This window comes from Parasphingorhabdus sp. (genome assembly GCF_039939955.1).
In the GTDB taxonomy this organism is placed as follows: domain Bacteria; phylum Pseudomonadota; class Alphaproteobacteria; order Sphingomonadales; family Sphingomonadaceae; genus Parasphingorhabdus.
Genome location: NZ_JBDVHS010000004.1, coordinates 1 through 57,671 on the forward strand (window position 1 = coordinate 1; position 57,671 = coordinate 57,671).

47 protein-coding genes, 1 tRNA gene and 1 pseudogene (1 of these 49 running past the window's edge) are annotated in these 57,671 nt (G+C 51.2%); 22 read left to right on the plus strand and 27 right to left on the minus strand.

The features are described from left to right. The 4 genes and pseudogenes from ABJG22_RS04410 to ABJG22_RS04425 form a co-directional block, all read right to left on the minus strand. Window positions 1-198, minus strand: a pseudogene (locus ABJG22_RS04410) (type II secretion system protein GspE); the annotation flags it as partial. Window positions 199-292: 94 nt separating this feature from the next. Beyond that, on the minus strand, window positions 293-2,998 hold the full coding sequence (locus ABJG22_RS04415; RefSeq protein ID WP_348019042.1) for a TonB-dependent receptor: 2,706 nt from the start codon (window positions 2,996-2,998) through the stop codon (window positions 293-295). A 72-nt stretch (window positions 2,999-3,070) separates the two neighbouring features. Next, on the minus strand, window positions 3,071-4,600 hold the full coding sequence (locus tag ABJG22_RS04420; protein ID WP_348019043.1) for a hypothetical protein: 1,530 nt from the start codon (window positions 4,598-4,600) through the stop codon (window positions 3,071-3,073). Between the two features lie 299 nt (window positions 4,601-4,899). Continuing rightward, window positions 4,900-4,973, minus strand: a tRNA-Cys gene (locus ABJG22_RS04425). A 288-nt stretch (window positions 4,974-5,261) separates the two neighbouring features. Between ABJG22_RS04425 and ABJG22_RS04430 the strand changes: the two genes are divergently transcribed. From ABJG22_RS04430 to ABJG22_RS04455, 6 genes are all read left to right on the plus strand, one after another. After that, a complete protein-coding gene (locus ABJG22_RS04430) occupies window positions 5,262-5,879 on the plus strand; it encodes a protein-L-isoaspartate O-methyltransferase (protein WP_348019044.1) in 618 nt (205 codons plus the stop codon). A gap of 21 nt (window positions 5,880-5,900) precedes the next feature. Beyond that, the gene (locus tag ABJG22_RS04435) at window positions 5,901-7,364 is read left to right on the plus strand and encodes a TolC family outer membrane protein (RefSeq protein WP_348019045.1); all 1,464 of its coding nucleotides are present in this window, start codon (window positions 5,901-5,903) and stop codon (window positions 7,362-7,364) included. Between the two features lie 56 nt (window positions 7,365-7,420). After that, entirely contained in the window at window positions 7,421-7,906 is a 486-nt protein-coding gene (locus ABJG22_RS04440; RefSeq protein WP_348019046.1) for a DUF2497 domain-containing protein, read from the plus strand. Between the two features lie 55 nt (window positions 7,907-7,961). Beyond that, entirely contained in the window at window positions 7,962-10,055 is a 2,094-nt protein-coding gene (locus ABJG22_RS04445) for a S9 family peptidase (protein ID WP_348019047.1), read from the plus strand. Further along, entirely contained in the window at window positions 10,052-10,723 is a 672-nt protein-coding gene (locus tag ABJG22_RS04450; RefSeq protein ID WP_348019048.1) for an enoyl-CoA hydratase/isomerase family protein, read from the plus strand. The genes ABJG22_RS04445 and ABJG22_RS04450 overlap by 4 nt, the downstream gene beginning before the upstream one ends. Window positions 10,724-10,874: 151 nt before the next feature. Beyond that, window positions 10,875-13,595, plus strand: coding sequence for a valine--tRNA ligase (locus tag ABJG22_RS04455; RefSeq protein WP_348019049.1), 2,721 nt, complete (start codon window positions 10,875-10,877; stop codon window positions 13,593-13,595). A gap of 48 nt (window positions 13,596-13,643) precedes the next feature. On the opposite strand, the gene ABJG22_RS04460 is transcribed toward ABJG22_RS04455, so the two are convergent. From ABJG22_RS04460 to ABJG22_RS04495, 8 genes are all read right to left on the minus strand, one after another. Further along, window positions 13,644-15,185: a DUF87 domain-containing protein gene (locus tag ABJG22_RS04460; RefSeq protein ID WP_348019193.1), complete on the minus strand. Its 1,542-nt coding sequence runs from the start codon at window positions 15,183-15,185 to the stop codon at window positions 13,644-13,646. A 264-nt stretch (window positions 15,186-15,449) separates the two neighbouring features. Beyond that, window positions 15,450-16,169 (minus strand): TIGR02186 family protein, encoded by a 720-nt coding sequence (locus ABJG22_RS04465; protein WP_348019194.1) that lies wholly within the window; start codon window positions 16,167-16,169, stop codon window positions 15,450-15,452. Window positions 16,170-16,219: 50 nt separating this feature from the next. Further along, window positions 16,220-17,134 (minus strand): sulfite exporter TauE/SafE family protein, encoded by a 915-nt coding sequence (locus tag ABJG22_RS04470; protein ID WP_348019050.1) that lies wholly within the window; start codon window positions 17,132-17,134, stop codon window positions 16,220-16,222. A gap of 103 nt (window positions 17,135-17,237) precedes the next feature. Further along, complete coding sequence (locus ABJG22_RS04475) at window positions 17,238-18,365, minus strand: hypothetical protein (RefSeq protein ID WP_348019051.1); 1,128 nt, start codon at window positions 18,363-18,365, stop codon at window positions 17,238-17,240. Between the two features lies 1 nt (window position 18,366). Further along, the gene (locus ABJG22_RS04480) at window positions 18,367-19,797 is read right to left on the minus strand and encodes a glycosyl transferase family protein (protein WP_348019052.1); all 1,431 of its coding nucleotides are present in this window, start codon (window positions 19,795-19,797) and stop codon (window positions 18,367-18,369) included. 85 nt (window positions 19,798-19,882) lie between these two features. Then, window positions 19,883-20,218, minus strand: a complete 336-nt coding sequence (locus ABJG22_RS04485; RefSeq protein WP_348019053.1) for a hypothetical protein — start codon at window positions 20,216-20,218, stop codon at window positions 19,883-19,885. 170 nt (window positions 20,219-20,388) lie between these two features. After that, window positions 20,389-20,748 (minus strand): hypothetical protein, encoded by a 360-nt coding sequence (locus ABJG22_RS04490; protein ID WP_348019054.1) that lies wholly within the window; start codon window positions 20,746-20,748, stop codon window positions 20,389-20,391. A gap of 85 nt (window positions 20,749-20,833) precedes the next feature. Continuing rightward, the gene (locus ABJG22_RS04495; protein WP_348019055.1) at window positions 20,834-21,370 is read right to left on the minus strand and encodes a helix-turn-helix transcriptional regulator; all 537 of its coding nucleotides are present in this window, start codon (window positions 21,368-21,370) and stop codon (window positions 20,834-20,836) included. Between the two features lie 323 nt (window positions 21,371-21,693). Here ABJG22_RS04495 and ABJG22_RS04500 point away from each other — a divergent pair, with 323 nt between their 5' ends. Both ABJG22_RS04500 and ABJG22_RS04505 read left to right on the plus strand, forming a co-directional pair. Beyond that, window positions 21,694-23,118 carry an MFS transporter gene (locus ABJG22_RS04500; RefSeq protein ID WP_348019056.1) on the plus strand — a complete coding sequence of 475 codons (1,425 nt, stop codon included), beginning with the start codon at window positions 21,694-21,696 and terminating at the stop codon, window positions 23,116-23,118. 38 nt (window positions 23,119-23,156) lie between these two features. Continuing rightward, a complete protein-coding gene (locus ABJG22_RS04505; RefSeq protein WP_348019057.1) occupies window positions 23,157-23,591 on the plus strand; it encodes an acyl-CoA thioesterase in 435 nt (144 codons plus the stop codon). A 47-nt stretch (window positions 23,592-23,638) separates the two neighbouring features. Here the strand turns inward: ABJG22_RS04505 and ABJG22_RS04510 are convergent, their stop codons facing one another. The 4 genes from ABJG22_RS04510 to ABJG22_RS04525 form a co-directional block, all read right to left on the minus strand. Next, window positions 23,639-24,463: a crotonase/enoyl-CoA hydratase family protein gene (locus ABJG22_RS04510; RefSeq protein ID WP_348019058.1), complete on the minus strand. Its 825-nt coding sequence runs from the start codon at window positions 24,461-24,463 to the stop codon at window positions 23,639-23,641. 33 nt (window positions 24,464-24,496) lie between these two features. Then, window positions 24,497-25,117, minus strand: coding sequence for a 2-hydroxychromene-2-carboxylate isomerase (locus ABJG22_RS04515; protein ID WP_348019059.1), 621 nt, complete (start codon window positions 25,115-25,117; stop codon window positions 24,497-24,499). Between the two features lie 61 nt (window positions 25,118-25,178). Continuing rightward, complete coding sequence (locus ABJG22_RS04520; RefSeq protein ID WP_348019060.1) at window positions 25,179-25,868, minus strand: glutathione binding-like protein; 690 nt, start codon at window positions 25,866-25,868, stop codon at window positions 25,179-25,181. 266 nt (window positions 25,869-26,134) lie between these two features. Continuing rightward, window positions 26,135-26,272, minus strand: a complete 138-nt coding sequence (locus ABJG22_RS04525; RefSeq protein ID WP_348019061.1) for a hypothetical protein — start codon at window positions 26,270-26,272, stop codon at window positions 26,135-26,137. Between the two features lie 136 nt (window positions 26,273-26,408). Between ABJG22_RS04525 and ABJG22_RS04530 the strand changes: the two genes are divergently transcribed. Then, on the plus strand, window positions 26,409-28,604 hold the full coding sequence (locus ABJG22_RS04530; protein ID WP_348019062.1) for an EAL domain-containing protein: 2,196 nt from the start codon (window positions 26,409-26,411) through the stop codon (window positions 28,602-28,604). A gap of 81 nt (window positions 28,605-28,685) precedes the next feature. Here the strand turns inward: ABJG22_RS04530 and ABJG22_RS04535 are convergent, their stop codons facing one another. The 3 genes from ABJG22_RS04535 to ABJG22_RS04545 form a co-directional block, all read right to left on the minus strand. After that, window positions 28,686-29,861, minus strand: coding sequence for an LL-diaminopimelate aminotransferase (locus ABJG22_RS04535; RefSeq protein ID WP_348019063.1), 1,176 nt, complete (start codon window positions 29,859-29,861; stop codon window positions 28,686-28,688). A 170-nt stretch (window positions 29,862-30,031) separates the two neighbouring features. After that, a complete protein-coding gene (locus ABJG22_RS04540; RefSeq protein ID WP_348019064.1) occupies window positions 30,032-31,666 on the minus strand; it encodes an alkaline phosphatase D family protein in 1,635 nt (544 codons plus the stop codon). Between the two features lie 5 nt (window positions 31,667-31,671). After that, window positions 31,672-32,859, minus strand: a complete 1,188-nt coding sequence (locus ABJG22_RS04545) for a DUF3667 domain-containing protein (RefSeq protein WP_348019065.1) — start codon at window positions 32,857-32,859, stop codon at window positions 31,672-31,674. 102 nt (window positions 32,860-32,961) lie between these two features. Between ABJG22_RS04545 and ABJG22_RS04550 the strand changes: the two genes are divergently transcribed. Further along, window positions 32,962-33,411, plus strand: coding sequence for a biopolymer transporter ExbD (locus tag ABJG22_RS04550; protein WP_348019066.1), 450 nt, complete (start codon window positions 32,962-32,964; stop codon window positions 33,409-33,411). Between the two features lie 65 nt (window positions 33,412-33,476). Here ABJG22_RS04550 and ABJG22_RS04555 read toward each other — a convergent pair whose 3' ends face one another. Further along, on the minus strand, window positions 33,477-33,986 hold the full coding sequence (locus tag ABJG22_RS04555) for a winged helix DNA-binding protein (RefSeq protein ID WP_348019067.1): 510 nt from the start codon (window positions 33,984-33,986) through the stop codon (window positions 33,477-33,479). A 318-nt stretch (window positions 33,987-34,304) separates the two neighbouring features. Here ABJG22_RS04555 and ABJG22_RS04560 point away from each other — a divergent pair, with 318 nt between their 5' ends. From ABJG22_RS04560 to ABJG22_RS04570, 3 genes are all read left to right on the plus strand, one after another. After that, window positions 34,305-35,534: a cytochrome P450 gene (locus tag ABJG22_RS04560; RefSeq protein ID WP_348019068.1), complete on the plus strand. Its 1,230-nt coding sequence runs from the start codon at window positions 34,305-34,307 to the stop codon at window positions 35,532-35,534. Between the two features lie 62 nt (window positions 35,535-35,596). Beyond that, window positions 35,597-38,008: a TonB-dependent receptor gene (locus ABJG22_RS04565; RefSeq protein WP_348019069.1), complete on the plus strand. Its 2,412-nt coding sequence runs from the start codon at window positions 35,597-35,599 to the stop codon at window positions 38,006-38,008. Between the two features lie 36 nt (window positions 38,009-38,044). Continuing rightward, window positions 38,045-38,440, plus strand: coding sequence for a nuclear transport factor 2 family protein (locus ABJG22_RS04570; RefSeq protein WP_348019070.1), 396 nt, complete (start codon window positions 38,045-38,047; stop codon window positions 38,438-38,440). A gap of 472 nt (window positions 38,441-38,912) precedes the next feature. On the opposite strand, the gene ABJG22_RS04575 is transcribed toward ABJG22_RS04570, so the two are convergent. The 4 genes from ABJG22_RS04575 to ABJG22_RS04590 form a co-directional block, all read right to left on the minus strand. Further along, entirely contained in the window at window positions 38,913-39,377 is a 465-nt protein-coding gene (locus ABJG22_RS04575; protein WP_348019071.1) for a DUF6702 family protein, read from the minus strand. Window positions 39,378-39,394: 17 nt separating this feature from the next. After that, on the minus strand, window positions 39,395-41,836 hold the full coding sequence (locus tag ABJG22_RS04580; RefSeq protein ID WP_348019072.1) for a M1 family aminopeptidase: 2,442 nt from the start codon (window positions 41,834-41,836) through the stop codon (window positions 39,395-39,397). A 32-nt stretch (window positions 41,837-41,868) separates the two neighbouring features. Then, window positions 41,869-43,998 carry a S46 family peptidase gene (locus ABJG22_RS04585; RefSeq protein WP_348019073.1) on the minus strand — a complete coding sequence of 710 codons (2,130 nt, stop codon included), beginning with the start codon at window positions 43,996-43,998 and terminating at the stop codon, window positions 41,869-41,871. 292 nt (window positions 43,999-44,290) lie between these two features. Further along, window positions 44,291-44,686, minus strand: a complete 396-nt coding sequence (locus ABJG22_RS04590; protein ID WP_348019074.1) for a mannonate dehydratase — start codon at window positions 44,684-44,686, stop codon at window positions 44,291-44,293. A gap of 1,162 nt (window positions 44,687-45,848) precedes the next feature. Between ABJG22_RS04590 and ABJG22_RS04595 the strand changes: the two genes are divergently transcribed. The 9 genes from ABJG22_RS04595 (at window position 45,849) to ABJG22_RS04635 (ending at window position 55,734) form a co-directional block, all read left to right on the plus strand. Then, window positions 45,849-46,097 (plus strand): hypothetical protein, encoded by a 249-nt coding sequence (locus ABJG22_RS04595; protein ID WP_348019075.1) that lies wholly within the window; start codon window positions 45,849-45,851, stop codon window positions 46,095-46,097. Between the two features lie 28 nt (window positions 46,098-46,125). After that, a complete protein-coding gene (locus ABJG22_RS04600; protein ID WP_348019076.1) occupies window positions 46,126-46,479 on the plus strand; it encodes a hypothetical protein in 354 nt (117 codons plus the stop codon). After that, window positions 46,476-46,835 (plus strand): hypothetical protein, encoded by a 360-nt coding sequence (locus ABJG22_RS04605; RefSeq protein ID WP_348019077.1) that lies wholly within the window; start codon window positions 46,476-46,478, stop codon window positions 46,833-46,835. Before ABJG22_RS04600 ends, ABJG22_RS04605 begins: the two co-directional genes overlap by 4 nt. Window positions 46,836-46,852: 17 nt before the next feature. Next, complete coding sequence (locus tag ABJG22_RS04610) at window positions 46,853-47,245, plus strand: hypothetical protein (protein ID WP_348019078.1); 393 nt, start codon at window positions 46,853-46,855, stop codon at window positions 47,243-47,245. Between the two features lie 51 nt (window positions 47,246-47,296). Then, window positions 47,297-51,718 carry a hypothetical protein gene (locus tag ABJG22_RS04615; protein ID WP_348019079.1) on the plus strand — a complete coding sequence of 1,474 codons (4,422 nt, stop codon included), beginning with the start codon at window positions 47,297-47,299 and terminating at the stop codon, window positions 51,716-51,718. After that, a complete protein-coding gene (locus ABJG22_RS04620) occupies window positions 51,709-54,354 on the plus strand; it encodes an RHS repeat-associated core domain-containing protein (RefSeq protein ID WP_348019080.1) in 2,646 nt (881 codons plus the stop codon). Before ABJG22_RS04615 ends, ABJG22_RS04620 begins: the two co-directional genes overlap by 10 nt. Before the next feature lie 9 nt (window positions 54,355-54,363). After that, on the plus strand, window positions 54,364-54,753 hold the full coding sequence (locus ABJG22_RS04625) for a hypothetical protein (protein WP_348019081.1): 390 nt from the start codon (window positions 54,364-54,366) through the stop codon (window positions 54,751-54,753). Window positions 54,754-54,988: 235 nt separating this feature from the next. After that, window positions 54,989-55,279: a transposase gene (locus ABJG22_RS04630; RefSeq protein ID WP_348019082.1), complete on the plus strand. Its 291-nt coding sequence runs from the start codon at window positions 54,989-54,991 to the stop codon at window positions 55,277-55,279. After that, window positions 55,249-55,734 (plus strand): hypothetical protein, encoded by a 486-nt coding sequence (locus tag ABJG22_RS04635; protein WP_348019083.1) that lies wholly within the window; start codon window positions 55,249-55,251, stop codon window positions 55,732-55,734. The genes ABJG22_RS04630 and ABJG22_RS04635 overlap by 31 nt, the downstream gene beginning before the upstream one ends. 64 nt (window positions 55,735-55,798) lie before the next feature. On the opposite strand, the gene ABJG22_RS04640 is transcribed toward ABJG22_RS04635, so the two are convergent. The 3 genes from ABJG22_RS04640 to gspD form a co-directional block, all read right to left on the minus strand. Then, window positions 55,799-56,239 carry a hypothetical protein gene (locus ABJG22_RS04640; RefSeq protein WP_348019084.1) on the minus strand — a complete coding sequence of 147 codons (441 nt, stop codon included), beginning with the start codon at window positions 56,237-56,239 and terminating at the stop codon, window positions 55,799-55,801. Between the two features lie 386 nt (window positions 56,240-56,625). Then, window positions 56,626-57,414 (minus strand): hypothetical protein, encoded by a 789-nt coding sequence (locus tag ABJG22_RS04645; protein ID WP_348019085.1) that lies wholly within the window; start codon window positions 57,412-57,414, stop codon window positions 56,626-56,628. Next, window positions 57,392-57,671: the 3' end of a type II secretion system secretin GspD gene (gene gspD / locus ABJG22_RS04650; RefSeq protein WP_348019086.1), read on the minus strand. The gene runs 1,778 nt beyond the window's last position; only the last 280 of its 2,058 coding nucleotides appear in the window; its start codon lies beyond the right edge, outside the window; its stop codon occupies window positions 57,392-57,394. The genes ABJG22_RS04645 and gspD overlap by 23 nt, the downstream gene beginning before the upstream one ends.

The window sequence follows — 57,671 nt, forward strand, 5'->3', positions numbered from 1 at the left end:
GACCAGATCCACATCAAAGGGCAGAGACAGATAACGACGAACCTCCAGCAGTGCGGATGGATCAGAACCGGCCCGCATCACCACAGACGCACGGCCACCAGCCATCGCGCAAAGCAACAAACCATGATCACGCGCATAAGTGTAGGGTAATGACAGTAAAGGGGGTGGATCAGAAGTCAGTGGAAATCCGCCACGCATCACAAGCTCCTTCCGTTGCCATCCACATATTGGATAAGGAAGTGATGTGACGCAGCGGCGACTCCTTTTTGACACATAGATTACAGATTCTGACCTAGAAATTCATGCCAATGCTCATCGAAAAGCGCGTACCAACTTCGTAAGCGTTGTTCAGAATTTGCGTGGCACCCAAAGTCTGTGACTCACTGTAATCAGTGCCGAGAAGGTTTCGCGCTTCCAATTTCAGTTCAAAATCCTGCCCTGCAATTTTCAGTTCCTCGCGCAGGACAAAGTCCAGCTGCCACCCCGTTCGTTCGATCAAATCTGGCTGATCTTGAGGGCCGCGTGCAGTAACGCGTGGACTGTTATACGTAACGAGCAGTGTTTGCTGCGACAGCGGACCATCTTCTCGTTCCATACCAAATTGCAGGTTAGCCACATGAGCTGATTGCCCGGTTAGCCGATCACCATCAGTAAATAAATTGGCGGCATCTGTCGGCAACAAGGTGACCGGATTAATTGCCTGATCGCCAGCAGCTACCTTTATCTGCGACTTGGAATAGGTGTAATTGGCAGCGAACAGCAAACGACGGCTATCAAAGAAACTACCACCAAGGTCACTTAGAGGAACATATTTTACCAGTTCAATCTCTGCCCCGTAAAGTTCGGCAGTCGGGGCATTGGAGAAACCAGTGAACAATGTGCCACCACCTTGCACAAAAGCGACATTTTCAATCGGGTTATCGATTTCCTTGTAGAAACCAGCGATAGTTATACGCTCGCCACGTCCGATATAATATTCAAACCGCCCTTCAAAATTCAGCAATTCACTATCGGTTAGCAACGGGTTACCGATGAATGTCCGGTCGGTATCGAGATCGAGAAACTGCTGTGGTGCAAGTTCACGGAATTGCGGTCGAGCGATGGTTTTAGATGCAGCAAAACGAAACTGCATGTCGTCGGCAAAATTCCAGGTCAATGTGGCCGCCGGCAACCAATAATCATTGGCAAGATTGGTCGCGGTATTGGCTGCTCCGCCTTGCAACAAGATCGGAGTGACCGATTGCATGGCATCCTCATAACGCAAACCAACGTTCAATCGCAGGCCTTCAGTCAATTCAGTATCAAATTGGCCGTATCCCGCATGCATCTCTAGTTGCGCTTCGTAGGCGGGTACCGACGTTTGGGCAGCGACTTCGCGCAATTCAATCTCATGTGTGAAGACGTTAAAATCGGACAACAGAAAATCGATCCGCTCCTGCTCGATCGGATTGGGCAAACCATTAGCGGGGACAAAGCGAAAATCGCGGCGCTGGGCCTGCCTGTCATTGAGATAATAATTATATCCGACGGTCAGATTTACCGGCACACCGATATTGGTCTCATAGCCCAGATCAACGCCGGCGCCGTAAACATCATCGTTGAGATCGCTAAACTGGACGCGCGCCGATTGTCCAGGGGACGTCAGATCGTTGACGAAATCCTGCGCAACCAAAGTGTCAAACGCATAGCTGTAGGTTCTCTGATAGGGCGCATCCCGCTTGGAATTGGCCCAAGCACCGCGAACATCCAAGGATAGTTGATCAAATTTGAATTCACCGACAAATTGCGTGGTGAATAGCTGCCGTTCAAACCAGCTCGTACGACCTTGGTTCAGCAGAGTTTCTTCATCTACATTAATGGCGTCAACGCCAGCTTTGATCGAAGCTTCCTTCGACGTATCGTGAATATATAAATTGGTAAAACGCAATTTATGCTCACCAACTTCCGCCGAAAGACCGAGCAACCCATTGACGATAATGCGGTTTTCGGTGGTCACGAAATTGAAATTTTGATCGGGGAGCAGACCCGGCTGACCGTCAATATTGACGATGCCCTGAGAGGTTTGCTGGACACCGCCTCGGGTACGCCAACTATTGTCAAAGCCGGCGGTCGCAACAACACCAACTAACGCATCGCCCACATCAAATGACGTTCCGCCGATAATCTCCGCAGAGAAATTTGCTGGAATATCTCCGTTCCGCTGGATGAGATTGGTTTCCGCATTGTTCAAGCTGGCCGCAAAATTCTGCAAATCCATGCTTGAAAAGTCCGTACCTACAGAGATCGGGATGTTTTTAGCAAGCGCGTCGGCAAGGCCGTTAGGAACGTCACGTACACCGTCATCATAGCCGATAATATCGGTGTCAGACCCATCATAGCTATAGCCTAGTTTTCCGGTCGTATCGCTGTCTCCGCTAACAGCAAGTTTAACTTTAAGAAACGGTTCATCGGGCGTCGATTTGGTGGTCAGATTGATCACCCCGCCGCCAAATTCTCCCGGATAATTTGCCGAATAGCTTTTCTGCACAACTGTCGAAGCAATCACGCTGGTCGGAAAGAGATCGAGAGGCACAACCCGGCGAAGCGGTTCCGGCGACGGCAAAGGCAAACCGTTGAGCAACGCGAGGGAATAGCGTTCCCCAAGACCGCGAACGAATACGAAACGCCCGCCAACAACGCTCAAGCCAGTGACACGTTGCAACGAACCAGCAATGTCACCATCAGCTGCCCGGGCAATTTCCGCTTCACCCAAAACAGAAACCACCTCCGCCGTTGCCCGAATAGGGTTAGGAATATACTTTCCGCGCACAACAATTTCGCCGCCAAAACCGCCACCCGGCGCCGAAATATCAACGTCTGTATCGTCAACGGGAGCATTATCAGGTTGTGATACTGCAGCCACCTGATCGTCGATAGCAGTGGTCTGCGCATATGCCGCAGGTGATACCAATGCAGTGCTAAGGAGCAGGCTGGTGATCGTCGCTGTCCGCTTCGTCATCGGATTTTCCTTCTTGATAGTAAAAATGAGATGGCGGCCGGGGAGACCGCCATCTCAAAATCATGTGGGCGCCTAGCCAATCGTGGGAGCGGTCACACAATCATTGGCGTAAAGGCCACAGGTCCAACCTTGGAAACGCGTATCATTCGCATCCTGCACGGCACCGATATAGGGAACATCTTCAAAGAAGCTGTCGATGCCGCTGACTGCGAAAGGAGTCACGCCATTTTCATTGGCACCGTTGATGAACGGGAATGCCGCAGCGACATTGACCATGCTCGAGGTACCAGCCGCTATGTTGTTCGTGCCGGCATTGAAGATCGTTTGAATCTGGGCAACGGTCACATTTCCATCATCCACAAACGATGTGCCGCAGCTCATAAACAAGGATTCAAACACCGGCGGACCATTTTCGTCAGGCCCAGTGGTTTGGACCGTCGTGGCGCTATCGATATCAATACAGGCAGCAGAGCTATTGAAGACGCTGTTATAGAAGGCATAATCACCACCACCACGCAACAGGATGACGTGGTCTCCGCCGTTGGAGACAAAGGTGACGTTCGCGAGCTTGTGATCCTGACGCGGTTCGGCATCTTCATCGCCGTTGGAATCAGCTTCCATCACATGGTCACCGCCATTGGCGCGCTGGACCGCCAGAACAAACTGGTTATGGCCCTTGAAGCCCGAGTCGGAATCAACCGAGTCATCGTCGATACCGGTCATGACAAGATTCTTGCCGTTCACCCGACCTCCAAACCACTCTACGCCATCATCAGAGCTGTTATGGACCTGGATATTTTGGAAGAATGTCCCACTTCCCACACCAGCCATAGTGATACCGTTCAACTCATTGCCTGTCGAAACTTCAAAGCCGGGATATCGCACCTGAATATAGGACATCCGGCCGCTAGAGTCCGCTGGCAATGTTCCGCCATAAACCGCGTTTGACGGGCCTTCGACGATCGCTTCGCAATCGGTGCGGGTTCCACCTGGATTGGATGCTGCACCCGTTGCACAATCGGAAATTGGCGCGCGGCCGAGAATGACAATACCGCCCCACTGACCAATGCTATCAACGCCCGCCGTGCCCATAATATTCTGGCGCGAGGTAAAGATGATAGGGTCGGACGCTGTTCCTTCTGCGAACAGCTGAGAACCGCGATTAACCAACAAGAAGTCACCACCGGAAGAACCGAAGATTGTGACACCAGGTTCGATTGTCAGAATGCCTTGCGCACCGCCATCGACACCGACTTCAAGACCGCCGGAAAGAGAATAGACTGTATTCTCAGTATCAGGTCTTTTCGGAAGCACCAGATTGCCTTGGATAACACCTGAAACTTGACAGTTGCGAGCTTCTTCCCCGTTGCCAGTCGTTATCGTTCCGACATTGGCTGTGCCGGTCGGACAGTCTGTCGCAGGTGTGCCTGCAGGCGTAGGGGCGGGAGCTGGCGTTGGTGCCGGAGTTGGCGCTGGCGCTGGAGCCGGAAGCACGACAATATTGCCTTCGCCTGGTGACGCAACATCATCGGCACCGCAAGCGGTCACGGCAACAGCCGCGACACCTGCAAAAAGGACAGAACGAATTTGCTTATTCAACATAGGGTTAGTCTCCGCAAAAAACTGATTTGAAAATTTCAGATCAAACGATGCGGATTCGAATCAACCGCCCCCATCGCCTTCGGGGAAGGGAACTAGGGATAGGAGATGACCCTGCGATGCGTTTTGCATGACGCTTCGAAGACTCAATTGTGACGGATATTTTTCAAGGTGGGCCCGATTGGCAGAATATCGAGCGTTCTGCGGATATTGGAGGAAAATGACTTACAGAGGCGGCACCAAAAGATACCCAAAAAGGGACATTTCTGTGTTTAGCATCCGATAAAGTTAGGAATGGTCTCTGGAGGCCCGACCCGGAATCGAACCGGGGTGCGCGGATTTGCAATCCGCTGCGTCACCACTCCGCCATCGGGCCAGAGAGAGGGCGCGAATTGCTTCGCTTTGCATTGAAAGTCAACCCAAACTTGTCTCTTCCGTTTCTATCCCTTCAAAATCCAGAAAATACGACGATTGTCGCGCAAAAGACGCAATTGGAACAAATTCGCAGGAATCCATCTTGGCGCACGTGCCAAGGCAAGCTAGAAGCGACAATTCTCCTCCATAGTGTATTGTGTAAATAATACAGACATGGCATGGACGATAAAATATTCATTACGAGGATCGACGCTTGGGCCAGGAAAATTTCAAAGAAATGCGCAAAGCTATGGTAGTTAGCCAACTGCGTACAACTGAGGTAAGCGATCCACGCGTCATCGCCGCCATGAGCCACATTGCCCGAGAGGATTTTGTGCCTGCGGCTCAGCGCAGTTTCGCTTACGCAGATCGCGGCGTCCAAATCGGCGAAGGTCGCGCTTTGAATCCTCCGCTTACGACGGGACGTTTGCTGAATGTGGCGCGCGTAACGCAGGATGATAATGTCCTGCTAATCGGTGCGGCAACCGGCTATACAGCTGCTGTTCTCGCGCAACTCGCTGCATCAGTAACGGCAGTCGAGCAAAGCAGTAAGCTAGCGAGTCTGGCTAAGAAGAACCTGACGGACTTTGCCAACGCCAATGTTGAGACGGGTAACCATAGTGACGGCTTGGCTAAGTCAGCGCCCTATTCCCTGATCGTAGTTGACGGGCTAGTGGAAGAGATTCCCACCACCGTGATCGATCAACTCGCATCCGACGGACGCATTGTCGCAGCCGTGATGAATGATGGTGTATCGCGTCTTGCCTTGGGGCGTAAGGCCGGAGACCATATCGGCTATCAATATTTTGCCGATTGCGGGGCAGCTCCGCTGCCTGGATGTGAAAAAGCACAGAGCTTTAATTTTTAGGGCGTTTGGGAGATTAGAAAAATGAGCAAACGCCGCCTTTTAATGGGAGCAGCCGTTTTGGTGGCGTTATCCGCACCAGCGCAAGCAGATACTTTGCGTGATGCTTTAGTGGCCGCTTATCAAACAAACCCAACCCTGTCCGGCGCCCGTGCTGCCCAGCGCGCAACGGATGAAACCGTTGCTATCGCGAAAGCCGATGGCCGCCCCAATGCTACCAGTGATTTCGGGTTTCAGGAAAACTTTCTACGGAGCGCGAACAGCTTCACAGCGCCACTGCGCCAATCGACTGCGGGGGGAACGGTCGATGTACCAATCTACTCCGGCGGTGCCGTAAAAAACGCCGTCCGCGCCGCTAAAACCAGGGTGGAAGCTGGCCAGTTTGACCTTCGCGCAACAGAAGCGAGCATCTTTAGCAATGTCGTTGCTACTTACATGGATGTCATTCGCGATTCAGCGGTTGTCGAACTAAATCGCGCCAATGTCGGCATTCTTTCCGTCAATCTCGAAGCGACTAGCGACCGGTTTGAAATCGGCGACTTGACCCGGACCGACGTTGCGCAATCTGAATCCCGATTGGAAGTTGCGAAAAGCGATCTGGAAACAGCACGAGCAAATCTGATCCGCAGCAAAGAAAATTATATTGCGCTGGTCGGCCACGAACCGGGTGATTTGGAGCCTCCTCCACCTCTACCAAATTTACCGGCCACGCCTGATCAGGCCGTTGACTTGGCTCTGACCTATAATCCAGACCTACTCGCCGCCAAAGAGCGCAGCCAGGCCGCCGAATTTGACATAAAGACAGCTAGAGCAAGCAACAAACCTCGGGTTTCCACATATGCACAAGGCCGCTATTTGAATTACCACGGCACGCTCGGCGGAAATGCTGCAGGCACGACGTTCATTCAAGAACAGTCTACAGCCGAAGTCGGGATTAGAGCAACCATGCCTATTTATCAGGGTGGTCGACCAGCTGCACAGATTCGCCAAGCTCAGGCACGCTCCGGTCAAGCCTATGAACAGTTGATCGCGACAGAACGAGATGTGATTGCGCAAACCCGTGCCTCCTACTCGAGCTGGCGCGCGTCGGAACGAGTCATCCAGTCTTCGGAGCGGGCAGTCGCCGCTGCGAGCCTATCGCTCGAAGGCGTACGCGCAGAAAATTCTGTCGGCAACCGCACCATTTTGGATATTCTTAACGCCGAACAGGAACTGTTAAACGCTCAGGTGCAATTGGTGACCGCACGTCGCAATAGCTATGTTGCTGGCTTTTCTCTGCTTGCCGCAATGGGCCGGGCAGAAGCGCGTGACCTTGGATTAGAAGGCGGTACGCTTTATGATCCAGAAGTCAATTATGACCGGGTTGACGATATGTTCTATGACTATCAAAGCGATCCAAATCCGGAGCCACAAGCGACCAGAACCGTTGACACTCAAGCACAAAAAGCGGAGATAGAGCCGTTGCCCGAGACACCGGTACGCCAGTGAAGGAAGTGGCATCAATTGGCTCGGAAAACAGGCCGCAAGTTTTAGGGATTTCGAAAATGGCAGAACAGAATAGAGAATCGTCGATGGAAGAAATCCTCTCATCAATCAAACGCATCATCGCTGAAGACAAAGCGATTGATGAAGAACGCGCCCTGCCCCGCCGCAAAGCCCACCCAAAACCAACTCTTCAGGCCGTTCCGGATATAACGCCAGCAGATAAAGTTGAAGAAGTGCTCGAACTGACCAACGAGTTGCCCGAACAAGAAAATCCATCTGCCCAAGGTGTCTTTGGCGACCGACGCAAGGAAGAGCGGCTGATCGATGACAATAAGCTCGATAGCATGCGCCAATCGCTGTCGGCTTTAGTCGAAAAAGAAGCGATGGAACGAAGCGCCCCACTGCATCAAACCGGCGGAACTTCATTGGAAGATATGACCCGTGAATTGATGCGGCCGATGATCAAACAATGGCTAGATCAGAATTTACCAGCCCTTGTCGAAGAATTGGTGGCACGAGAAATCCAACGACTAAACGCCAAATAGACGCACACGCCTAATCCCAATTGCCTTGTTGAATAGCCGTGCTAAACCACTGGCTATGACAATATTATCCAAAATGCGCACCGCTGCCCTGCTACTATCAGGCACTGTCCTAATATCATCACTCGCATCGGCAAGACCGATGACCCCCGAAGACTTGGCTACACTAAAAAGGATGGGATCAGTCTCCGTTTCTCCCGATGAGAAATGGGCTGTCTTTGATGTCACGGAAACCGATCCAGACAGTTACGAACGCACCAGCGCACTATATCTGCTGGACCTTGAGACAGTCGATGCCGTTCCCACCCGCATTTTAGACAAGGCCGGAAAAAGCGAACATAGTCCCTCTTTTGCGCCGGACGGCAGCCTCTATTACCTTAGCGATGCCAGCGGTTCAGAGCAGCTTTGGCATGCGAATATGGCAACGGGTATTGTTCTTGAAAAACCTGCTCAAACAAGTGAATTGAAAGCCGATATTGCAGGCTTTAAGCTTTCGCCAACCGGTGGAAAAATCGCACTGTGGGGCGACATTGCTCGCGACTGCCCGACGTTCGGCTGCGATAAAAGCGGGAATCGAGCAGAACCGGGGCCAGGGACCGGGCGCGAATATGACGAACTTTTCGTCCGCCACTGGTCTAGTTGGGAAACACCGGGAAATTACAGTCGTATTTTTGCATTTGACCTGAAAAATGGAAAAATCGCGGGCGAAGGTGCCGCGCTGGACGGTGACCTCATCGGCGACAGTCCTTCAAAGCCGTTTGGCGGTGGCGAAGAAATTGCTTGGGTGCCGGGAGATGAAGGCGTCGTTTTCACGCTTCGAACAGCCGATCAAAATGAACCCAAGTCCACCAATCTCGATATTTACGCCACCGGGGCGAACGGCCAATACACCACCAATTTCACCACTGAAAACGAAGCTACAGATACACTTCCAGCCTTTTCATCCGACGGTGAATGGCTCGCATGGGCGGCGATGGAGCGGCCACGCTATGAAGCAGATCGCCTTGTTGTGAAATTACGCAAAAAAGGCACCAGTGAAGCCAATGCTATTGCTCTGACGAAGGATTGGGACCGGTCGGTTGGCTCAATCGTTTGGACTCGCGATAATAAGAATCTCATAGTTACCGCGCAGGAAGTACTCGATCATCCCGCCTTCGCGGTAGATGTTGAGACGGGCAACGTCACACGATTGACGGCGGGCGGCAATGTCGGAAGCACGATCCCTTTAAAAGACGGCTCGCTCATCTACACCATGAACAGCTTGCAAGCGCCAACCGATCTATATCGCCGCGCCGCAAACGGATCCGTCCGGCAGCTGACCAATATCAATGGCGATGAACTGGAAGCCATCGACAAAGTTGATATCCAGCGCTTTGACTTTACCGGTGCAGACGGAGAGCAAGTTTGGGGACAAATACTCAAACCGCAAGGTGTGACGGACAAGCTTCCTATGGCGTTTCTGGTTCATGGAGGACCGCAAGGTAGCTTTGGCAATAGCTGGTCCACCCGCTGGAATCCTAAAGTGATGGCATCGCAAGGCTACGCCGTCGTAACAATCGATTTTCATGGATCTGCTGGCTACGGACAGGAATTCACCGACAGCATCAACAAAGACTGGGGCGGCAAGCCGCTGGAAGATCTGAAGCGGGGCTATGAAGCAGCGTTAAAGATTGACCGGCAGATTGACGGTGAGCGCGCATGCGCGCTTGGGGGCTCCTATGGCGGCTATATGATGAACTGGATCGCGGGCAACTGGCCCGATCGGTTCGATTGTCTCGTCAACCACGCCGGAATCTTCGACCTACGGAGCTTCGCATTCAGCACAGAAGAACTATGGTTCGACCAATGGGATCATGGCGGCCCATGGTGGAAGCGGGCTGATCCAGAAAAATGGAATCCGATCAACCATATCGACAATTGGAAGACACCGACCCTATTCATTCACGGCGAGAAGGACTTTCGTATTCCTTACACACAGTCAATCATGCCGTTCACCTATGCTCAGGAACAGAATATTCCCTCCAAATTATTGGTCTTCCCGGATGAGAACCACTGGGTACTCAAGGGTAAGAATAGCCTGCAATGGCATCAGTCAGTGTTTGACTGGTTGAACAAATGGACGGCTGAAGACGCCCAAGAAAGCGAAGAATGATGGGCTATTTCCCAACCGAAGTTCGCGATGATACAGTGATCGTCACGCTCACCAACCCTGATCGCAATACGCTCCACCTAGAGGTACTCGAAGAAGGGACTGACATCTTCCGGGAATTATCTGAGAACCGTCCAAAAGGCGGCATCATCCTGACCGGTGCTGGCGAGCATTTCACCTGTGGCATGGACACGAAGGTCGCAGCGTCCTTAGACGAAGCTGGCCAGAAGCGGGCTGTTGCCTCAATCGACGCTTTTGCGGCGGCCCTGCATCGTCTGCCCTGTGCTCTAGTGGTTGCTCTCAATGGCAACACCATTGGTGCGGGCGGAATCATGGCACTCGCAGCGGACTGGATTGTAGCAGCGCAAGGCGATTACAAGATTGGTCTGCCGGAAGCCAAGGCTGGATTGCCCTTCCCTCCTGTTCCGCAAGCAATCCTAGATCACTGGCTCGACCCTGTCTGGCGACGACGTCTAGCTCTGTCATCCCATTTACTGACGCCAGTTGAGGCATTGAGCGCTGGACTGGCAGACGAGCTTTGCGCACCGGACCAGTTGATCGATCAGGCCATGATACGCGTAAAAGAACTAAACGAACAACCTGGTTTTGCGGCCTGCAAACGGCAATTGCGTGCCAAAGCCAATGCAGAGATAGACGCTATTTTGGGTTAATCGGCTGCATCAAAATATCGGCATCCTGAACTTGTTTCAATATCTTGTGGCAAGATCAAACAAGCCGGTAGATGCTGAAACTGGTACAGCGTGATATATGGATGGCGATTAGACTGTTGTCTCGCACCAAAACCAATGCCAAAGGCTCAGCATGACCTTAGATAAAAATTTCGACCCCGCCGCCATCGAAACGCGCTGGTATGAGCATTGGGAAAACAAGGGCCTTTTCCGTCCGGAACGCGATGATCGTGAGCCGTTCACGATCGTCAATCCGCCGCCCAATGTCACCGGTAGCCTGCATATTGGCCATGCGCTCGACAACACACTGCAGGATATCATCATCCGCCACGAACGGCTGAAGGGCAAGGATGCGCTGTGGGTCGTCGGGATGGATCACGCCGGTATCGCTACCCAGATGGTGGTCGAGCGCCAGATGAACGAGCGCCAGCAAAAGCGCACCGACTTCACGCGCGAGGAATTTGTCGAGAAAGTCTGGGAATGGAAAGAGGAAAGCGGCGGCACGATCACCAAGCAGCTGCGCCGTCTGGGCTGTTCGATGGACTGGTCGAACGAGCGATTCACCATGGACGAGGGCATGAACGAAGCCGTGCTCAAGGTTTTTGTCGATCTCTATAACGATGGCCTGATCTATCGCGACAAACGCCTGGTCAACTGGGATCCAGCGCTGAAAACCGCGATTTCCGATCTGGAAGTCGAAACCACAGATACCAAGGGTAGCTTCTGGCATTTCAAATATCCGCTGGCTGACGGCGTGACGCTCGACAACGGACAGAATTATATTGAAGTCGCAACAACGCGGCCAGAAACCATGCTCGCCGATATGGCGGTTGCCGTTCACCCCAGTGATGAACGCTACAAGAGCGTAATCGGCAAGGAAATCGAGCAACCGATCACCGGACGCCGTTTCAAGGTTGTCGCCGACGAGCATGCTGATCCCGAACTAGGCTCCGGCGCGGTAAAGATAACCCCGGGCCACGACTTCAATGATTTCGAAGTCGGCAAACGCGCGGGCTTTGCGGCTGGCGAGATGCTCAATATGCTCGATGGCGAAGCCAATGTCTGTCAAACCCAAGATGGGCTGGTACCGGACGAATATATCGGGCTGCACCGGTTCAAACGCGATGGCGTCAACGGAGCGCGCGAGCTGGTTGTCCAGCAGATGAAGGATCTCGGTTTCCTGATCCCGCATGTTTCCAAAAACAAAGACGGCGAAGAAGTAGAACATGATGCAGAACCGCGCACCATCGCGACACCTTTTGGTGATCGCGGCGGCGTTGTGATTGAACCATGGCTGACCGATCAATGGTATGTCGATGCCGAGACGCTGGCACAGCCTGCGATTAAAGCGGTGCGCGATGGCGACATTGAAATCGTGCCTAAGAGCTGGAAAAAGACCTGGTTCAACTGGATGGAGAATATCCAACCGTGGTGTGTTTCGCGCCAGCTTTGGTGGGGACACCGAATACCGGCGTGGTTTGATGAAAGCGGCAAAATCTATGTCGCAATGACCGAAGGCGAAGCACAGGCTCAGGCAGGTGCCAACGTTTCGCTTACCCGCGATCCGGACGTCCTCGACACCTGGTTCTCTTCCGCACTCTGGCCCTTCGGCACGCTTGGCTGGCCGGAACAGACCAAAGATCTCGAACGCCATTACCCCAATGACCTGCTGATCTCCGGCTTCGACATCCTGTTCTTTTGGGACGCACGAATGGCAATGCAGGGTATCCAGTTCATGAAGGAAGTGCCGTGGAAGCGCCTCTATCTGCACGGGCTGGTCCGCGCCGAAGATGGTTCGAAAATGTCCAAGTCCAAGGGCAATGTTGTCGATCCGCTTGGCCTGATCGAGCAATATGGCGCCGATGCGTTGCGTTTCTTCATGGCGGCGATGGAAAGCCAGGGCCGCGACATCAAGATGGATGACAAGCGGGTCGAAGGCTATCGCAATTTTGCGACCAAACTTTGGAATGCGTCGCGCTTCTGTGAAACCAATGGCATTGGCGCGAGCAAGACACTCGCGGCTCCGGAAGCCACCCTACCCGTCAACCGCTGGATCATTTCGGAAGTCGTCGAGACACAGCAAGCGCTCGACAAGGCTCTCACCGATCTGCGTTTTGATGCGGCGGCCAATACTATCTATCACTTCACCTGGGACCGCTTCTGCGACTGGTATCTCGAATTGATCAAGCCGCTTTTACAAGGAAATGATGCCAACGCGGCGGACGAGACCCGTATAGTTGCTGGCTGGGTGCTCGACCAAATCATCGTCATGCTTCACCCGTTCATGCCGTTCATTACGGAAGAACTCTGGCATAGTATGGGCGACAGAAGCTATGATCTGATCGTAGCCAAATGGCCTGCGCCAAAGGCAGAAATTGACAAAGAAGCGAAGGCAGAAGTCGATTGGCTCATTCGCCTCATCTCGGCAACCCGCACGGCAAAAGTCGAGCTCAACATTCCACCGGGAACCAAAATGTCAGCCCATGTCCGCGATGGCAATGCTGCATTGGCCGAACGTATCAAACGGCAAAGCTCTGCACTGGATCGCGTCGGAAGATTGGAGCGCTTTTCCTTTGATACTGCACCAGACGGTGCGACGGCCCAGATCGTTGTCGACGGTGCGACCTATGTGCTGCCTCTCGCTGGTGCAGTCGATATTGATGCAGAAAAGGCGCGGCTCAATAAAGCGCTGGAAGCATCGCAAAAGGAAGCGAAGTCTCTCTCCGGCCGCCTCGGCAATCCAAATTTCGTAGAAAAGGCCAAGCCGGAAGCGGTCGAAAAAGCACGAGCGGACCTGGCAGACAAAGAAGCGGAAGCCGAACGACTGCAGGCGGCGATATCGCGTCTGGGCTAGAGTTGGCTGTCCACTAGAATGGAGATAGGCACAGGGTTATGTCGAAAGTTACCGGCCCTGTGATCTCCAGCGCTTGATAACTCGCTGGATTATCTCATCTTCACCACCATGTTCACGCCACAGGTTGGAGAATATTGGGTCTTCTGACGCCGGACGACGTTTTTCCGCTAGCGTGTCCATGGAAACTCGGATCGGAATGGCAACGCCTTCGCCACAACAGATAACTTCTCGATTGCGTAATGCCGGGATGGAATCGAGAAAGCCACGCGCACCTTCCGGCATGGCCGCCTTCACGAAAGCCTGATCTCGATCATTGTTTAGGCGCATCGACAGAATCGTACCACATTGCGAGAGGACGCCTTCGGCCAGGTCAGATGGTCGCTGGGTGATCAAACCCAAGGAAACGCCGTATTTCCGGCCTTCTTTGGCGATCCGTCCCAGGATATCGCGAACACTACTTTCCTCAGCGACATCATCGTTGGGAATATAACGATGCGCTTCTTCACAGACCAAAAGCATCGGTCGCGGAGACTCGTCACGCGCCCATATGGCATAATCGAACACTAAGCGACTAAGCACAGAAACCACGGTCGGTGTGATCTCGGATGGCATCGCCGAAACATCGATAACCGAGATCGGCTTAGATTCTGACGGCAATCTAAAAATCTTGGCGATAAAGGCCGCCATCGTGTCACCCACGAGCATGCCGGAAAACATAAAGCTATAACGCGGATCGGCTTTTATCTCTTCAATCTTGGTCTTTAGTCGCTGATAGGGAGCGGTGTTGGTTGCCTTGTCGAGCTTACCCATTTCATTTTGAAGGATCATCGTCAGATCCGACAGCAAATACGGTACCGGTGAATCCACCGTCAGTTTTGCAACACCCGCAGATGCTTGGCTTTTTGCTTTCGCTGCCAACAGGCATTTCGCTAGAATATCACAGTCGATCTGCTTCGCATCACCTTTGGATTGAACAAACACTTCGCAATGCTCGCGAAAATTCATCAACCAATAAGGCAAATTCAGATTATTGACGTCAAATAGTTCGCCATTGTCCTTGAAGGCTGCGGAATATTCACCATGCGGATCGATCATGATGATGTGACCTTCCGGCGCCAAATCACATATCTTGTGGAGAATGAGCGCAGCCGAAGTCGACTTACCGGTACCGGTTGACCCCAACAGCGCAAAATGCTTCCCGAGCATGGCATCCACATATAATGCGCCGCGAATGTCGCTAGATGGATAGACCGTACCAATTTCAACATTCGCGCGACCATCCGAGGCATAAACCTGTTTCAGGTCTTCGGTGGTCACTGCGTAAACGATAGATCCGGGCGTCGGATACCGAGTCACACCACGGCGGAAGTTATAGATACGCCCCGTCAGTTGCTCTTCGTCCCCTTCACCCAAAAAATCGACCCCAGCAATCACGAGCCCCGACTGGCTTTCGTACAGCTTCTGAGTTCGGATATTGGCAAGCAACCATGTATCACCGACACGAATTTTGATTTGGCTACCCACCTGACCTGCCATTTTGACGGTTGAATCGGGGTGATCCAGCAATCCAGCCAGGACCGCGCTATCCATAACAATTTTGGATCCAGACCCCGCAATTTCGATGACTTCACCGATCTGATGGTCTTCGCCGCGCTTAGAAACAACACCGTGGTTGGCGCTGACCTGTGCTTCATGTTCAGAAGCCCGATCAGGCTCTGTTGCGGGAAAATTATGGGAACCCATGTCGGACATTGCCGGCTTTCCTGTTTTGCTTATCAAAACACCGAACTAATCGAACATCGTTAAGGAAGATTTACTGGTGTTTCAGAGAGCTAGGACGAGCGCAGAAATCGGTCACATTTTGCGGAAAAGATAGCCAGCAGTCCAGCCAAAGAAGATCGATATTAACACTGCAATCAGACCATAGAGAAACCCATATTCTTGGGAAAGATTCGTTATGAAACGTCCCATCCCCGTTTTTTCAATGGTGATATCCTTGATTTCGGCAGCCTCTACCCGGCCATCGATAACCAGAAATGTTTCCGCCGTATAGTCGCCGACCGGAACGCTCGCTGGCAGATTGATCCGCGCCTGATATAGCACGCTATTGGTGATCTGAACGCTATTCGGCAGATTCTTGAAAAGCTCCCCTCTGGAATTCAAATCCACCAGCCCGCCAACAAAGCGGTCGAGCTCTCGGCTATCGATCGCGCCAGCAGGAGAAAGCTGCAAATGGTGCAAACCCAATTCATAGATATCTGCTGTTTTATCATCAACAATCTGTTCAATCGGCTTGGACGAGGCGACCGCATAGAAACCGGGTGCGGAACGGAACTCGCTACTCGCCGCATTAATCCAGATACCTGCAATCTGCTGCTTCTCGCGAACTACGATGGATTCCACCGGCCCCTTGAGGACAACAACAATATCAGCCCGATCGGTGTTGCGAGCGCCCGGCGGATAGGTGATCGCCCCAAAAAGCAGTAATTGCGCTCCGTTAAAGTCACCTCTGATGCTGATGCGATCCTGCGATACCTCGGGGACCAAAACCGGTGTCGCACCGACCGTTATCATGCCGATACCCAAAACCGCCAACAAACGGATCAAGATGGAATACACCCGCTTCACAATGGCTGCACCGTATAAATCTCATCCGGCTGGAAACCCAGTCCTAGCGCCATACGGATAGCGACTATCAATACCATGAATGCCAGGCTTAACCGAAGATATTCTGGGCGCATCCGTTGCGCAAATTTTGCTCCCAACTGCGCACCCGTTACACTACCGAGCAAAAGCAATGAGGCCAAAACAATATCAACTGCACGCGTGGTCATACTGTGCATCATTGTAGACGCGATAGTCACAAATAATATCTGAAACAAGGAGGTGCCAACCACCACTTGCGCGCCCATACCCAACAAATAGAGCATTGCCGGCACCATGATAAAACCGCCGCCTACACCCAACAGCATCGTTAAAATGCCGGTGAGCAAACCAAGTATGAATGGAGCGATCGGAGAAATATAGAGTCCAGATCGGTAAAAGCGCCAGCGAAATGGCAGATTGGCAACCAAAGGATGGTGCCGTCTTTTTCGAGCAGGCATTGGTTTGCCAGCGCGCAAGGCTCTGACACTCTGCCAAGACTCTTTGAACATCAAGCCGCCGATGCTCGAGAGCATCAAAACATAAAGAACGTTGATAACGGTATCAATCTGACCCCATCGCTGAAGAATTTGAAACAGCCCGGTTCCGATAATCGTTCCAACAATACCGCCCACCACCAATATCGCGCCCATCCGAAAATCGACTCCATGGCGGCGCATATGGGCGGCAACGCCCGAAATACTGGCGCCGGTGACCTGAGTAGATGCAGATGCAGCGGCAACCGTAGGCGGTATACCATAGAAAATAAGCAGCGGAGTGGTCAGAAAACCACCGCCAACACCGAACATACCGGACAAAATCCCAACCAGCCCGCCCAGTAGGACGATGACAAAGGCATTAACCGAGAGATTGGCGATTGGCAGGTATATGTCCATATGACCAATGGACTAATCTCTTTTTGTTGCGGGATAAAGGGCGTTACCGCTTCGAAGTCGCAAATTCACACTGTTTGACGACCAGGTACGAGATATCGTCCGCTTAAAAACCGGTCGAAACGGTTATAGCCAAACCATTGCCCGGCCTTGCATTGCCAGCTACCCGAACGCGCCAATCGATGGAGACAAGCGCAGACATAGCACCTAGTGGGACGTTGATATCCGCACGCGGCCCGATATCCACTCGATAGATATCACGTTGCCCTCCGGCCCAAATACCCGCTCCAGCAGAAAGCTCAGCTAGTGAAAACCCTTCTATTGGCTGCTGCAACGTAGCTGATCCATCGAAGAAATAGCTCTCATTATCTCCCAGAACATAACCCGCCTGCGCATATGTCTTAAGTGTAATTTTATCAAAAACCGGATCGGGCCCTGTGCCCCCAGCCACATAAAAAGTCATCCCGCGATCATCGCCTGAACCTGCATCCAGTCTCTGTTCGACATAGATTGAAAACGGCACGCTCTGCACAGGATGAATTTGCGCCCCGAGAGCGACTTCCTCTTGTTCCAACGGTGCCAATGCAGCAGTGACCCTACCGTAAACCGACAGTTTGTGGTTCGGCTTAGACAATATTGGATAGGAAAGAATGCCACCGATCTGACTACCACCATATTGGCCGTTAGATATCACCACACCCCGCCGCACTCCCATCTCATCAACTTGAGAGTCGTTCCTATAGAAAGCCCAAAAATAACCGCTAAGTCTACTGCCCTGTTCCTGACCAATCCAATTTTGTGGAGGCAACGTTTCCACCTCGTTTTCCCTCGGAAGGTTTCGAGATCGCATAGAAGAAGCATCCAGCGAATGCTCTGCGCTTTCCTCCATTGGTCTCAAGACTAACGACGATTGATGAGTGTCTAAGCTTGGAAAATCGGTAGGTTTTAAATCAGTTTTTCCGCGAAAAGATGGAGACAAAACAAAAACCGCCATTTTTCTATCTTTGTTTTTCTGATGAATAGCTGGTCCAGCACGGTTACATTCAGTCAAACAACGATCCTCATCACCGCCCGTCGCGTTGATGTTATGAATTGGCGCACTGCCGCTAGCCAGACTGACCGGATCCGTAGTCGGATCTAACGGCAGGTTCCAGGCGATGAGCCGAGCGAATATCCATAGGAACAAAAGAGTGAAAATGACACGGAGAGGCGCACCGACTGTCTTACTACCCATCTTATCGCCTCCTTTCACTGAAGGGGTAATTTGGTTTTAGTTCTCGGACGTTGTCAGAATCCGGATAAAAATGACGGGTTTTCTCCCAATTTGTGGGGCGACCAGCAAGCTGGTCAACATAGTGACCAATGGCGCGCCAAGCCGCCAGAATATTGATGAAATTGGCTACGGCGGTCCGTGGAATGGACAAAAGTGCTTCTCGCAAACCATATAGTATAAAAACAAAGTAGCTTTTCACCATCAGCCGCCACGCCAAAAAGCCAGTATTAATCCAAAGTGATGTTTGCAGAAACTCAGAAACTGGTTGTAGTTGGTAAACACCAGACAGATCAGCAAGCAAGAGTATCAGAGTCAAAACTGCTGCGGCGTAGGCAATAGCCAAGACAATGGCTGAAAAACTAGCTTTACGGTCACGCAGCCGCATCCAATTTTCCCGCCAACTATTTTTCCAACCCAGTCTATCCCACCCGGACAAGGAAATCCCTGCCATCCAACGACTTTTTTGACGGACGGCATCTTGAAGCTTTTCCGGGAAAAATTCCTGTGTCGCGACGAGTTGCCCGTTCTGGTCTCGTAGCCTCGCAAAAATACCGCGAGCCTCTCCATCGGTCAGATTGATTCCTAGTTCATAATCTTCGGTCATACTTTCCGCGTCGAAAGGCTTCCCCTGTGTTCGAGAAGCCAAGCTTTGCAGATTATCTCGGGCGAAAGCACAACCAACACCAGCGGAAGGAATTGAAGCGCCCAACGCCTCACGCATCACCATTTGTTTCCCATGCAATTCGGCAAACTCGTCGCCGTAATGGCCTGCAACCCAACGAGACCCCTTCGCACGGCGAGGAATCACTGGCAGTTGCACCAATGCCGCCCTTCCGATCAGATGTTCAAAAAGTTTCAGCGCGTCGGGATGAACAAGGTCCTCCGCATCGTGCAGAACGACCGCAGCATATTTGGCGTTTTCTTCGATTTCGTCTCGACACAAAGCATCCCAAAGATGATTGAGACAATCTGCCTTGGTCGTCGGCCCGTTATGATGGCAAATTACAAGCCGGACATTCTCGGTGCCGGATGATGCATTTGCTACAGCAGCAATGGTCTCGGCATCATTTGGGTAACAACCGACGTAAATGCGATATGCGCTAGAAGTCCATTGCTGCAAACATCTAACCAACATCGCGCCAATAACTGGGGCCTCTTTCCAAGCGGGAACGAATATTGCTAACCGACTACCCGGCGCAGCGCCGCTTAAATTTTCTACTGTCGCCCGTTTATGACGTGAGTAAACAAACAACTTACGTTTCAGCCGGTGAGAAATCCATAATCCGTCAAAAATGAGATCATCGAGCGAACCAATCAGAAAAAACAGGCTCGCAAAAAGCAGCATTTCCTTTTGAAGGAAGTCCAGAAACGGCAGAATATAGTCACTCATCATGGTCGTACTCCGGGGTTCACAAAAGCAAGGCTTCTGCGGGAAGTGGAGGAATTGTTGAAAAAGCTCGGTTGGCTGCAGCTAACCGCTAGCTAGGATCAATTTTGCGATCCGGTTCCAACGACACATGCTCACAGGACCCGATCGCTAGTGCCAGCAGCATCGGATAGGCCCAGAAAGCCGCTCCCGTTGCAAACGCCCAAGGGGTTACCTCTGGCGCCACCATCATCGCGGTGTGGACAGTCACCGCAAGCAAGTGAAACGCTGTGGCCCACATCGGCCAAAAACGGTCCGATTGGAGGGTCAAGTGAATCAGCGCTAGCAGTGCGACGATATCTATCGCAAATATACCAACTTGCACGCCCGTCCACGAGGTACCGAACGTCCGACCCACAACCACCGTAGATATCGATCCAATTATCATAATAGCCGCCCCAATATGCTCGGTACGTGCGCCGCGAAAAATTGCATATCCGCAGCAAACGATGAGAAAAATATAGTAGATATAGGCCCAGAACGTATTGAAGATCACAGCGCCATGGCTTTCCCTAAATTCGTTTCAGCTACGGACGGAATAGCCAGAGTCGCTGGTATCTAGCTAGCGCGTTCTATCAAAGTGACGATATTTTCATCCTTTTCATTCGCAAGCAGCGGTGGTTTTGTGTCGTCATTCCCCATGGCCATTGCCTGCAATCCGATTTGGTCCCGAGTTTCTGCTAGTCGGTTGTGCGTTGCGACCAATTGTCCTCTGACCCCGACCAACGCAGACAAGGTTTCCGCTGCCTGAGAAATCGCATCTTGACCAACAACCGCAGACAAATTTGCGTTGGCTCTGGCTATGGGCATATATCCTGTTAACTCTGCCATTTTGCTTATCGCGTCATCAATGGCTTGCTCTGTTGCGAACAGTCTCTCTGTCAAATTTTCAGCGGCAGCCCGTCGTTGTTTTAGCATGGTTGTTCCTTTTGCGAGATATCAACATCTCGCATCATCCAAAGTTTCAAAATCAACGAACGAAAGGAGAGGTCGCAGAAGGCGACTACCCTGTCAGCCGCGAGAGCGCTTCCAGTCCCGCAATTAGCCCGCCAAAAGATAAAGCAGACCCAATCGCAATCGCCAATATCCACCCCAACCGTTCGACCGTACCAAGAGTATTTTTCTCGCCACGGTAGCGCGGAATAGGAAGCCGTCTGCGTCCAGTTTCAGATGGTTCAAGCGGCACAGCGGTAACGCTACTATCCGCATGTAACACATCATCCATCGAGCCGACCTTATCGCTTCCGGTCCTCGCCGTTGATGGATTCAGTTTCCCGTTTTCGCGCTCCAGCTCAACAGTCGGTGATTGATATATCAATGGTTGATACGTGTTTTCTGTATCGATTGCGGCAAATTTTCGCGCCGCTTCAAAACGCGACTGCACATCCAAAATGCGCATAGCGGTACGTAGTCTTTGATCCACAGTGTGCGGAGACACTCCAAGTTCCCGCGCAATCTCTTTGGAATTGAGATGCGCCAACACCAGCCGCAAACAATCCCGCTGCCCATCATTCAATTTCTCAATATTGGACTGTGTCATTGCAAACGAAACCAATCGAATCGGTTTCTAGGAAAATCAAAAGTACCAGACCAAGTGTGAACCACCGTTCGATCTTGTTCAAATATGACTGGTATTAACCATCCTATTGCCATTCAGACCCCCAAATTTTTGCGCTTAACTCTACGGCCTTTTAACGAAACAGTAACAGATACAACGAAAATGGTGAAATACTATTGGGAAGCTGTGCAAGCGTTTGAGTCCTATTGAAGATTGGTCGATCCGGTAGCTGCATTTGAAACACAAAGTATGCTGGACTTGGTCTCCGGTTCAGGCCATCAGTCAAAGAAAAATATGGAGAGACTATGACCGCAACATCGGCAACAGATTCGCCCGTCACCAATACCGGACAGGCGTTCGGTACCAGTGGGTATCGGGGTTACGTATTGTTCTCATTGCTCGTGGTGTACACACTGAACTTTATTGATCGCGCGCTGATTGGGGTCGTTTCCGAACCGATTATTCAGGAATTCCAACTAACGGACCTACAATTTGGCTTTCTGTCCGGCTTCGGGTTTGCTCTAACATATACATTGTTCGGTATTCCAATCGCACGATTTGCAGAACGATATAATCGGGTCCGCATCATAGCGTTTAGCGTCATTCTCTGGTCAGTCATGACCGCTCTCTGCGGAATAGCAGGTAGCTTCATAGCCCTTCTTGTGTTTCGTGTTGGCGTTGGAATTGGTGAAGCAGGCTGCACGCCGCCAGCCAATTCGATCATCGCAGACTATTTCCCGCCAAGGAGCAGAGCACGAGCGCTAGCGATTTACGCAATGGGCGTAACGCTTGGCAGTGCCTTGGCCGCGGCCTTCGGCGGTCCTATCGCTGACGCTTTTTCATGGCGCGAAGCATTCATCATCCTCGGCCTACCCGGTGTTGTGATTGGCCTGATCCTTCTGTTCACGATCAAAGAACCACCGCGTGGCTATTCCGACCCTCCTGGTACACCACAGTTGGAAAAGCTGGGGTTTGCCGCAACACTGCAAAAGCTAAGTGGCAATCGGAGTTACTGGATCAATGCACTGGCAGCAACGATCGTTGCTTTTGTGGGCTACGGCATTTCAAGCTTCCAGGTTTCCTTCTTCGTTCGCGTACATGACCTGAGCATCTCCGCTGTCGCGCTGCAACTGGTACTGCCAATATCACTGGCAGCCGCAGCCGGTACTTTTGGCGGAGGCTTTGCGATCGAACGATTGAGCGGCCGCTTCCCCAATGCCGTCGCTTGGGTTCCCGGATGGTCCTTAATCGCGTCCTTGCCGCTCTACTGGATTGGTTTCACCACCGACAGTCAATCAACGGCGCTGATGATGCTGATCATTGCCGGCTTCCTCCACTACACCTATCTCGGATCACAATATACGATCGCGCAAGGCGTGGTCGATGTGAAAGCGCGCGCTACGGCAATCGCCATATTGCTCTTCGTAGTCAATCTAATCGGATATGGTCTTGGCCCACTATTCATCGGTGCGATAAGCGATTTCCTCTCCGAATCATACGTTAGCAGCGCTGCGACTAGCGCCCAAATGACACTGGAACTCTGCAAGGGGACCGATGCCAACATATTGGCCGTCGGAAGCCAGGCGATGCTAGATGGTTGCCGCGAAGCCACGGGCGAAGGCGTCCGTGATGCATTGCGGTTCACCGCGATGATTTACGGCGCTTCCGGACTTGCCTATCTATGGCTTTGCAAGCATTTGCAGAAAGACCTATTGGCAAAAATGGACTGATCATTACCATTTGGCTTAAGTAAAAGTGGATTTCATCTATGGCTCGACCTGAACCATGGCAGCTCGTTGCTGCAAACTATCCGGTGTCGGTAGTCATGCAGACGCGGTTTCAGGATATTGATCCCAATCGGCATCTCAACAATGTCGCCTTTGCGGCAATGTTCGAGAATGCCCGGGTTCGACTAAACCGTAGCCTGCGACCGTGGGCCGACCGGCCGAAGAACGAACGCAGCATGGTTGCGTCGGTCGCCATCAACTATCTCCGCGAAGGCCAATATCCCGATGATGTAGAAGTCAGTTCCGGCGTCAGCAAAATCGGCACATCCAGCTATGTCATCGCCCAAGCAATGTTCCAGAATGGCCAATGTATTGCTACCTGCGATTCCGTCATTGTCTGTCGTACCGATGGCGAAGGCCAACCATTGCGTCCGGCAGTGGTTGACGCGCTAGAAAAAATGCGGACCACTGGCTGACGCCTGCGCATCAGCCTTGCGGTTCGTTCTCCATCGCTACAAGCGAGTTAATCGGTAAAATTCGCAGCGCGCTTCTGCATGAATGCCATCACCGCCTCCACCTGATTCGGTGTCCGGGCTACCTTGTCCTGCCCAACGGATTCCGTCATCAATATCTCATCTTCGTTCATATCGGGCAATTTGTTGATCAGATCTTTCGCGATCTGGACCGCTTGCGGGTGCTTGCTGGCAATCTCGGCAGCGATTTCCATCGCCTTGGCGTGGGGATCGTCGGACAGATGGGTGACGAAGCCCAGTTCACGCCCCTCCTCTCCAGTGAAGATGCGGTTCGTATAGGTCAGCTCGCGCAGAATATCGTCGCGTACAAAACTGCGCCAGGTCGTGTAGCTACCCATATCCGGGATCAGGCCCCAGCGCATTTCCATGATCGACATTTTTGCGTCCGGGGCGACCACACGGATGTCGGCAGCGCTGGCAAATTGTAGCCCGCCGCCAATGCACGGTCCGTGTATCGCCGCAATGACCGGAGCCTTCAGCCTCCGCCATAGCAGCACGATATGCTGATATTTATTGGCATTGCCAAAGGTGCGATCGGTCAGAGTGTTGGCGAGTGGCGATTTCTCGCCATCCTTATTTTCTTCCGAAGCCGATGCTGCCGATGCGGCAAAGCTGCCCATGTCGAGACCGGCGCAGAAAGCCTTGCCTTCGCCGGACAGGACAATCGCTCTGATGCCTTCCATTGCTGCCAGCTTTTCCCCAGCCTCTACAATCGCGTCAATTTGCGCGGCATCGAGCGCGTTCATCTTGTCCGGCCGGTTGAACCGGACATCGGCAATATGGTCTTTGACGGAAATGGTGACGCGCTCTGACATAGTTGGCTCCGGTTTGTTGGATTCGCAGGACATTTATGCGCCCTGTTTAATCGCCCAGTTAACGAGCGGCAACTGGTCATTACCAAAATACATTCTTTCACCGTCGCCAAAAGGCACGAATATGCTCGGCGAGCCATAGGCACCACGGGCAATCGCTTCCTCGGTATTGGCGCGCAGTCGGTCCTTGATCGCCTGCTCCTGCGTCTTCGCAGCCAGAGCTTCACCATCCAGACCGACCTCATCGGCGATGGCGATCAGCACCTGCGGATCATCGAGATTGCGTTGATCGCCATAATAAGCGTTGAATGCAGCAGTCGCGAACTTGTGTAGTGCAGCTTGGTCATCCTCCAAGGCACAGCACAACCGCATCGCATGGACCGACTTCACCGGATGATGTTCGCTAGGAAAGTTCATCGGCAAGCCGGCGATTTTTGCCCAGTCCTTGAGCACCCGGAAACTGTGGACGAATTTGCGATTGTCCGGATTTTCTCGCGCCGCGTAGACGGCCTGGTTCACGGCGTTGAACACGCCCCCCACCAGAAACGGCTTCCAGATGATCGCCGCATCATTGTCTTTGATGATCGGCTGAATATTGTGGAACGCCAGACACGTCCACGGAGAGGAAAGATCGAAATAGAATTCTACTGTAGTCATTTATAAAGTCCCTTCATCATTCCCATATTCCCTATGAAATGCAGAGAATCGGACACTCGCCTTATTCCTTCAATCCGAACAATGTCTTTCGCGCCTGCGCATCGTCCTGTGGGTTGCGATTAATCTTGTCTCGGCCAACAGCCATGCCGCGGCGCAAAGCTTCGCGTTGCTTCAGCGTCTCGTACCAGCGCTTTACATGGGTGAAATCCTCGAGATCAATCTCCTGGCGCTTGTAGGTTTGCACCCACGGAAAGCAGGACATATCAGCAATGCTATAGTCCTCGCCTGCAAGATAGTCATGGTTTGCCAGCCGCCGGTCCATCACGCCGAAAAGCCGCAGCACTTCGTTGCGATAACGCTCCGTGGCATATGCGATCCGTTCCGGTGCATAGAGTTTGAAATGGCCATGCTGTCCCATCATCGGCCCCAGCCCGCCCATCTGCCACATCAGCCATTCGGTTGCGGCAATCTGTCCGCGCAGATCATGCGGCAGAAATTGTTCTGCCTTGTCCGCCAAGTAAAGCAGTATTGCACCGGTTTCGAAAACCGACACCGGCTCTCCGCCATCCGCAGGATCATGATCGACGATCGCGGGTATCCGGTTGTTGGGGCTGATCGCCAGAAATTCCGGCTCGAACTGTTCGCCTGCCCCAATGTTTACCCATTTAAGATTATAGTCGAGCCCGCATTCCTCAAGCATGACGGATATTTTCCAGCCATTGGGTGTAGGAGCAAAATATAGATCAATCATAAGCGCAAACCATCTCTCGCGAACTTTACAAACTTTACAGTGTTATGTTTTGAAATTCCTGGCGGGGCAATTCCAGCCTCCGCGGGCAAGAAAAAAGGGCGTATTTCGGGTCAATAGACATAAACCAGCAGCGTGGCACAAAAGCTGCCGGTTAGGACAGCAAAATCTGAAAATATCTGCGTCGGTGACAAGAAAAGCGGACGGATAGACTATCGATCTTCCGCTTGCTGGTTGGGGCGGGGAGCAAAACCCTCGTCGGTGTGCTGTCAGGCAATATCGCGCCAGGTGTTTTCTATTGGATGGCGGAACTTGATCGTCTGCTCCTGCGTCTTCACGGTCAGAGTCGCGGCATCAAAGCCCATCTGATCAACCCCATTCCCTGCCCGATCACCCCTCGCTTTCATTTCCGCTACGGATTATGGCAATAATCATCGTAAAATTACGACTATTTTTCATCTATTTACAATTTTATTACAACCATATTAACCATTGTATGCCACTGTAACTTTTCAACAAGGCGAGGTTAAATCAGAGTTAGGCGTGGCAGCAGGTTTCTTACAGGCATTCTCTAGTGAAGCGGAACAGCAATCCGTTTCCGTCATCACGTCGGATGACTACGCCCGACGCGTAGAGATACTTGATGATTTTGAGCAGGCAGGAATAAGCTGGCTGTGGGCAACGGATGCAGATGGTCATCTGGTATATCTTTCAGAAAAAGCAGCGGAAAACTTAAACAAACCGATCAACGAGTTGTTGGCTACGCCAATGACTGCCCTGTTTGAAAATGATCCCGACAACCCGGACGAAAAGTCCGACCGCCCTTTCAAATACCACATGAGCAGGCGCAGCAAGGTCAGTGATCTAATCGTTCGCCGTGTACCACAAACCCTCAGCCCCGAAGATCGTCCAACATGGTGGATGATCTCTGGCCATCCCAAATTTGATGATGCGGGAGAATTTCAGGGCTATCGCGGCAATGCAAAAGATGTGTCCGTACTATATCAGCGCAAGCTGGAAGATTCGCGGCGGGCTGAGTTTGACGCATTGACAGGTTTGGCGAACCGCCATCGCATGAACAGTCAGCTCACCGGAATGCTTGGCGCCTTCAAGTCCGCCAACCGTAGCTGCGCAATCATGATGCTGGACCTGGATCGTTTCAAACAGGTCAATGATACCATGGGCCATCCCGCCGGGGATGAATTGCTTCGACAAGTTGCACAGCGGATGCGCTCTGTTGTCGGCGACATTGGTGAAATTGGTCGCTTGGGTGGGGATGAATTTCAAGTTATTTTCCCAGACCTTGATGATCGAGGAAAATTAGGCGAGATTGCTGGAGAAATCGTCAAAACCATCTCTGACCCCTATCCCATTAATGGTAAAAGTGCGACCATTGGTACATCGATCGGTATCGCCATTGCGCCCTATGACGGTATTGAAAAAGACGAGCTTATTAATAGTTCTGACCTTGCTCTCTACGCAGCTAAGAATTCAGGGCGGGGGCAATTCCGTTTCTATTCTGCCGATTTAAAAAATGAGGAAGAAGAACGGCGTCTGTTGATCGAAGACATGCGAGACGCGCTGGCAAATGAGCAGGTTGAGCTTCACTACCAGCCGGTCGTGCGTACGGATGATAACATAGTAGTCGGCTTTGAAGCGCTGATGCGTTGGGTTCATCCCGAACGAGGCGCAATTAGTCCCGCCGTATTCATCCCGATGGCAGAAGACTTGAACTTGATAAATCAGCTCGGTGAATGGGCCCTTCGTCGTGCGTGTAAAGATGCTTTACAATGGCCAAAATCGGTTCGCGTTTCTGTCAATGTGTCTGCCGTGCAATTTGCCAATAGTGGCTTTCCCGAAGTCGTCAAAAATGCGTTGTCGGACAGCGGTTTGGAACCAGACAGGCTGGAACTCGAATTTACCGAACGCGTGTTCACGGGTGACAACGAAACCATCGACAGAACCTTCAATATTTTGAAAGATCTTGGCGTGCGATTGGTGCTGGACGATTTTGGAACTGGCTATTCTTCACTCAGCTATCTTCGCTCTGCCCCTTTTGACAGGATCAAGGTCGACAAAAGCTTTGTCGACACCTGCACGCAACAGGACAAAAATAGCACCAAGATTATCGCAGCAATCATCGGCCTTTCCGAAGCGCTTGGGATGGAAACCACCGTTGAGGGCGTCGAGGCTTTTGACCAGTTGAATCTCGTTTGTTCGAAAGGTGCTCAATATATCCAAGGGTGGATCTACTCCGAAGCGATACCGATCGTTGAAATTGAAGAGAAATTGGGTAGCGGAGAATTCAAGATTGAGCCCGACGGACCGGAACTATATCAACCCGACAGACGCACTGTGTTTCGTCGGATTGGCGCCATCCATGAAGATCATAGATATGATGTTGTGATGCGTGACCTTTCAAAATCCGGGGCAAGGTTCGAAGGGATATTGGGTGTTCCGGTGGGCACTAAACTTGTCCTGGATCTTGGTGGCGGACAATTGGTGATTTGTACGGTGACTCAATCCAACGAAGCAATTTTGGATGCCGAATTTGAAACCCCTTTGGTCTGTGACGGTGCCGGTCGTTTATGCACGCGCCACCGCGTATCACCCTATGATCTGTGCGCCGCAGGCATGCCACTCGCAGCCCTGCCTCCCGGAAATTATCCGTTGGTCCAAGACTCGTCGCAACCGACCAGCCCGCCCCAATTCATGCAGGTCGCAATCGGCGGCTCGTAATGGGAGCATAGTGATCAGCGGTTGATTGATCCAAAACAGCAGCCGTTCATGTGATGGTCTTCACAGCGTGCAGTCTAATCGCTATTTACCCAAGAACTTCTTGATGCTTCGCGCCGCCTGCCGAATTCGTTGTTCATTCTCGACCAGTGCCAGCCGAACGAATCCCTCGCCCTCATCGCCAAAGCCTGTCCCAGGAGCGACTGCAACGCCAGCCTCTGAGATCAGCCGCTTTGCAAACTCCATTGATCCCAGCTCCTTAAATTGCTCAGGAATAGGGGCCCAAGCGAACATGCTGGCTTCCGGTGGCGGGATATCCCAACCGGCGCGGCCAAAACTCTCGACCATTACGTCACGACGCTTTTTATATAGCGCGCGATTTTCGTCGATAATGTCCTGCGGGCCGTTAAGCGCTGCCGTCGCAGCAACCTGAATTGGCGTAAAAGCACCATAGTCGAGATAGGATTTCACACGGGTCAACGCGCCAATCAATTTCTGATTACCCACCGCAAAACCCATGCGCCAACCTGGCATGGAATAAGTTTTCGACATACTCGTAAATTCCACCACGCAATCTTTTGCGCCCTCGATTTGGAGCATTGATGGCGTTGGCGTGTCACCAAAATAGATTTCCGCATAAGCGAGATCGCTGATTACCCAAAGTTTATGCTCGCGCGCGAAGTCGACGACCTTTTGATAAAAATCTAGGTCCGCAACATAGGCAGTCGGGTTGCTCGGATAGCCCATGACCAGCACCGACGGCTTCGGCACGGTATAGCTCATCGCATATTCCAGCCGGGTGAAGAAATCCGGCCCCGGCGCCGCCGGGATTGACCGGATCGCAGCGCCAGCAATGATGAACCCGAAAGTATGGATGGGATATGACGGATTGGGCGCAAGAACGACATCGCCCGGCGCCGTAATCGCCTGCGCGAGATTGGCGAGCCCCTCTTTGGAACCCAGCGTAACGATGACTTCGCTTTCCGGGTCCACGTCTACGTCAAACCGGCGTTTGTAATAGTTCGACTGCGCCAGCCGCAGCCCCTTGATACCCTTGGACGCCGAATAGCGATGCGCATTGGGATTATTTGCCGTTTCCGACAGCTTGTCGATCACATGCTGCGCCGGCATCCCGTCGGGATTGCCCATGCCAAGATCAATAATATCCTCACCGCGCGCTCGCGCTTCCGCTTTCATCGCGTTTACTTCAGCGAAAACGTATGGCGGCAGGCGTTTTATGCGGTGGAATTCTTCAGACATTATTGGTCGTTTCTTACATTAAGTTATAGGGAGCGGCCGCTTTGCGTAATTTTGATACGAATGTCGAGCGATTGAGGGCAGTTTTAGAATTTTATGCGCCGCATTTGATGCGGTACACTAAAAGTAGACCCCAATTGTTTCGTATCAGCCCCGCAACAAGCATGGATCCGTCACGCCTGAAGCTTGTTCGCTCCATGCAAAACGGTCTGGCGTTTGCTTCCCATCAGCACGGTCGACTTGGTCCGGATGGTGTCCAGAAAATTCCAAGTTGATGTCGCTTTCTCCGGCGTCAGCGCCACGGTCATATAGCCGCGATGCTCTGTATCAGCCCACTGCAATTGGTCATTGGTTTCAATCACAGCTTTGGCAACGGCGTCGGGGTTAACGCCTTTGGTATAGGCCTCAAAACCCGGAGAACTGACGCTATGTCCGGCAAACTCGACGCCTGCGGCACCATCCTGCGTCGCAAGGTCGAAAGCCCAGGCATTATGGCTGTCGCCTGACAGAACGATCAAATCCGCCTCTGCTTGCTGGGCCGCTGCAAGCAAGCGCTCACGGGCCTGTGGATAGCCATCCCAGCTGTCAAAATTGATCGGCAAACCAATTTCTGCTGCAAGCGCGCCAACCGCTATGCGCGCCTTGGCAAAGGGAGGCGCATCATCGGGTACCCAATTTTTTGCATCCTGCGGCAGCATCAATTCACCCATCACACATTGTTGCGACCAGACCTGCCACTTCGTTCCCGATGTCTTTGACTTCCGCAGTGCCTCACCGAACCACTCTTCTTGAGCAACGCCCAACATGGAACGTTCTGGATCTTGCCAAACATCATCTCGAAACGCGGTCAGAGCTGCACTAATATCGCTCTTCCCTTTGATCGCTTCGACAAGATCAGCAGGCTTGTCCCTCCCGCCAATGCGGCTTTCGGTAAAGAACAGGGTCGCCAGATCACCAATTTGATATTCATTCCAACGCGGGCTGCCAAATTCCATGTCACGGACCGGCATCCACTCGCGATAGACACGTTCCGCTACCCGCTTGCGCACCTCCCAATCGCCTTCGCTTGAATCATGGTTTTGCGCACCATTTTTATAGGCATCATTGGCAAATTCATGATCATCCCATGACGGTATCATAGGCAAAACCTGATGAATGCGCTGAAGATCGGGATCACTGCGATAGGCCGCGTAACGTAACCGGTAGTCGGCAAGCTGAACCATCTCATGCGCCGGGTCGATCACTCGACCGGGCACAGCTTCCTCTGCCGATGGATAGGATCCGATCGGATATTCGTAAAGATAATCTCCGGTGTGAATCATGAGATCAAGATCAGTATTCTGAGCCGCATGCGCATAGGCATTGAAATAGCCGAACGGCATGTTGGAACATCCCACAACACCGATATTGAACTTTTGAGTGGGGCCTTGTGGCAAAGTCCGGGTACGCCCAATCACCGATTTCGAACCATCAGGCCCGACAAAGCGGTAGAAATACCATTGATTGGGATTGAGCCCCTCAACCACGATTTTGGCGGTAAAATCCCGCTCTGCCTTCGCATCGACTTCGCCCACCATTTGTGCTCCCGCAAAGTCGGCATTGCTCGATATCTCCGCGGTCAACTTGCTGTCCTTGCCGCCAGCATAACGTGTCCAGAGTAGCACCGAGGTTGCCGACGGCTCTCCGCTGGCAACCCCATGGGTAAACCCTTTGGCTCCCATCAAAGATGCCGAAGCTGGCACGCTGAGCGCTCCAAGGCCGAAGGTTCCCAATGCCATCAATTGGCGACGATCAATATTCACGGTCATGATTTTTATCCCAAAATACCCAGAGTGAGCAGAATAACAAAGAATATAGACAAGCTGATGACAGTGAACACCAGCAGGAATGACACTCGGATCAACGCTTCGAGCCGGGACAGTTTATAGGCATGTCTGAGCTGCCTGTAGATATGGAATGGCGGATAAAACACCAGCAAAACTCCCCAGAACGACTTTGACACACCCATCGCCGCCAATAGCGCGCAAGAGATGAACAACAGCGACATGAAAGCGATGGAATATGTCGCGAAAACAGCATGATCGTAAAAATGATATCCACGCCTACCGATCATCGTCAGCCAAACGAACGGAATGGATATGGGAATCAATAGCCAAGCAAATTTATATCCGTTGGCTTTTAACTTGTAGAAGAGCAGAGACGGATTTGTATTGGCGCTTTCTATACCATTTTTCAGTTTTCTGCCGATGGAACTATTCTCCACCTTTGACCAAAACTCAGAGTCGCCATTTAGCTGAACGACACTTCCACTATTGCCAACGTCCAGAGTCTCTCGAGCAGCTTTGACTTTGTTCCCATCCAAATTCCCGATCCCGACCCCCTGCTTGCCCAAGCCCGATTCCGGATAGGGCAACTCACTCATCGTCATGGTTGCCATGATGTTTCTGGAGCGCTTCATATCGAGAATTTCTTCGCGCAGCTCGGCCTTGTCTTCTTCTCGCGTTGATTCGAGTTCCTGGATTTTCTTTTGTAATTTCTCTTCCAGCTCTAACGATTCTGCTTTTACTTCAGCCGAAAAACCGGAATTTTCGTCCGCATCCGTCACCGAGGAAAATGGGTTTTCTAAAAAAGAGAACACGGCAAACATCATAAAAACAGACAATAGGAATAACGCCATTGGCGATATGAACTTTGCGCGTTCCCCGTGAATATAGCGACGGGTCAGTTCTCCCGGTTTCCAGAACAATAGCGGCAAGGTTCGCCAAAATTTTCCTTCAAAATGTAGCACGCCGTGAACAATGTCGTGCCAAAAGGCTCCGATGGAGCGACGTATATGCAGTGACTGGCCACAATTGCCACAATAGCTTCGGGTCACAACGGCCCCACAATTCAGGCAATCACCACCCTTCCCTTCTGGAGCTCCAAAACGCTCTTCTTCGAGTGTTTTGGCCACCAAGCCACCTTCTACGGCTGTTCCCATTGCTTCCAGTTCGTCTGACATGTGGCACAGTTTTGGCTTATTCGATCAATAAGGCAAGCGGCATTTTTGCAATCGACAGAATGTTATGATATATCATTTTTCAGCAATTGTAGGAGAGGTTATATGCGTAGCAGAAAACTATATCTTCGCCAGAAAACGGCTAACGAGAATGCGGACAGACCTTTTGGGGAACTCAACATTACGCCACTGATCGATGTATTGCTGGTCCTACTCGTGATGCTGATGCTTTCCATACCAGCTGTAACCCATAAAGTGCCGGTAGACCTGCCAACCGGAGGCACAGGGACGGAAGCACGCACGATCAACAAATTATTTCTGAATTCAGCGGGAACAGCAATCTGGAACGACATCCCAATGGACAGCGACCGATTGCGGAGCCGATTGGAAATAATGGCTCGCAACCCAGCAAAACCGCAACTCCATTTTGAAAGCGATGCCCGTGCCCGCTATGAACGTTTTGATCAGCTAGTGGCGATGATCAAACGGGCGGGCGTTGAAGAGGTCGGTTTTGTTGGCAACGAGCAATTCGCACAATGGGATGCATCACGCTGATTTTCTAACGAAACCAAAATGCTCCGGATAATGAAGCGGGTGCGAAAGCAAAGCACGCGTCTTCATTATTCGGCAATCCCGCCTTCAACAATCGCGCCGACTCTGCTCATGAACTCCATTCCTTTTTCAATCTCTGCATCTGTGAGTTCGTCGGAAATCAACTTGATGAAGGCTTCTGTTCTCTCCATCATATTGTCCACGGTTGACTGACCGTTTTTGGTCAAGCGAATGACTTTTTCGCGCGCTGAGGTCTTGCTTTCCTTGATCGAGATCAGATTGAGTTTCTTGTCTGCCATTGCGCGCAAGACTTTGGAGATGGCTGGACTTCCCAATTCATACCACTCACCAATCAACCGTTCGATCGTCTTGCGATGAATTGTATGACCATCTTGCCCTTTAGAATGGATGATCCACAGAATAACCGTTTGATGCCTCGTCAGATTGGACCCGCTCAATTGTTTTTCAACGGCCATACCGACCGAATAGTGGAACGGATAAAAGAGCTTGAGAAAATTCTGCGGAGCAGTGTCCCGTTTTATCGGGTAATCAATGCCGAAATCAGACTGCTGTTTCACTCGATACTCCATCGTTGGGATATGCGCTTGGCTTCATCGTCCATGAATCATCACACTCGATGAACCAATATGTCATGAAAGTCTATTGTTCCTGATCGAAGATTTCTGATTCCGCCGTCCAAGATTCGATATTTCAGACTTCTGACCCTATTTTGACCACTCATCTTCTTCAGAATTATATCCATTTTGTTCAATATGTTAAATGAAAATGATGGGCGATCTCGCGACGCCAGTTGACAACTTTACTGTCTAATCCCTACTATGTCTTTAAGAAATAATGTCGTTAAGACATATTAAATCAGTAGGGATTGAGGATTGATGAAACCCACGTTTAGCGTCGACCAATTAAGCAGTCCGGAAGTGGTCCGTAACCCTTATCCTTATTATGATTTGCTGCGAGACCAATCGCCGGTTTTCGGATACCGCGACTTTCCGCCTGGCACGATGCCGGGCGTGGATGAGCCAAAGCCTTCTTGGGTGGTCCTAAATTTTGATCACGTGTCCGCAGTTGCATGGGATCACGAAAGTTTTTCCTCTCGCGATAGCTTACAAGAGGAATCCTCCGCGCCTTCCTTGATGCTGGTCAATCACGATCGGCCGGAACATACGCGACTGCGCAAAATCTCAGCAAAGGCCTTTCAACCAGCGTCGATCAAATCGTTGGCACCTGAGGTAGATTTATTGGTTGCCGCCTGTATGGATGACTTCTTTGTTCCGGATCAGCCGGTTGACGTCATGGCCGACTATTGCGCGATGTTGCCGAGTAAAGTGATGGCCTATCTATTTGGTATGCCTGCTGAAATGGGCCGCGACGTCCGCAACTGGGCGACCGCTTTCATGCTTTCCGCTGACATTAGCGCTGAAGAACGACAAGCGTATAATATAGAAGCCATGGCGTTCTTTGAACAGCACGTCAAAGAGCGGATGGACTTGATCGCAAAGGGTAAGGAAACGCCTGGCCCGCTGCTCAACGCTTTCATTCGCACCGAGGTGGACGGAGAAAGCCTATCCTATGAAGAGGTGGTCCGCTTTTGCATGACCGCCACCGTTGCCGGGGCAGAGACGACTTCCTTCTATCTCGGCAACCTCATCACGGTCTTCGCGGACTTTCCCGATATTTGGCATGGTTTCGTCGATGATCCCAAGCTGTTCGACCCGATCTACAAAGAAACCCTGCGCTTTCATGGCCCCCCACAACGCCTGTTTCGTGTTGCGACCCGGGACATTACAATCGGAAATGCTGATATTAAGCGCGGCGACTGGGTTGCCTGCTTTTTCGGCGCTGCCAATTATGATCCGGAAGCGTTCCCCGAACCCTATGAGTTTCGACTGAACCGGAAAAATGCCAACCGCCATATGAGCTTTGGTTACGGCATCCATCGGTGCTTAGGCGCACCTTTGGCACAGCTGGAGGCCGAATCCACTGCGCGCATGTTGCGCGAGCGATACACCCATATCGAACGGGCCGGCGAGGCTGTTTGGCAAGACGTCAGCCTGCTCAATCATGGCCTGGCCAATAATCCTGTGGTCTTTCGCGGTCGCACCTAAAAATAAGATAAATTCATAAAAACAAATAGTTAGTGAAACATCACAAATCAGGGAGAGAATAGATGGATATGAAAAACAAAAAGCAGGCAATATTAGCGACAGCAAGCTTGGTCGCCATCATGACAGTGTCGACACCCGCATATGCCCAGCAGAATGCAAATGACGAGGCGCAAGAAAACGCTGGCGACGTCATCATCGTCACAGCCAATCGCCGCGATCAATCCATTCAAGACGTTCCTTTGGCTATCACTGCTTTCGGTGGCGACGAACTCGATAACCGGTCGATCACCTCCATTGAGCAAGTGGGAGCGATCGCACCCGGCGTCCAGATATCCACCTATCAGGGCGACACGTCGATCTTCATCCGCGGTATCGGCACGCCCTCGATCATTGCTGGCACGGACAGCTCCACCGCGACATATGTTGACGGGGTATATATCAGCCGGCCCGCAGCCATAGGTCCGCAGTTTTTCGATATCGAACGGATAGAGGTTCTGCGCGGGCCGCAGGGCACGCTCTATGGCCGCAACGCCACCGGCGGGGCGGTGAACATTGTCACCAATCGTCCGACTGATGTTCTGGAGGGCAATATCCAGCTGACTGCCGGAAATTATGACCGCTTCCGTCTGGCCGGCGCTCTGAGCGGCCCGCTGACGGACAATATCCGGGCCCGTCTTGCCATCCAATGGGAAGATCGCGGTGGATATGCGACCGTAACCCGACCCGACGACAGCACAGAGCGGGTCGAGGACAAGGAAGATTATTCCATCCGGCTCACGGTGGAGGCCGACCTCTCTCCCGAAGCCACTCTTATCCTGAATGGCGACTATTACCGCGCGAATGACAAGGCCAACGCCTATTTCTACGCCAGCGCGGGCTACGGAGACGAGATTCCGAACTGGTATAGCAGCCGCGAAGGCGCGCAGACCCTTGCCTATTTTGCGATGAAAAATGCCGGACGCGTATCCGAAGCGGGCTCACGGGATATTTTTGCCGATACGGAATATTTCAACAAGGTCGAAAACTGGGGCCTTGGCGCGACACTGGACTGGGATATCGCCGACTATAATCTGAAAGTCATCGGCAGCTATCGGGACACCAACCCGATTTCCCAAAACGAGTTCGATCTGTCGGATGCTTATGTCAATTCTGTGGGACGTGAAGAAGATCATTGGCAATGGAGCGGCGAAGTGCAGCTCAGTTCGCCTGTCGACGAACCTTTTTCATGGATCGCAGGCGCCTATTATTTTGAAGAACGGAATATCATCGACAATGATATTTTTGGCAATTTCTGGGAGCCTATTCTCATCCAGGGGTTGACCGATTTGCAGAATGCCGGGATAATTCCAACCTTCCCCATTGTTTTCCCAGATTCCGATCTGTGCTGCGATTTGCATCTGAGTGGCGAACAGGAAACCAAAGCCTGGGCCGCCTATCTTGATACGCAATGGGATGTCTCGGACAAGCTCACCGTCCGGCTCGGCGGTCGCTATAGCGAGGAGACCCGCAACGGCCGGCAGAATTTCGATCTAGTGATGCTTCCCGATATTCGCGTTGGACCGAACGTGGCGCTGTTCCCGAACGCGGTGTCGGAAGATCCAGACACGCTGCAACCCGATCCATTCGGGTTCAACATCGGACCGGTTAACGGACCGTCGACTTTTCGCGCCTTCACGCCCAAGCTGGGTATCGATTTCAAACCGAACGACGATGTGTTGCTATATGCTTCACTACAGCGCGGCTTCAAAAGCGGCGGCTATAATATAGGCAGCAGCCAGCGCGATCCGTTCGAGCCGGAAAAAATCTGGTCCTATGAAATTGGTGCGCGCACCGAACTGCTCGACCGCGCATTGCTGCTCAACGCCTCGGCGTTCTGGTATGATTATACCAATCTACAAGCACAGGACAGCGTCGGTAACCAGCCGCTGATCCGCAATGTCGGCAAAGCCCGCGTACGCGGCTTTGAAGTCGAAACCGTAGCACGCCCGACCGACTTTTTCCGACTGGAAGGCGCGCTCACCTATGCCGATGCACAATTTACCGAAGGCACGCTGACGGAAAGCCTGCGCCCAGCCCCAGCAACGCAACTAGCCGGCTCTTTGCAGACCGATCTCGATGGGCTGCGACTGCCACGCGCGCCGCGCTGGAAGTTAAGCATCGCTGGGCAAGTGGAACAGCCAATCGGCGAAGCGGGCAATATCATTGCGCGCGCAGAATATCACTGGCAAAGCAAAATCTACTTCACCGTATTTAACATCGATGCGGCATCCCAAGATAGCTACGGCTTGCTCCGCGCCAGCCTTGGCTTCACCAGCGCGGATGACACATGGAGCGTCCGCCTGTTCGGCGACAATCTGACGGGTAAGACCTATTTCACCAACCAGATCCTGACCGGTGGCTTCTACGGTGCGGAATTTGTCGGTCCGCTCGGCGCACCCAGCACTTACGGCGTTGATCTGCGTTTCAACTTCTAAGTCAAAAGCCAAAAACAATGGAAAGGGAGAATATTTATGATCGCTCCAATTGATGTGACAAAAAATGTCTTCGAAGCTTTTGGTGCCCATGACGTTGATACGATCGTCCAATGGCTACACCGGGACATCGAGGTCGAGTTTTATGGCCCCGATGTCATTCCTTATGCGCGCACTTGGAAGGGCCTTCCAGAGGCTCGCAAATTTTTCGAAACGGTTTTGTCTTCGGTCGACATCCACCAATTTGATCCGGAGGAGTTCATCTGCGAAGGCAATAAAGTGGTTGTGACCGGCCATCTAAGGCTCACGGCAAAATCAACCGGCAAGGGGATCGAGTCCGATTTCGCCCATGTCATTACCGTGGCAGATGGAAAATGGCTTCGGTTTAGGGACTTTATGAACACAGTCGAAGCCGCGAACGCTTTTTCTGCTTAAACAAAAACGCAGCGGCCGATCGCACATGATCGCTTCCGATAGGCCGCTGCACCCAATTTCTTTGAACTTATGCTGATGGTTCAACGTTAAGCATTGTCTCATTTTGGAAATGCAGGAGCCCGGTAGATTTCTGTTCCGCTGCCGCGTTGCATTTTACCCATAGGGCCAAACCAACCGGTTGATCACCGTCCCTGAATAGACAAAATTGCTGGTTTATAAGGGCCGGCATACAGAGCCATTCCAAATCGCCAATTTTCATGGCTTTATGTAGAGGGATTGGGTCACTCAATTCTACAAAGCAATTTTTCTAGAAACGGTTCAGAATTGAAGTTGGAAAATTTATGAATGATCAAACTTCTCGAAACACCCAACAGTCTAACTAGAGCCACTTTTACCCTCGGCAGATATAGACGTTATGAACGCAACCTCCCGATTAACTCCCACGCCAGAAAAGCAAAAGGTAGCAGCCTTTTTAGGGAAGAGTTGCAGTTTTGGGTTGATCCCCTGGCTGGAAAATCAACGTGTCGACATTGGGGCCCAAGCCGATATTGACACGGCTCTCCTGACGCGACCAGATATCGGTCATGATCCCGGAAAATATCAGGAGCTCTTCGCCCGGTCCTGGTGAGGCGGCCTCTTGGTAAATGTAGATATAGCCACCTTCTATTTCGCTGCCCAGCAACAGCAGATCAACGGCGCCAACTTCCCGGCTGATAGAAAAACGGTCCCCCACATAACGCGCGAACATACGCCTCGTCTCGATATCGGTCACAATATCGGACGCTTTGGCGCCCCTTGATTTCAGGGCATGCTCTGCGTCATGGAGGGGTACACGGTGGACCACTTCCAGCAAATTGGTCAGAGGATTATGCGAAATGGTTGAGATCGCAATTTTCTGCTGATGTGCCATTGTTGGAACTGCAAAAAAAAGCGCCATCAGCAGGGCAAGCAACCTCATTTCTTCCCTGCCTTGTTCTTCTCTGCTCCCCGTGCTTCGCCCATCAGATCGCGATTCACACGTTTTTTGCTTTCCGGTGCTTTGAATGCCTCGACGCGGCTATCGATAATACGGCGCGGATAGTGGTTATTTTCCACATCCGCATCGGCCGTCTCCCAATCCGGGTCGACAACAACTTCCTTCAGCTCCTTGCCTTTTGGAAAGACCAGCATTTTCTTGACCTGACGAGGATTGCGCCGCCAAATTTCAGCCGGGATCATCATCCTTTCTTTCTCGCCATTGGCGAAAACCAGATCGAGGATAATCGGCATGACCAGACCGCCTTTGTTGGTGAAGCTGAGCACATAATAGTTAGCATCCTCAGCAAGCGCTCGATCCAGAGTCTTCCGCATCCATGGTTCGTCCAATGACTTCAGGAACTCACCATGGGTCTTGCGATCCTTAGCGGTGACCGTGAACTGGTCATTATCGTCATAGAAGTCCTCGATGCCAGGGTTCTCGAGTACCCAGATCGGCACCCGCTCTTCCCGGTTTAGACGAACACCGACTTTCTCCGGGTCATCGGCCAGCTCTCCGCGGCGGCGCGGCAAATCTATATCCGGATCTTTCGTGTCAAGACGCATCCTATGGATTGTGTCGAGCGAGATATCGACATGATCAGTCGTGTAGAACCAACCACGCCAGAACCAGTCAAGATCGGTTCCCGAAGCTTCTTCCATAGTACGAAAGAAATCTGCTGGTGTCGGCCTTTTATGTTTCCAGCGCCGGGCATATTCCCGGAGAGCAAAATCAAAGCGTTCGCGTCCGATGACCGTATCCCTGAGAATATGATAGGCTGCGGATGGTTTGCCATATGCATTGGGACCCAGATTCAGGACACTGTCAGATTGGGTCATGATCGGCACTTGCTGTTTCGATGTCATATAAGGAATGAGATCGCGGGCCAGACTGCGTGTCCAAGGCATATCTGGATCCCATTCATAGCCAGCGACGCTGTCGAGGAACGAGTTGATTCCCTCGTCCATCCATGTCCATTGCCGCTCATCGGAATTGACGACCATCGGGAAATAGATGTGCCCAATTTCATGGATGATCACGCCAACCAGAAAGACCTTCTCCGACAAGGAATAGGTCCGGGTTCCATCACTATTCAAGTTGGTACGCGGTCCGTTAAAGGTGATCATCGGATATTCCATGCCGCCAACCGGGCCGTTGACCGATTGTGCGGTTGGATAGGGATAATCAAAACTGAACCGCGAATAGACTTTCATCGTATGCACCACAGCGGCAGTCGAATATTTCCGCCAGAGGTCCCCGCCTTCTTTCGGCCAGAAGGACATTGCCATTACCGTCTCATGTTCCGCGCCCGGTTGTTTATGACCCTGCGCATCCCACATAAATTTCCGGCTGCTTGCCCAAGCAAAATCACGGACATTCTTACCGGTAAAGCGCCAAGTCTTGGTCCCGGTTGGACCGGAACGTTCATTGGCTGCAGCCTCTTGCGGTGTAACGATGAACACCGGCTTATCTGCAGATTTGGCATTTTCCAGCCGTTGACGCTGCGTCGCTGTCAATATTTGTTCAGGATTGGCCAAGACACCTGTGGACGAAACGATATGATCATCCGGCACCGTCATCGTGACGTCGTAATCTCCAAATTCCAGCGTGAATTCGCCGCGGCCAAGAAACTCTTTGTTATGCCATCCTTCATAGTCGGAATAGGCGACCAGCCTTGGGAACCATTGCGCAAACAGGAAGATATCATTACCACCCTTACGTGGATCATCCGGAAAATGCTCATAACCGGACCGCGCAAATATCGTATTCTCTTCGACTATATTGAAAGCCCAATCAAAGGCGAAATCCAAGGTTTCTCCGGGCTTCAGCGGTGTCGGCAAGTCGATGCGCATCAATGTACCGACAATCACATGATCCAGCTTCGTACCGTCGAGCAGGCGAATATTGGCAATATCATAGCCATATTCATTGTCGGCCATGGCCTGTTGGCGACGCAGTTCTTTAAGCGACAGCTTTGCCGGCTTGTCACCCTTCGCAGGCTCGACTTTCGGTCCGCGGCGCCCAGGCCCGCCAAAGGTCGTGGTGAGCTCCGCCATCGAATCCTCGCGGAAGATATTTTGATCCAGCTGCAGCCAGATCCACGGCAGCGTGTCCGGTGAATTATTGGTGTAACCTATGCTCGCTTGCGCGGTTAAACGGCGCTTCTTTTCATCAAGTTCGGCCGTAATCCGGTAATCTGCTTGTTGTTGCCAATATTGATGCCCAGGTGCTCCAGACGCGTTACGATAGACATTGGCATCAGGCAGGACTTCATCCAATTGCCTGAACTTATCCTCAAAATTGCCTTTGGTTTGTTCAATACCTTGAGCAAACGCAGGCGAAGCGATCAGCAGAAGCGAGATAAAGGCGATAATTCTCAAAACAGTTTCCTTCAATATCTTGGGAGTAAGCGCTATTGCGCGATGTCCATTTCTTCGATCAGGGCATTCGCACCATCAACCTTGTCCATCACCCACAACATATAACGGGAGTCCACGTGGATCGTGCGGGTCGTTCTTGCATCGAAATCCCAGTCTGAGTTGACGCTTTCAAATGTTCCATCAAAGAGCAACCCAACCAGTTCAGCGCGCGCATTGAGTGTCGCTGAACCGCTATTGCCGCCGGTCGAGTCCAGGTCGGAAAGGAAATTTACCGGCACGGAATTCAGACTATCCAGCGCATAGGGGCCGAAGTCACGGGCGTTAATCAATTCAAGCTGCCGAGCGGGAGAATTGAACGGATCCTCGCCTGTATCCTTGGCGGTAACTCCTTCCAGAGTAGTGAAAGGCAGATAGGCAAGCCCGTCACGCGGGCTTCCGCCGAGAACTGTCCCATAGGTGATGCGCAAAGTGCTGTTGGCGTCGGGATATGTGAGCTGACCGTGTTCACGCTGCCATTCGGTAATCGCTTCCATATAGGCGGGCCGCAGTGCGAGCGAGCGACCTTTGCGTTCTTCACTCTCTTCTTCCAGATTTCGGTCATATTCGTACATCGCAACGGTGAGTTGCATGAACGGGTCGTCGCTCGCTTCCAATTGCCCCACAGTGGTATCCATCAGCGACAAGCGTACGTTACCGTCTCCCAGCTTGGTGTTTGCATAATATTGTTCGACAATATTAGGAAACTCTTCCGGGTTGGTGTCGGCGGACAAGCCCAATGCGGAATCGAATTCCTTCACCCGTTCCGCTTGCGGCTGTTTCAAATAGCCTTTCAAGAACAACGCCCATTCCGCTTTATCGACAATCGGATCAAATCGCCGATCAATAACCTCCATTCTCTGTCGGAAAAAGGCCATGTCACGATCCTGATAGCCAGGCTCACGTTCTGAGTCCGCTTTTTCACGCTCCTTTGCCAGCCGGTAGAGTCTGCGAGCGGCCGAAAAAAGCTGCGGACGAGAGACATTATTGTACCAAAAATTACTCCGGGCAGCTTTTGCGGTTTCTTCCGAAAGCGCTTCTAGCAATGATATCGCTTCACCATATTCGGCACGCGCGCTGTTATCGGCGATCCAGTTAGCCAACTCGGCTTCCCGAGATCGACGACGATCAACCAACCCTACCCGACGAGCCCCTTCCATTTGGCCGCGAAGATTCTTCTCAAAATTGTTAAGTCCTGCCAAGCGCGATTCATATTTGACCCTTGCATCCGACCCTTCCGGAGCAGAGTCCTCAATCGCACCAATCCAGTCCTGTAACAAAACCGCGAAGGTCGGATAGGTCCAGTTAAATGTGTTTTCGACTTCGGCAAGCAACGTGTAGCGGTTGGTCGAGCCGGGATATCCGGCGGCCATAACAAAATCACCATCTTTTAGACCCGAAGCGCTCACCTTCAGATGGTGTTTGGGTTGGTAAGGAACATTTGCCTCGTCGAAATCCGCTGCGGATCCGTCTGGCGCGACATAGGCGCGGTAAAAAGCAAAATCACCTGTGTGACGCGGCCATTGCCAGTTATCGATATCGCCACCATATTTCCCGATCGCATCGGCTGGAGCGTAGACTAGGCGCACATCTCGAACTTCCAGGCGCTTCATGAGCTTATATTGCGCGCCTCCATAAAAGTTCGCGACCTGACAACGATATCCGGCATCTTTGTCACATTCAGCCATGATATCTTTGCTGCGTTGTTCAACTGCAGCAAAGCGTTCAAGCGGATCAAAATCGGTTGTCCCTGCCCGAATGCGGTCGGTAATATCGGTGACCTGCGTGGTAACATACACGCGGGAGCCCGGTGCGGCAGGAAGTTCATCAGTTTTTTTGGCTGCTAGAAAACCATCTTCCAGATAATTTTTATCAGCTGTTGAGTTATATTGCACCGAACCACGGGCACAGTGGTGATTGGTAACCACCAACCCTTCAGGCGAGACGAAACTGGCCGAACAATTGCCCAGCGATACGATGGCGCCCATGGGAAAACCAGTAAGGTCTGCCAGAGCATCGGGTGCAATATCTATCCCAGCTTCCTTAAGTTCGCCGCTCACTTGCTGAAGCTGATCCGGGGTAAACATCCCCTCTTTGGCCCAGCTGGGAGAAACCAAAAGTGGCATAAGAGCCAAACCAATCCCAACGTGTTTCGGTTTAATCAATGATCATCTCCCAAAGAATTCTAAACACTGCACGTCTTTACACAATGATATAATATATCATATTTTCTAAATGTCAGTCATAGTGAGTCAATCTACGGTTGAAAAGCTCTGAATTTCTGACCCTCTAAACACCATATAGATTAAGTATTTTTCTGTCGATCCTTTGCCTATTCAACCGCCTGTTGGCGCCACCTATATCAGTGATTTTCTCATTTGGTTGGTACAAATCAAGCAGCGCATTGGATGCGCAAAATCAACTTCTAGCTGGCTCCAGCAAAGTCGTTACAACTCCGCGAATTTCAGCAAGTCCCTTCATTCGTCCGATCGCAGAATAGCCAGGATTGCTATTACCGTTAATGTCACTCATCATCAGATGACCATGATCCGGGCGGATGAATATCTCCCGCTTCAGGCGCTGCTCGTTTTCAAGCAGATGCCGAATAACCCGTATCATATCGATATCACTTTCCAGGTGACTGGCTTCGAAAAAGGAACGCTGTTCCTGAGGGTCGCGGGTCACACCGCGCAGATGGGCAAAATGGATGCGCTCCGCATAATCGTGGGCCATTTGCGGTAGGTCGAAGTCACATAAGCGGTTTGCGATATCGAGTGCGCCGTCACCATAATTTCTGAGAATGGGTAATTCCATTGCTGAACCACTAACCCGCTGATGCCGGTAGGTTCATTGCTTGGGGCTGAAGGCTCTTACCTACTATAAACTGGCGGGTTTACTACAAAGATGAGACACTAAAAATTTTGCGCTTCGGACAAGTGGATGTGACAATGTCCTACCCTATTAGCCCTGCATTCCACGAACACTCGAGATACCATTCCCGCCGTTTGAACCAGAACATTCAACAAAAATGTCCAATTCGTGGTTTAAACTGTAGTCACTTAATATCTGCATGTTCGATGTCATAAGCAATTATCTTTTGGGCTTCTGAACGCGTGCTACGGGCCGTGTTTAGCCAATTAGCATTCAATATCTGTTACGGTAGAGCTTGTGAAACTATTGGAATAGTGCCGTTCGATTAATCTTTCGCGCGCTATTCCCTACCATTGACAGTTTTGCACATCTTGTCCGTTGCATGCACAACGCTTTGATTTGGCAATATGGTGCTGTGAGCCTTATCATTCCGGCTTTGCTGCACACAGCATCGGCGCCCCGAAATTTTTTTACAGGCATTGACAAGTTGAGGCCAAAAAGACAGGCTTTAGTATATCAATAGGGGGCTACATGCTATTTTCGACTATGATCGGTTCCGCGAACCATTTCACAAAGCTTATGCCGAGTAAGTTAACTTTCGTCTCAAGCCTCCGACTCCGCCCGGCGACTTCAATCACTTGATCGGCGCTGCATCTTACCAAACGAGGTCGTTGTGATGATAGCATACCGGCTTCTGGTTGTTACTTTTTTGGCCTGCCTCAACATGCCCGCTTTAGTATGGGATAGCTCATTTTCAGGCAAAGCGGCGCCAATCGATCTTGATGCCGCACATGCAAATCATGGTCTCAGCGGATGTTTGAAAGATCTTCCGGCCCCGCACCCAGGCAGACCTATCTTGGCCGGCATCAGTTCAACAGCTGGCCATTATTACGCGATGGCCTCGATGTTAATGTTCGCTAATTCATCAGGCCGTGCGGAGATTAAATACAACGAACTCGAAACGATAGACTATAGCAAAAGCGGGTGCGTTATTCTTAATATATCGACATCAGGATAACGCGCTCCAAGCCCAGACAGGACCTCCATAATGCAACATTCCAAAACAATGGCATTCCTCATATCTTTAATTACGGCAACCTTCTGCATGGCGAGCCCCGCCTCAGCGCAGGGAACGACCACTTATGAATATGACGCACTGGGGCGGCTGATTGGTACGACTACTAGCGGAGGAGCGAATGACGGCCTTGATAAAGTTTACGAATATGATGCAGCCGGAAACCGGAAGCGGGTTGAAGTGACGGGCAGTAGTGGCGCACCGGGTGGGCCAAGTCGTATTATTGTTCTGCCAATCAACGGATTTCTTGTGATCCCAATCAACGGATCTAGCTACTAATTTTCGGACAAGTAGGGGCAAGATTAGAATGAAAAAATCTATTTTGACTGCGCTAGCGGCCGGGGTATTGATTTTGCCTTCAAGCGCTAATGCAAACGCATTTTGCAGCGGCACGGTCACGCACACACTAACCTATGTGAATGGAGGTGTTATGATACGTAGCACTTGGCGCAATAACTGGACCCAAATCTGCAATGTGAAGGAAGAATGGAAAGGTGTCACACCTGAAGTCTGTTACATTTGGTTTTCTCATGCCAGCAGTGCGGTGACGGAAAACAAGCCGTTAACTGTTCATTACCTCGGACTGGATCAAGCTGAATGTGCAACGATGCCAACTTATGGTGGTGCTCCCGCTCCCTATTATGTGTTGCTCGGACAATGAGTAAAGGCCACCAAATACTACTTTCCGCGGCGTTACTATCTCTGTCCGCCACCGCATATGCAGCGGGTGGCTGGACCAATAATGTTGCACCGACGAAAATTGAAATCGTTCGATCTCAGGGCTTCATGATCTTGGGGGACTATGGTGATCCCGGAGCGACACCATGTGCTACCTCAAGTGGAATTTGGGTCCTCATAGAACATTCGCAATATAAGGAATTGTTGTCGACGGCATTAACTGCGGTCACGGGGCAGCTAAAATTGCAGGCTTATGTCCATAGTTGCACGGCAATTGGCTGGCACGGCGGCGATTGGAATACGCTTTCCAACAGCGGCGCGATTTATATTTCTAGATAAAATGAGGAAAGTTTAGCATGAAAACAGTTTTGAAATTTCTACTGGGGGTCTTGGCATTCGGAGCGGTGTCGAGCATTGCAAATGCACAATCCTTTAGCTGTGCGGTATCAAGTGGCACTCCCTATTGTAGTTATACCGGAAAACTCAGCCGCGTTTATATAAATGAAGGCAACATGATGCTTTTCTATTTGGAGCAGGCTGCGGACATCGCTGTGCCCGCTTCGGTTGGATATACCGGTGTCACCAAGGGAACGGCGGTGTCTTATAACGCGGCGGTGAATCCAATCTTTGCTGAATATTTTTACTCAACTGCACTCACAGCATTGGCAGCCGACAAAACGGTCGGAATACAAATGCGCCAGACGGTTGGCGGATACATGAAGGTCGACCGAATTTGGCTCTATAAATGAGAAGTGGGGCATCAAGGCATTGCCTAAATTAGAAATAGAATAGTTCACATTTTGAATACTGGAAAGCAGGATAATGCTATGAAACGAATGCAAATAGACGAACCAAAAACGCTGTTGCCTCGTTCTCACATTCTGAAAGCTATGTTACTATCAACAGTTGCAATGCTTCAGACGCCTGAGACGGCGAACGCCGAGCTTCCGTCGGTTCGAGCGAGGCACGGCTCGCCTATTACTCCATCCGCGGCTTGGCAGTATTTTGGTAATGGTACTATCAATACTTCAACCACTTATGCATGGACGCAACGACCCGACGAGATAAAGGCGCTGGCCAGAAGTTTAGGAGCAGGACGTTTGTCCGCGTCAGAGTATGCAGATGCGGTCAACCGCTACATTCAATCCAACGTGAATGTAGAAATGCGCTTCGGTTTGTCTAAGGGCGGGCTAGGTGCAGTTGTAGATCAATCGGGTACTCCCTTTGATCAGGCTCATCTGATGATTGAACTGCTTCGAGAGGGAAACGTTGCAGCGAGCTACAATGTTGGAATAGCGACAATGACCGCAGATCAGTTTGGTCGCTGGTCAGGATTGGTCAAACCGACTTCCGCCGATTCCACGAATCTGATTTCTTCATTTACTGTTGATGCGCGTGCCGCTTGCGAAGTCCTAGCGGATGGAGGAATACCAGCAACAATCGGATCCCCAAGTGGATGCGCTTCCGTTTCGGGAAACTTGAGTGCAGTTTCTTTCGGCCATGTCTGGGTTTCAGCAAATGGGAGACAATATGATCCATCATACAAAATCCATGATTTATGGCAGCAAGACAATGCGCTGATTACAACAACATGTGGCGGGGCGGACTGTGGAAGTACTTTAACCGCTGCAGTCCAATCAGGCGCGTCACTTTCATCCAATTATCTTGAAAACCCCAACTTCAATGCTTTGGTAGCGTCGATGAAAACACAAGCTCAAGCGGCTGAGCATCGGATTCGCACGCTTTCCAGTACTCAAGTCTCGCACATCACTCGCGAACAATTTACCGGCGGTAGAAAAATACGACCCAACGTAGAAGGTTACACCTCACTGCCATATTCTGCCGTCGCACAATATACCTGGACCGGCGATATTCCAGATCAGTTTCGAACAAAAGCAACTGTAGCGGTGCCAGGTGCTTTTACGAAAATGGTCTATCTAGACGAAATTGCCGGCCGCCGTTTGGCACTTGTAACCGGTGCCGAACTTGAGGCCAGCTATCCAAATAATTCAGACGGGACGAAGCCGGTAGCGGGTTTCACCTTGCTGCTTGAGCAGTTACGGCTTGCCCAGGGCACAGTGCCCCGGAATGTCAACGCACCGGAACTGCCGATACAAATAGCTCTGGACCACCCATATCCCAATATAGAACTCGGATCTGGCGCGCCAAATGGAAGCTATCAGGATGACTTTGAATCACTGAGCTCGCGACTAAATATCTATGTAAAGAAGGGCAATCAAGGAGGTACGCAAGCATACAGTCTGATTTTACAGGCGGGGAAAGCAAGCCCTGCTTCTGTCGCGTTCACAACCGATTTAATAAAGGCTCCGCTCCGAATATCCCCGCCTGCAGGTGCTGAAAAATGGGGTCCAGCGGACAAAGGCATTCCTGCCTGTGGCACAACAAATCCGTTTAGAGCGCAGTCAGCCTATGGTTCGCGGTTCGCGTCCGAATTCTCGCAGGCCACCGCTTTAGCCAGCGATATCAATTTTATTAGGTCTGAGATACACCATTCGATTGGCTATTTTGCGGACACTTCGGCCTTTACTCCGCCTTCAGATCCAAACATTCCCAATGCCTATGCAGGTCAGCTGAAATCGACAAATATTGTCAGCGGCATTTCGATGAGCTCCGCCTATTTTGACAAGACGGCTGAGCGCGGCGCATCAGGAGCTATCGGAGCCCTTTTCGCTTCTATTGAAGGAAGTGCTATTGAGCAGATGGAAGCGTTATGGACATCAGGTACTGCTGGAGATTCACTTAAACTCAGAGCACAGTCTGGTGGACGTTTTTATATTGCAAACGCCACAACTTGGAATTCAGTGGAATCACAACTTACCGGATACAGCAGTGATCTGAAAAATTTTGTCGGCCAGTATATCGCAAATGGCTACACAATCCTTATTCCGCAGAACGCGTCGTTGACCGGAACCATCAATGGTTACAATTTTTCCGATCCTCGATCTGGTTTCTTCGCTTGGAAAGCGGGGATGACAAGAATTGCCGCAATAGATTTTTTATTGGGCAAGGGAGCGGGTTCTTCTCAAAATCTCGACCCCGTGAAATTGGTTGACCAAGCCATAAAAGCACCAACTTCAAAACGTGTCGCGCTATTTACGCCTGATCTCGATGCTACTACAGGTCGAGTCAATATCAGCTTTCCTGCCGACATCACTGCTGGTTCCGGCGAATTTCCTCATAGCTTGAGCATCAAACGTAGCTATTCTAGCGATTCTCACGGCCCTGAGGCCTGCATCCGCAAGGATATTGGTGGCGGAATGCTTGGAATCACCAACTATTGGATTTATGCGGAACCGAGCACTGATAGCATGTATTCAGCCCCGGGCTGGCGAACGAACTGGAACTGGGAAGCAGAAATAACTTCCGACATTGATCGCGCTTTTGGATCACTTAGCGCACTGGACGCCGCACCCAGAATTTCAGCTGTACTTGGCCTGTCTCACTTGGCGCGCTCGACTGCCCCCTCCATTGGTAGCCAGTTGGCGCTAGCGCTTGGTGCAGAGGCACTCTCGGATCAACTGGAGTTAAATGCGGTTCGAGTGAGCCAAGGTGACAGTTCATCCTTATTTTTGAAAGCGGCTGACGGTATCAGCTATTTGGCGGAACCTTGGTCATCGGAACAACTGATAAAGACTGGGCCAGAACCTTTGAAAGATGCGTGGCTTGATTTAAATTTTTATGATTTCGGTGGCATAGGATTCCAGCACATTGGTTCTGATGGCGCGACGACAACCTACCAACAGTTCGGCGGAAAAACCCCTACGAAAGGCGGTATTGCATTTGGAGGTTTCGGCGGCACGTCGCCTGATGCCCCCTCGGGCGCAACATTTATCGGATCAAATGTCGAGGCGAATCGATTCAAGGCAACATCTTGGCAAAAGGCTGGAGACCCTAAAGTAACTTTTACTCTCACAGCGACGGTTCCTCCTTCTGCAACAGACCTTTCTAGCGGAAACACCAATTGGCAGCAGGGCGGAACAATTACCGAAATTAAGAATAGCTTGGGTCGCACTTTGTCCAAGCCCATATATCCGTTCCCCCCGGAGATTCAGGATGAGATAGACCAGAACGGAATTGGGCAATACTGGCTAACGGATGATGGCAAATTTGCTGGTTATCAATCAGGCTTGCTGACCGGCTATCTTGGCCTAGCTCCGCCCACGAACGTGCCATATCCCACCGTTTCCCTCGATAAGGTGTTGACGGCTAGAAAGGTCCGGCAGGAATTTACTTATGATGCATACGATCCATCTACCAGCCATATGTTCGGTCTTGAAACGATCCGGACAGAAACCAACACTGGCTTACCGGACCTGAAAATAAAATATAATGATCTGGGTCGTGTAGAATATTCTGAAGATGCTCTGGGTCGTCGTTCAGAGCTTTATGCTGCCTCGCTCTTCGGTGAAGCTACCAAATTCGGAGATTTGGTCGATCCATTGGGCAACAAAAGCGAAATTGTCGGGAATCAGTTCGGCAAAATCATTCAATCCTCAGATCCATTGAATAGGGTGACAAAGTCGTCTTTTACTAACACTGGCCAACAATTAAGCTCGACCAATCCGGAGGGCGTAACCGTCACCTCGAAATACGATCTTCGTGGCAATAAAATCGAAGAGCGTATAATCGCAAAGCCAGGATCCGGACTGGCAGATTTGGTTACGCAATGGGCCTATCTAGAAGCTCCAACGGTCACGGAATGTGTCACTCAACTGACCTGTAACAAGCCCGCATATATAATAGACCCGAATGGCAATCGGGTCGACATGACATGGTCCTCCGTCCATGGCGGCATTTTGACTAAAAAGTCAGGTCTAACTAGTAACGGAACTTGTGGCATCACAGCCAACGAATGTCCGGAAACGACTTATACCTATTCCAGCTTCACTGGCGTAGACGGTACGACATTTTATCTGCCAGCTAGCATAGTCGAGAAGATTGATGCCAGCCGCTCGGTGACCACAAGGTTCGAATATGATACGAGCAACAAATATGTCCTCAGATCCAAAATCGTTGATGGCAACGGCCAATCACTGAGGACCTGTTACCAATTTGATGCCGGCGGAAATCCAGTGAGTGTAACCGAACCGAATGCCGGCTTGACGGCTTGCCCTTCCGGATCGGCAACTCCTACTCCTACTCCTACTCCTACTCCACCGCCTATCGATGAGTGTCCTCCAGGAGGCTTGCCATGCCAATAATCAGTTCAGCAACCGGAGCCACGAAGCAACAAACGCAAAAATTTGTTTATAAAACGAGGACCGGACATGGATTGACCACGGCGGCATTTTTCGGATTGGCCATCGGCTTTCTGGTACAACCCAATTCAGTTTCGGCGCAAACCGGCGGTGCCTTTGAAACCAGCTATTACTGGGACGCGACGCGCCTGGTTGGTTCGGTCGCTCCTGATCCTGATGAATCGGCCCCGCTTCTCCGTCCCGCTACCCGCTATGTTTATGATGCAGATGGGCAATTGATCCGAACGGAGACGGGCACCGCAACCGGCGTTTCTCGCGCTGAGTTCAACGCGATGACCATACTGCAGAAAACCGAATTCGCCTATGACCCTGTCGGCAACAAAACTAGGCTGACGGTTTCGGGCCGAAACACCGGGTCATCCGCTTGGACGATCAACAGTGTGACGCAATATAGTTATGACGATAACGATCGATTGGTCTGCACTGCAGTCCGCATGAACCCTGCCCAATTTAACAGCCTACCAACCGATGCTTGTATCCATGATACACCGGGTGCAGACGGCCCAGATCGGATTACCCAAAATGTCTATGATGCCGCCGGGCAAGTGCTGCAGATACGTCGCGCAGTGGGCACGCCGCTAGAACAAGGGGAAGTGACCTATAGTTATAGTGACAACGGCAAGCAGCAGCTTGTAATCGACGCCAATGGCAACAAGGCGGAGCAGATTTATGATGGCTTCGACCGTCTCTCCCGCTGGTCCTTTCCGTCCACAACCGCTCCAACGGCTTATAATGATGCAACTCCGGTCACAGCATTGGCCAGCGCGGGTGCCGTTAGCAGCTCCGACTATGAAGCCTACACCTATGACAAGAACAACAATCGCCTGACGCTGCGCAAGCGCGATGCCAACATCATAAACTATACTTATGACCGCTTAAATCGTATGACTCTCAAAAATATTCCTGGCAGCAGCACAGCCGATGTCTATTATGGCTATGATCGCCGCGATCTTCAGATGTATGCGCGCTTTGCAAGCACGACCGGACAGGGCATTACCACTGCTTATGATGATTTTGGCCGACCTATTAGCTCAAGCATCAATATGGGCGGAACCAGCCGGACGCTAAGCTATCAATATGATGCCAACGGCAATCGCACCCGCATCGCTCATCCAGATTCTAGCGCCAACTATTTCACCTATGACTATGACGACCTAAATCGGTTGATTGCGGTCAAGGAAAAAGGATCTACGACGCTTAAAACATACAGTTATGATCAAAATGGTCGTAGGAATGGCGAGCAAGACGCGGGCGGCACCGTCGCCAGCAGCAGTTATGATTATGACACCGCAGGACGTTTGGATCAGATGGTCCGTAATCTTGCTGGTACCATCAATGACGTGACCTTTGATTTTACCTATAATCCAGCCAGCCAGATCAAAAGTCGCACCCTTAGTAATAGTCTATATGTCTCGACCGCCCATTACAATATTGATCGTGGCTACACCATCAATGGCCTTAACCAATATACCGCCACCTCTACGGGAGCCGGTTTTGGTTATGACGAAAACGGCAATCTGACCACCGATGGCGATGTCGACTTTACCTATGATGTGGAAAACCGCTTGATAGGAGCCTCGGGCGATAAGACAGCAACGATGGTGTATGATCCTAATGGTCGACTGTTCCGGACGATCGGAAATAGCGCTGCGACTACCACAACATTTCTTTATGACGGCGATGCGCTAGTCGCGGAATATGACGATTCAGGTGTCTTAAGACACCGCTACGTCCATGGCAGCGGTGTTGATGATCCGATCATCTGGTATAATGGCGCCACCGTCGGTGCCGCTACACGCCGCCATCTGCAGGCCAATTGGCAAGGTAGCATTATTGCGGTGCAAGACTCCGCAGGTGCGATGGTGCAGGCCAATGGCTATGATGCTTATGGCATCCCAAATGAGACCAATCTGGGACGGTTCCAGTATACCGGCCAGATCATGATCCCTGAGCTTGGTATCTATCACTATAAAGCGCGGGCTTACTCGCCTTATCTGGGAAGGTTCCTGCAGACTGATCCTATTGGGTATGAGGATCAGTTTAATCTCTATGCTTATGTCGGGAATGATCCGATGAATGCGGTGGATCCGGATGGGAGGCAGATGGCAAAAGGCGTAGATATGGCTCTTAAGGAATTCGCAAAAATTCAAAGGCAAGTGGAAGCATCAACTCAAACTAAAGTTGGTCCGGTTACAATAAGAGGAGGGACGCGTGCAGATCGGAAACGATACGAACAGGCAGTAAAAATTGTTTTTGCGACAACGCGAGGGGCCGAAATGAAAGCGGCAGCTTTGAAAAGTCCAGAGACGGAAACGTTAACAATATCTCCCGAAACAGGGATCGTGAGCGGCAACCCGGCTAACGGCGAGACAATTATCGACCCCAGTAGAACGCTTCGCGCCAACACAGAAAAAGGTGTTGAGACGCCAAGTGATGCGGCTGTGGTCGGTCATGAATTTGGGCACGCAATTATGAAAGTAAGAGACGAGACGAGAAACATCAACGAAAACGAAAACCCAATTAGAGAAGAGTTGAGAGAACCCTTAAGAACCGATCACAGAAACCCAGAAAACCGATAGGCGAGTAAAATGCAAAAAAGTATAATTGTTGTCGGATTCTTTCTTTTTTCATGCACGCAGGCACCTCCATCCGATGGTCTTGGTGAAGATTCAATCGATTGTACTGCTTTTTTGCCGCAGATTGAAAACAAAATTCCTGCGAATGAGGCCCAATCGAATTGGGAATTAGGAAACAAGAAATTCCTTGGCATAGATGACTATTCTTTGTCGTTTCCTGGATTAGATGAAATGGACCTAGACAAAAGAGAAAACTACCTCAATTTGAACGGATATAGCGTGATTGAAGGCACAAGTGATGTAATAACGAGTGAAGACTGTTTGCTATTTCAACAACAAGCATTCGCATATGCGAAGCAATATAATCTGGAAATAATCAGGCTTTCAGTCGGACCACGGTAACAGGTGCAACAATCCCCAATTTCACCTCCCAAAAACAGTGTCCTACACCCAAGCCCATAGCTTTTTGTTTCTCCCGATCCTGCGGCAAACTCAGGAAAGGCACTTGGAAAGTTTGAACAACGATTACGGTGACAGTTTACTTAATCCCCAAATAGCGCAGGCCATGTTGGTTGTTGGCCGTTACTGACAAGTCCTTCCCATTTACCGCACGGCAGCTGCTGACTAGTCTTAAGTGATGGCTCGGCTTCCCCGTCATGTGACCCAGAGAGGCAACCGTCGCCTGCCAACATTCTTCCACGATGACGACTATGCGCTCTACAAATATTTGCTGAGCGAGGCCGCGGGGAAGGCGGGGTCGGATATCTGGCGCTATTGCCTGATGCCCAACCATGTTCATATCATCATTATGCCCAGCCATGAAGACGGGTTGCGCGCGACCTTCGCCGATGCACACCGGCGCTATACCGAATATATCAAAGCCACGATGAGGTCTGCGTGCAGCAATCCCGCCGTTTGGCTCGAATGAAATTGGCTGTTAGGATGGCTGCTTGCCAAAAGGGACTGGCGACGATAACTATCAGTACAGCGTTACAACAACGGATAGCAGCGACATCTATACAGGGGATCAGCAATATGAAATTTTTTAGGATGTTCATTTTGATGTTGTTGACTAGCATTGGTCTTTCTTCAGCAGCGAATGCCGGTGGTGTGCTGCAACCACCCCAGATTATCACTCATGTTTCGTTTCAGCAAAATGGGTTCATTATCTATGCAGACGGTTGGCCAAACCCCAATAACTGCGACACTGCTGCTGGTGTAATGTTGCTGGCAACAGATTCAAATTATGACAAAGCCTTTGCATTGCTTTTGACAGCCTACTCCACCGGCAAGAAAGTCTCTGGTTACTCTGACGGCTGCACTTTGCATGACGGGGTCAGTTATAACAGTATCCGTGGCTCCAAATATCTGGTGGTGAGGTAATCCACTGGTTCGTTGACGCTAGAACAACCGCAGACGTCTCCCGATGTTTCCCGCCAATCCACCATCAAAAGGCGATCAGGTCCAGGCGACAATATTTTCCTGCTGAGCCACTCCAGAGCTGATCGTTATGCGCCATCACAATAACGGGCCGGTTCGCGAGACTGGCACTCATTGCGATGGCGAAGTTTTGTTCAAAACCATCATCGGTCGGCCGCAGCCAATAGCCTGCTTCACAACCGGAAATATCACTATCAGTGGTAATAATCACATCGCCACCACCATAATCCGAGTAGGAAAATAATCCGGTGATTGTAACCTTGTTAGTAGTTGAGCCGACTATGGCGGCATGCGCTGAGGCTAGAATGAAGGCAAAAAAGCAGTGATTGGGATGATATATTTTGCCATCGAATTGATCTCTTTTTCTACCGCATCCAATGATGGTGATTAGCAACCTAGCCAATCCGATGTATTCGAATGTATCCGTCAGCGCAACTTCCATTGCCATCGAAACCGATATTGATCGGGGTGCCCGATGCAAAGGCCAGCATTGCTCGTGAGTACATTCGGTCTATCTGGTCTGACGGCAATGTTGAATCAATCGCGAAGAAAGAAGCGCTGCACGGATGAGCGCTCCATATGGATTGATTCTCCAATTCAATCAGAATTAAATTCGTGCCAGCATATGTCAGTATTTGGGTTATCTTGGAACTGGTGTTGGATGTATAAACAGCGCCTGCTTCCTCAGATCCGCCTATAGAAATCGCGAATAGCGCTACCAGACCTATGCCATATCTTAATCGTCTCATTTTTGCTTCCTTTCGTATATTGTCAGCAGCAATTTCTTCATGTTCTTTTTCAGTCCTATTAACCTCAGTGAACGTTGTTGCTTCATTAAACTTCACACCCTCCTCGATCTGACCAGTCCAGCACGCTATGAGAACGACCAATTAGCCCACTGATCCGAATGATAGCGATCAGCGGCGATGCCCGGTCTGCCTGTATCGCAAGCCGCAATGCTGTTCCCGGCCTAGCCTGAGCTTCGGTTGGCAAGTTTGGTTGGCCCATGGCCTTGGCGAGATCAGGGTCCATTTGGCCTTGGATGGGCTGACCAAGGCCTGAAAAGGTCGTAAAATATTTATGCGGACAGAACCCGCTACCGACCGCTATACCGACTTGATGCATTAAGGCTGCCACATCGGCAGGAGACTGGAACAATCGGTTCGCGCTTCGCTCGCCTGCTACAATTGCCAAAAATTTCTGCCGCTGAGACCCGGATATACCAAAACCTCTCAGCGCTCTTTCCATCAAAGCCGGGTCGGCCTGATTGACGTCAATTTTCCCGCTTTCACTACTGACACGCACCTGCATTGCGATGCCGTTAATCGTGTAACTGGTCTCGGTCGGCAGACGCGCCAACTCGCTCCGCGGACCGTTGAACAACAAATCCGCTACCACGGTTTCAAGCGCGCTTTCCTGGGCATATTTGATTTGGATCTGCTCTCTTTCAAACGACAGTTCCTCGGATTTTCGAAGGTTGTGGATCATGATGACCGCGACAATCGAGGCCCCTAGCAACAGCATCCAAACCGCAGTGATCAATATATAACCACGCTCGCCGGACTTTATGTAAAGCTGCCGTTTTGATAGCTCGGTATTTCTATGGTCTGGGAAGCCGTGCACCAACTTCTCCAGCTACCGCTTGATCAACCAACGGCCTAGTCAGGTCTAGGCCATCAATCAACGCTTCTACAATATCCTTTGTTTCCTCCGGTGAGCGGATCACAGTCGGTGTGATCAAGATGATCAATTCCGTACGCGACCCGGTATCTACCTTTCGCCCAAACAAACCGCCAATGACGGGTATCTGGCTAAGCAACGGAATGCCAGATTTGATTCGCGTCTGGCGATTGCGGATTAGTCCGCCCAAGGCGATCATT

Bases quoted from the DNA above. Each gene is read 5' to 3' on its own strand.
- ABJG22_RS04415 (WP_348019042.1), bottom strand. From the start codon at position 2,998: ATGACGAAGCGGACAGCGACGATCACCAGCCTGCTCCTTAGCACTGCA.
- ABJG22_RS04420 (WP_348019043.1), bottom strand. From the start codon at position 4,600: ATGTTGAATAAGCAAATTCGTTCTGTCCTTTTTGCAGGTGTCGCGGCT.
- ABJG22_RS04430 (WP_348019044.1), top strand. From the start codon at position 5,262: ATGGTAGTTAGCCAACTGCGTACAACTGAGGTAAGCGATCCACGCGTC.
- ABJG22_RS04435 (WP_348019045.1), top strand. From the start codon at position 5,901: ATGAGCAAACGCCGCCTTTTAATGGGAGCAGCCGTTTTGGTGGCGTTA.
- ABJG22_RS04440 (WP_348019046.1), top strand. From the start codon at position 7,421: ATGGCAGAACAGAATAGAGAATCGTCGATGGAAGAAATCCTCTCATCA.
- ABJG22_RS04445 (WP_348019047.1), top strand. From the start codon at position 7,962: ATGACAATATTATCCAAAATGCGCACCGCTGCCCTGCTACTATCAGGC.
- ABJG22_RS04450 (WP_348019048.1), top strand. From the start codon at position 10,052: ATGATGGGCTATTTCCCAACCGAAGTTCGCGATGATACAGTGATCGTC.
- ABJG22_RS04455 (WP_348019049.1), top strand. From the start codon at position 10,875: ATGACCTTAGATAAAAATTTCGACCCCGCCGCCATCGAAACGCGCTGG.
- ABJG22_RS04460 (WP_348019193.1), bottom strand. From the start codon at position 15,185: ATGGATAGCGCGGTCCTGGCTGGATTGCTGGATCACCCCGATTCAACC.
- ABJG22_RS04465 (WP_348019194.1), bottom strand. From the start codon at position 16,169: ATGATAACGGTCGGTGCGACACCGGTTTTGGTCCCCGAGGTATCGCAG.
- ABJG22_RS04470 (WP_348019050.1), bottom strand. From the start codon at position 17,134: ATGGACATATACCTGCCAATCGCCAATCTCTCGGTTAATGCCTTTGTC.
- ABJG22_RS04475 (WP_348019051.1), bottom strand. From the start codon at position 18,365: ATGGGTAGTAAGACAGTCGGTGCGCCTCTCCGTGTCATTTTCACTCTT.
- ABJG22_RS04480 (WP_348019052.1), bottom strand. From the start codon at position 19,797: ATGATGAGTGACTATATTCTGCCGTTTCTGGACTTCCTTCAAAAGGAA.
- ABJG22_RS04485 (WP_348019053.1), bottom strand. From the start codon at position 20,218: ATGATAATTGGATCGATATCTACGGTGGTTGTGGGTCGGACGTTCGGT.
- ABJG22_RS04490 (WP_348019054.1), bottom strand. From the start codon at position 20,748: ATGCTAAAACAACGACGGGCTGCCGCTGAAAATTTGACAGAGAGACTG.
- ABJG22_RS04495 (WP_348019055.1), bottom strand. From the start codon at position 21,370: ATGACACAGTCCAATATTGAGAAATTGAATGATGGGCAGCGGGATTGT.
- ABJG22_RS04500 (WP_348019056.1), top strand. From the start codon at position 21,694: ATGACCGCAACATCGGCAACAGATTCGCCCGTCACCAATACCGGACAG.
- ABJG22_RS04505 (WP_348019057.1), top strand. From the start codon at position 23,157: ATGGCTCGACCTGAACCATGGCAGCTCGTTGCTGCAAACTATCCGGTG.
- ABJG22_RS04510 (WP_348019058.1), bottom strand. From the start codon at position 24,463: ATGTCAGAGCGCGTCACCATTTCCGTCAAAGACCATATTGCCGATGTC.
- ABJG22_RS04515 (WP_348019059.1), bottom strand. From the start codon at position 25,117: ATGACTACAGTAGAATTCTATTTCGATCTTTCCTCTCCGTGGACGTGT.
- ABJG22_RS04520 (WP_348019060.1), bottom strand. From the start codon at position 25,868: ATGATTGATCTATATTTTGCTCCTACACCCAATGGCTGGAAAATATCC.
- ABJG22_RS04525 (WP_348019061.1), bottom strand. From the start codon at position 26,272: ATGAAAGCGAGGGGTGATCGGGCAGGGAATGGGGTTGATCAGATGGGC.
- ABJG22_RS04535 (WP_348019063.1), bottom strand. From the start codon at position 29,861: ATGTCTGAAGAATTCCACCGCATAAAACGCCTGCCGCCATACGTTTTC.
- ABJG22_RS04540 (WP_348019064.1), bottom strand. From the start codon at position 31,666: ATGACCGTGAATATTGATCGTCGCCAATTGATGGCATTGGGAACCTTC.
- ABJG22_RS04545 (WP_348019065.1), bottom strand. From the start codon at position 32,859: ATGTCAGACGAACTGGAAGCAATGGGAACAGCCGTAGAAGGTGGCTTG.
- ABJG22_RS04550 (WP_348019066.1), top strand. From the start codon at position 32,962: ATGCGTAGCAGAAAACTATATCTTCGCCAGAAAACGGCTAACGAGAAT.
- ABJG22_RS04560 (WP_348019068.1), top strand. From the start codon at position 34,305: ATGAAACCCACGTTTAGCGTCGACCAATTAAGCAGTCCGGAAGTGGTC.
- ABJG22_RS04565 (WP_348019069.1), top strand. From the start codon at position 35,597: ATGGATATGAAAAACAAAAAGCAGGCAATATTAGCGACAGCAAGCTTG.
- ABJG22_RS04570 (WP_348019070.1), top strand. From the start codon at position 38,045: ATGATCGCTCCAATTGATGTGACAAAAAATGTCTTCGAAGCTTTTGGT.
- ABJG22_RS04575 (WP_348019071.1), bottom strand. From the start codon at position 39,377: ATGGCGCTTTTTTTTGCAGTTCCAACAATGGCACATCAGCAGAAAATT.
- ABJG22_RS04585 (WP_348019073.1), bottom strand. From the start codon at position 43,998: ATGCCACTTTTGGTTTCTCCCAGCTGGGCCAAAGAGGGGATGTTTACC.
- ABJG22_RS04590 (WP_348019074.1), bottom strand. From the start codon at position 44,686: ATGGAATTACCCATTCTCAGAAATTATGGTGACGGCGCACTCGATATC.
- ABJG22_RS04595 (WP_348019075.1), top strand. From the start codon at position 45,849: ATGGCGAGCCCCGCCTCAGCGCAGGGAACGACCACTTATGAATATGAC.
- ABJG22_RS04600 (WP_348019076.1), top strand. From the start codon at position 46,126: ATGAAAAAATCTATTTTGACTGCGCTAGCGGCCGGGGTATTGATTTTG.
- ABJG22_RS04605 (WP_348019077.1), top strand. From the start codon at position 46,476: ATGAGTAAAGGCCACCAAATACTACTTTCCGCGGCGTTACTATCTCTG.
- ABJG22_RS04610 (WP_348019078.1), top strand. From the start codon at position 46,853: ATGAAAACAGTTTTGAAATTTCTACTGGGGGTCTTGGCATTCGGAGCG.
- ABJG22_RS04620 (WP_348019080.1), top strand. From the start codon at position 51,709: ATGCCAATAATCAGTTCAGCAACCGGAGCCACGAAGCAACAAACGCAA.
- ABJG22_RS04625 (WP_348019081.1), top strand. From the start codon at position 54,364: ATGCAAAAAAGTATAATTGTTGTCGGATTCTTTCTTTTTTCATGCACG.
- ABJG22_RS04630 (WP_348019082.1), top strand. From the start codon at position 54,989: ATGGCTCGGCTTCCCCGTCATGTGACCCAGAGAGGCAACCGTCGCCTG.
- ABJG22_RS04640 (WP_348019084.1), bottom strand. From the start codon at position 56,239: ATGGCAATGGAAGTTGCGCTGACGGATACATTCGAATACATCGGATTG.